Consider the following 57,671-nt stretch of genomic DNA (forward strand, 5'->3'; position numbering starts at 1 on the left):
ACCAAATGAAGGTTTCAGTTCTGGTGATGCGATTAAAGCCGTTGAAGAAGTGGCAAGTCAAAGCTTACCTATAGGATATGGTTACGAGTATTCAGGAATGACTCGTGAGGAAATTAGTGCAGGTGGTCAGACATTGTATATTTTCTTATTGTGCTTGGTTTTTGTATATTTCTTGTTAGCCGCTCAATATGAAAGTTATATGTTGCCTTTTGCCGTATTAATTTCATTGCCAATTGGTTTAGCGGGAGCTTATCTATTTGCTTATTTATTCAATGTGAGTAATAACATTTACTTACAAATAACACTTATTATGCTTATTGGATTGCTCGCTAAAAATGCCATTTTGATAGTCGAGTTTTCTGTAGATTCCAGGAAAAAAGGAATGAGTATTACGCAAGCTGCTATTCATGGTGCTGTTGCCCGTTTACGTCCTATTTTGATGACATCATTTGCATTTATCTTCGGATTATTGCCTTTAATGTTAGCTAAAGGAGCTGGAGCTGTTGGAAACAATGCTATTGGAACTGGAGCAATTGGCGGAATGTTAATCGGAACCATTTTTGGGGTATTTGTTATTCCGGTATTGTTTATCGTTTTCCAAACCCTACAGGAAAAAATTTCTACAAAACCACTTCCTGTAGAAAATCAGGAATCAGATGTTACACTTTTAGATGAAAAAAATGAAAAATAATATATACAGAATCACACTCTTGGGAGTTACAGCAATACTGATGCAGTCTTGTTTTGTTGCCAAAGATTACAAACGACCGGAATTAAAAACGGAAAATTTGTATCGAAATGAAGTGGTTTCCACCGATACCATTTCACTTGCCAATGTAGCTTGGAACAATGTTTTCACAGATCCTCTTTTGCAGGGATACATCAAAAAAGGATTAGAAAATAACCTTGATATCAAAATTGCCATGCAAAATATTGCAGCGGCAGAAGCAACCATGAAACAAGGAAAAGCCGGATACTTCCCTACTCTTTCTGCAGGTGCCGATTGGACGCATCAAGAACTTTCTAAGAACAGTCAGTTTGGAGCATTGCTGCAAGACAGAAGTACCGATCAATATCAATTTACAGGAAGTCTTTCTTGGGAAGCTGATATTTGGGGAAAAATAAGAAGTAACAAGCGTGCTGTAAATGCCTCTTATTTACAAACAACAGCTGCCAATCAAGCCGTGAAAACGCAATTGATTGCTAATATTGCAGCTACGTATTATCAATTGCTTTCGGTTGATGCACAAATAAAATTAGCGGAGAAAACATTGGTTAACAGAAACCAAAGTATTGAAACTATTGTCGCATTAAAAATAGCAGGAAATGTAACTGAAGTTGGCGTTAAGCAAACCGAAGCACAGAAATATGCTACCGAAATTATCATTGCCGATTTAAAAAACAGCATTATCATTCTTGAAAATACCATGAGTATTCTTATGGGTGAAGGTTCCGCTAAAATCGAAAGAAGCACATTTGAGTCACAATCCATACAACCAACAATTACACTTGGCGTTCCTGCGACATTGTTCAGAAACAGACCTGACGTGATTGCAGCTGAATACAACTTGATTTCAAATTTTGAACAGACAAATGTTGCCAAAAGTAATTTTTATCCAACATTAAAACTTACTGCAACAGGCGGACTTCAGAGTATTGATTTGAAAGAATGGTTTAGTGCCAATTCGATTTTTGCAAATGTAGTTACGGGATTAACGCAACCTATTTTCAATCAAAGACAAATTAAAACGAGGTTCGAAATTGCAAAAGCCAATCAGGAGAAAGCCTATCTTCAGTTTGAGCAGTCGTTATTAACTGCTGGAAAAGAAGTTTCGGATGCATTGGCACAATACAATAATGAAACATATAAACTTACCGTTAGAGAAAAACAAGTCGATGCCTTGAACAAAGCCACTGATTATTCGGATGAATTGTTGACGTACGGTTTAGCCAATTATTTAGAAGTTTTGAATGTAAAAGACAATGCTTTGAATGCGGAACTAAGCTTGATAGACAATAAATTCCAACAATATAAAGCGATAATTCAATTGTACAGAGCCCTTGGTGGTGGCTGGCAATAATGAGATTGCTTGACTAATTATTATTGATTCCTGTTTGTTTAAAAACCACTGCTTTTTGTACCGGCAGTGGTTTTGTCATTTATACCATTTTTCTTTTTGAAAATTAATTTCGAAAATTATTTCAGTTGGATTGGAATCCAAATTTCCTCTTCTGAACTGGGATCGTTATTCTTGTATTTTTCCCCTAATAATTCAAAATGGAATCTGTCATCCAAAACGTATTCAGAGTTGGGCAACCAAGTTCCAAAAATATACTGAAATGTGTTTGAAGCGGTCGATACATCTCCTTTGTGAACAAAAACCGCATACAATCCTCCAGCTAAAATAAACGGCTCCATTTCTTCTGGAATTTCATTGAAATCAGTTACAGCAACGGCTGCCCATTTTTCGAATTCAGTATTGGGGTTAAAAGTATTAAAATACGACGCATCATATTTTTGCATGGAATACAAATCACTTCCAATATTATTTTTAATTTCTTTTCGTCTTGGCATGAAACTTTTCCAAAGTTCCGCAGTTTTATTATTGGATAACGAAAGTGTCATTCGTTTGCCAATTAATTTTGTTTCCGGTAGCATTTCAATTCTAGGATTCATATAAAAATTGCTTTTTTAGATTGGACAAATGGCTAATCAGTAGCTAAAATAGCGTAACCGTAATTATCGGACCAGCCAGATGACAATGGTAATAATTTTCGAGTGTGAGCTTCTCTAGTCATTCCAGTTTTTTCCAAAACGCTGATGGAACCTATATTACCCACTGCACAACCTGCTTCAATCCGATGCAGATTCAGTTCGTTGAAACCAAAACGGATAATTTCTTTCAACGCTTCAGTAGCGAAGCCTTTATTCCAATGGTCTTTGTGGAATTTAAACCAAACTTCGGCATTTTTATATTTTACTTTCCCCAAATTGATTCCTATTAATCCTATCATTTGGTTTCCGGTATTTAATTCCACCGCAAAAGTAAAATGGGTTGTAAGTTCTTTGTTGTTCTCAAAAATCCACTTTTCTAAAAGTAGTTTTGTTTCATCAATATTATTTGGAATTCCTAATGTATTAAATTCATCTGTTTCTTTCAAAGAATGTAATTCGTGAACATAATCCAAATCCAATAGTATGATTGGTCTTAGTATTAATCGTTCCGTTTTAAGAATTATAGTGTTCATTTTTTGTTTTAATAATTTTAGCGTTTTCAAAAGTCCTAGGCGAGGGCGAGCGTCCCGCTCGTGCCCATTGCTAATATTTTTCATTCTTAATTCTATTTTATTATGTTTGAGGTTATGAGTGGGGCGCTCGAGTTAGCAGGAGACATATCCGATTGGTCAAGCTATTATATAGACTTTTACAATTCTTCTAAAGCTAATGAAGCATTTGCCAATTGTTGAGCCCAAAAGCCATGTGATTTTCCTGTTTTAAATGTTGGATTATTAACTTTGCGCAAGCTTTTAATTTGGTCTTTCGAATTTTGTAGCAAAATCTCTAATGCTTCTTTTTTTGATATTGTATCTATTCGAGTTATACAATTTTTAGGTATATGATGCGATTTTAGTCTACCATCTTTTCTGTAATCTGTGGATAAATAATCATCAGTAGAAGTTATTTTAAATAATTTTTTGAATTCAAGTTCATCAAAAACAAGAAAACCTTTTGAATGAGCTTTTTCCCCGACAGCTAAAAATTGATCCTCTATGATTAGTAAATAGCCATCTTTTTTCAGTAATTTGAATAAAGAAGTTACAGAATTGAAAAGATTAAGCCAATACTTTGGTTCTATCTCATGAAATACATTGCACATAACAATGAAATCAAAAGTATTTTCATCATGTTTTACCATAAGATCTTTTGCTTCATTAAAATATCGATTTTCACAATTACCATATATATTCACGAAAGCTTTATTACAAATCTCTTTATGCGTATCAAAAATATCATAACCATAAAAATCTAACCAATCCGTAACATCAGAATTACGCAAACGTTCATTTTCATAAATAGTTGAGAGTAATCGACCTTTCCCAACTCCAAAATCAAGCACTTTCAGTTTATCATTTCTTGTTGCTCTATCTTTTATTATACCATGAATTTGTTTTACTTGAGGGTCTTCAGATCCCGTAATTAAAACATTAGGGTAGAATAAACTTTCAAATGCAAAATTATTGCTTGCCATTTGGGCAGGTAAAGCTAAAAAATTTGATAACTTTTCAATTTCATCATCATCTCCTAGCAAACCTTTTAATACAGTTCTTGGTACATTTCCTGCGTATGAAATTTCTCCATTCTCAATATACCAAATATTTGAAGGATCAAAATGAGCAAGTACATTAATTGAATGCGTTGCTATCCAAACTTGTCCATTTTTTACGTGTGGGGTTATTTTTTCTAATACTTCAATAAGTGCTGCTGGATGCAAATGATTTTCAGGTTCGTCCATAAAGATTATCAAATTTTCTAAGCTCACTTCTTGAGCAAAGAGTGCCATACAAAATTGCAAAAGTATTTTTTGCCCATTTGAAAGTTGTGCAACACCAATTCTCATATTGAAAATTTCAGGATAACCATCTTTGTTTCTTTTTAAATCAGTATTAAGAAATAATTTTATGTATTTTTTTAATCTGTCATAGTCTTCATCAATTTTTGATTTTTCTTCTAAAGAAATATTAAGGTCGTCTGTAGTGACTGTATTTGCATTTACCCATTTTTTTTGAATCTTTTCAATTGCTGGAATAGTGCCTTCAGATATATTATTTGTCCCTATGTTATATACGTGATTGGCGTATCTATCTAGTTCTTGTGGAGAGATTGTATAACTATCTTTTAATGTTAAAGAATGTGGGACAAAATCAACTAATACGTTATCTTCTTTTTCAGGAAAAAATGCAAAATAAGAAGCTTTATGTACTTCATTTTTCCAATTTTTGATTTCATTATTATAAGCTATAATGTTTCTTTCAGAATTCTTTTTTTGTTCATTCAAAGAGTCAATTTGTGCTTGAACTAAAGTGTTTTTAGTAAGTTCAAAATCTATAGCTTTAATTTTTGTTTCTTCTTGCGAGATATGAATCTTATATTGAGCTATATTTTTGTTTAGCTCACTAATTTTGGACGTATTAGGAATATCTGGTACCTGATCTTTTATTAATTTAAGTAATCTGCTTTTTCCTGATCCATTTTTTCCTGCAATAAGAACAACATTATTCAGTCTTTCCATTTTGACTGCTTTAAGTTCTACTTGAGAAGTTATTGACTCAGGTAAATTTATTTTTTCTATTTTCATTTTTCGATTTTTTATCTTAGATATCGTTAAGTCTTCGAAGCTAACTGTTAACTTGTCTACTAATCTAACAAAATCATCCCAATCGACCCAAATTTGGCTACCTCGGTCTAACAAATATCAGATTATTGTTATTTTCAAATATATAATAAATTCATTACAAATAATACAATCTAGTTTTGTTTTCTGAGAACTTTTCCAATCAAAATGTAGTACTAATCCCCAAGCATTCTCACAAGTGCGTGAAGGATGGAAGCGGCATCCTTTCCTTTTTTCTTTAAAAAGGAAAGATACAGCGTACAGCCCGACCCTGACGGAGTTTACGCAGGATGGGTCACGCCCACGAACAAACCTAATACAGAACGAAAGCGAATTGCAGTTTTATAAAATGTAGCGTAAGTATGTTAAAAAATTATCATAATATTAGCAGGTAGCCGTTGCAAAAAAATGTAATTTGGCACTTTAAATAGTACTTTAGAACACTTGTTTATACAATTATGGATAAAATAAAAATACTTTGGGTAGATGATGAAATCGACCTTTTGAAACCACATATCTTATTTCTGGAAAAGAAAAATTACGAGGTAACGACTTGTAACAACGGGCTTGACGCGATTGCAATTTTTGAGGAAAACAATTTTGATATTGTTTTCTTGGATGAAAATATGCCCGGAATGAGCGGCTTGGAAACCTTATCAGAAATGAAGGAGAAAAAATCTTCGGTTCCCATGATTATGATTACTAAAAGCGAGGAAGAATACATTATGGAGGAAGCCATAGGTTCTAAAATTGCCGATTATTTGATCAAACCCGTGAATCCAAACCAGATTTTGTTGAGTTTGAAGAAAAATCTGGATCATTCCCGATTGATTTCGCAAAAAACAACGCTGGATTATCAGAAAGAATTTAGAAAAATTACCATGGAAATGGCGATGGTAAATTCCTATGAAGACTGGATTGAGTTGTATAAAAAACTGATTTTTTGGGAACTGGAATTGGAAAATATCGACGATCAGGGTATGGTTGAAATTTTGGAATCCCAGAAAACGGAAGCCAATTCACAATTTGGAAAATTCATTGAACGCAATTATGAGGATTGGTTTGCTTCGCCTGTTCGCCAAGGCTCGAGTGCACCAAAAGCGGATAAACCGGTTCAATCGCACACGTTATTCAAAGAATTAGTGCTTCCAGAACTTAAGAAAAAAGACAAGCCAATTTTGTTTGTAGTGATTGACAACCTGCGTTACGACCAATGGAAAGCCTTTGAAAGCGTGGTGGGAAATTACTATAAACTGGAAAAAGAAGTGCCTTACTACTCTATCCTTCCAACGGCGACGCAATATGCGAGAAACGCAATTTTCTCAGGTTTGACGCCGCTTGAAATGGAAAAACAGTTTCCGCAATACTGGAAAAATGACCCGGAAGAAGGTGGAAAAAACCTTTTTGAAGCCGAATTTTTGACAGCACAATTGAAACGATTGGGTTTGAATATCAAGGAAGATTATTTTAAAATAACCAGTCTTGCAGGCGGAAAAAAATTAGCCGAAAGTTTTAAAGCCTTAAAAGATAATGATTTGGTTACTATAGTTTACAACTTTGTGGATATGCTTTCGCATGCGAAAACAGAAATGGATGTGGTAAAAGAACTGGCCTCTGATGATAAAGCGTATCGCTCGCTCACGTTGAGTTGGTTTAAGAATTCCCCACTTTTGGAAATCATTCAACAGGCTCAAAAAATGGGTTTCAAATTGATTTTAACAACAGATCACGGAACGATAAACGTAAAAAATCCTTCGAAAGTGGTAGGTGATAAAAACACCAGTTTGAATTTACGTTACAAAACCGGACGTAGTTTGACTTACGAACACAAAGATGTTTATGCGGTAAAAGAACCAAAAAATGTTGGCTTACCTACCATAAATATGAGCAGTTCTTATATTTTTGCAAAAAATGATTTGTTTTTGGCGTATGTCAACAACTACAATCATTATGTGAGTTATTACAAAAATACGTATCAACACGGTGGAATTTCATTGGAAGAAATGATTATTCCGTTTTTAGTTTTTAATCCGAAATAAAAAAGTAGTCAGTCTCAGTTTTCAGTTTTTTGGTAGAACCTTAAACTTTAAACTTTAAACAATTTTAAAAGAATGAATATCATTTTTTCTATCGACCAACTCGAAGAAGTGGCACAAAAAATCATAGCCGAAAACCCCAAAAAAGTGATTCTTTTTCATGGAGAAATGGGTGTTGGGAAAACGACTTTGATCAAGCAATTGTGTAAAACGCTGGGCGTAACCGGCGCGACGAGCAGTCCAACCTTTTCTTTAGTTAATGAGTATGAAGCCGATGACTATCAGCTGGTTTATCATTTTGATTTTTATAGATTAAATCATGAAACTGAAGCTTTGGATATGGGTGTTGATGATTACTTGTATTCCGGGAATTGGTGTTTTATAGAATGGGCAGAGAAGATTCCAAATTTGATTCCTGAAACACATTCGGTTATAACTATTTCATTGCTTCCTGACGGAAAGCGTTCTTTAACCTTAAGTTAAAAAGTAATTATGAGTTTAGACAATACAGTAGAAATCATTCCTTTTTCAACCGCACTAAAAGAACCTATAAAAACCTTAAACCTGGAATGGTTGAAAAAATATTTCAAGGTGGAACCCAAAGACGAAATTGTACTTTCGGATCCGCAAGGTCAAATTATAGACAAAGGCGGAATGATTTTTTATGCTAAATACAATGATGCTATCGTAGGTACTGTTTCTTTAATGAAAATTGATAGCACGACCTATGAATTAAGCAAAATGGCAGTAACAGATGGCGTTCAGGGCTTAGGCGTTGGAAAGAAATTGATGCTGCATTGCCTTGCCGTTGCTGAAGCAAAAGGAATTGAAAAGCTGATTTTATATTCGAACAGGAGATTACTGCCGGCTATTCATTTGTATGAAAAATTTGGTTTTGTAGAAGTACCTTTGGAAGATGGTGTTTATGAAAGAGCCGATAGAAAAATGGAAAGAATCATGCATTAATTTCAGATGTAAGTTTACCAGTATTTATCCCCGTAAATAGTGCACTTTTTTTAAAAGTTTTTACGTAAATTGTACCCTTAATTTAACAACATCAATGTCAATTACTATAACGCCATTCACAAAACAACAGCTATTACCCCAAGAAGAAAAACTTGAGGTAGCAAGAAAAAAAAGCGAGCTTTTTATAGGGATCCCAAAAGAAACCAGTTATCAGGAACGCCGTATCTGTCTTACTCCAGACGCTGTGAACTCGCTGACCTATCATGGACATCGGGTGATGATTGAGGCTGGCGCGGGATTAAATTCCAGTTATACAGATAAAGAATATTGTGATGCCGGTGCCGAAGTTACCAGTGACACGAAGAAAGTTTTTAGTTGTCCGATGATATTGAAAGTAGAGCCGGCAACGCTTGCCGAAATTGAAATGATGAATCCTCAAACGATTCTGCTCTCGGCAATTCAACTGAAAACCCGAAAGAAGGCATATTTTGAGGCTTTGACCAAAAAGAAAATTATCGCACTTGCTTTTGAATACATAAAAGATGAAGATGGCACCTATCCTGCAGTGAAAGCATTAAGCGAAATTGCCGGAATTGCATCGATTCTTATTGCAGCCGAGTTGATGATTACCAATGAATTCGGGAAAGGACTGTTATTCGGGAATATTACAGGCGTTCCTCCTACCGATGTTGTAATTCTTGGCGCAGGAACTGTTGGAGAATTTGCCGCTAAAACCGCTATTGGTTTAGGTGCCAATGTCAAAGTTTTTGATAATTCTATTACCAAATTACGCCGTTTGCAGAACAATTTGAATCAGCGTATTTTTACTTCTACCATACAACCAAAATCTTTACTGAAAGCATTGAGACGATGTGATGTCGCTATTGGCGCCATGCGAGGAAAAGAACGTTGTCCCGTGATTGTTACGGAAACCATGGTGGAGCACATGAAAAGTGGTGCTGTAATTGTGGATGTAAGCATTGATACCGGCGGTTGTTTTGAAACTTCAGAAGTGACTTCACACGAGAAACCTACGTTCATCAAAAACAATGTGTTACACTATTGCGTACCCAATATTCCTTCTAGATATTCTAAAACAGCTTCGTTGTCCATTAGCAATATCATAACGCCTTATTTGATGCAAATCGCTGCAGATGGCGGTATTGAAAGTGCTATTCGTTGTGATAAAGGATTGAAAAATGGTGTTTATATGTACCACGGAATCCTCACAAATAGTGCCATTGGCGATTGGTTCGATTTGCCAAACAACGACATTAATTTAATTGTTTTTTAAGAAAACTTTCTTCTACCTTTGCAAAAAATTTAATTCATGAAGTTTATACATCGTTTTGCTTATTATCTAGTAGGTCTAGTTATAGGATTGTTTTTTGTAGCGTTAGTTTTCAGTGGTAAAGACACCCGTTGTAACTATTTTCCAAATGCAAGAGTCTTAAATGATTTGAGAAATAAACCCTTCCATTATTCGGATAAAGCATCACAGATTTTGGCTGAAAAATGGATTGATACTTCTGATATAAAAAATACATTGCAATATGGTGATGTAGATTTTGACAAAAGTAATATCGAACTTAAAAAAGGAAAGCTGTATATCATCGAAGGGAAAACAATCAAAAACCAAGAGGTTACTTTGAAAGTGATTAATTACGCTGATAAAGCTGTCTTAGAAGATATTATAAAAAAATAATTTCTCTTTTATACCAACAAAAGTAAATTTTAGGAAACAGTACTTTTAAAATAAAACCATTACGATATTTAGAAAATTAAGTTTTATAGCCTTAATTAAACTTAATTTCTTAATGGTTTAGAAAAAGATAATCTTAAAAAACTACAACCACTTTATAGGTTCTAATCCGTTTTGTTTTAAATAGTCATTCGTTTTACTGAAATGTTTATTCCCAAACCATTTCCCTTGATTGGCACTCATTGGCGAAGGATGCCCGGACTCTAAAACCAAATGTTTGTTTCGGTCGATTTTTAGTCCTTTTTTGTGCGCAAAATTTCCCCAAAGCAAGAAAACAACATGCTCTTTTTCTTCCGAAATTTTTTGGATGACAGCATCAGTAAAAAGATTCCATTTCAAGTGTTTATGACTATTCGCATTGTCTTCTCTAACCGTCAGCGATGCATTCAACAATAAAACGCCCTGCTTTGCCCAAGCTTCTAAATTTCCTGAAGTCGGCATAAAAATAGTCTCCAAATCATCACTCATCTCCCGATAAATATTACGCAACGAGGGAGGAATTCGAACGCCATCATTTACAGAGAAACACAAACCATTCGCTTCACCTTTCCCATGATACGGGTCTTGACCAATGATAACCACTTTTACATCTTTGAAACTGCAATAGTTAAACGCAGCAAAAATCAATTCTTTGGGAGGATAACAGGTATGATTTTTGTATTCCTCAGCAACAATTTCCATTAAATCCTGAAAATAGGGTTTCTTGATTTCATCAGATAAAATGGTTTGCCAAGAGGGATTGAGATTGATTTGCATAGTTAAATATTAAAAAGCAAAGATACAGAGAGAATATTTTTTTTGAATCATAAAAAGGATAATAAACATTCATTAATTCTTTGTGAAAGTCTGTTAAATAGTCTTAACTATTAGCTATTTTTGTGTTGAAAAGAATTATACGATAAATGATATCCATCACTGAAAAAACATTACAAGATTTACAATTTCCAACGGTTCTCGAAACCATTTCGACCATTTGTAATACTGACATTGGAAAACAAAAAGCATTAGAAATAACCCCTTTTAAAGACAAGGAAACATTGATGCAAGCATTAATGCAAACCTCAGAATATGTTTCGTCTTTCCAAAATAACAATGCGATTCCCAATCATGGTTTTGATGCTATCACGCATGAAATAAAATTTCTGGCCATTGAAGACAGTTTCTTAGAAGTAGGCAGTTTTAGGAAAATCGCTACCATTTCTTCAACAGTAAATTTCCTGTTGAGTTTTTTGAGAAAATTTGAGGATTATTATCCAAATATAAACGCAAGAGCTAACCAAGTCGAACTGACTAAAGAAATCATCACGACGGTGGACGAAGTAGTCGATAAATATGGCGAAATTAAAGACAATGCCTCCCCGGATTTATTGAACATTCGTCGCAGTATGAATGCTGTTCGCGGAAAAGTCAATCAAAGTTTTGGTACAGCATTGACACAATACAATGCTTTAGGATATTTAGACGATATCAAAGAAAGTTTTGTTCAAAATCGACGCGTTTTAGCAGTTTTAGCAATGTATCGCCGTAAAGTAAAAGGATCCATTTTGGGCAGTTCCAAAACAGGAAGTATCGCTTATATTGAACCCGAAGCTACTTTACAATATTCCCGTGAATTGAGTAATCTTGAATACGAAGAGAAAGAAGAAATCACCCGAATTTTAAAACAGTTATCTAATTATATTCGCCCATATTTACCGCTTTTAATCAAATACCAGGATTTTCTTAGTGATATTGATGTAATTGCTGCGAAAGCAAAATATGCCAATAAAATCAATGGAATTTTACCAACAATTACGGAGGAGCGACGCCTTTATTTTAGAGAAGCCTACCACCCTATTTTGTATTTGAATAACAAACAGAAAAACGAAATAACGCATCCGCAAACTATTGAATTAAATCAGGAAAGTAGAATAATTGTGATTTCGGGTCCTAATGCCGGAGGAAAAACCATTTCGTTAAAAACCGTTGGATTATTGCAATTAATGCTGCAATCCGGGATGCTGATTCCAGTACATGAACGCAGTGAAACGTTTTTATTCGATCGAATTTTAACAGATATTGGTGACAATCAATCTATTGAAAATCATCTAAGTACATACAGTTACCGATTAAAGAACATGAACTATTTCTTGAAGAAGTGCAATAGAAAAACCATGTTCCTTATTGATGAGTTTGGTACTGGTTCAGACCCTGAATTAGGAGGTGCTTTAGCCGAAATTTTCTTAGAAGAATTCTATCATAGAGAAGCTTTTGGTATTATTACAACGCATTATTCAAATCTAAAAATTCTGGCGAACGAATTGCCTTTTGCCACAAATGCCAACATGCTTTTTGATGAAAAAACATTAGAGCCATTGTACAAATTAGTTTTAGGCCAAGCAGGAAGTTCCTTTACGTTTGAAGTAGCTTTAAAAAATGGAATTCCTTTCAGCTTAATCAATCGGGCGAAAAAGAAAATTGAAGTTGGAAAAGTACGTTTCGACAAAACCATTGCAACCCTTCAGAAAGAGCGTTCCAAGATGGAAAAAACTTCACAAACGCTGAAAGAAGAAGAAACCAAAGCGCGTGAAGAAGGCAAGAAAATGGAGAATATCAATGTAAAAATCAAGCAAAAACTGGAAAGCTATCAGGAATTGTATGACAGTAACCAGAAAACAATCTACATTGGTCAAAAAATTGAAGACATTTCGGAGAAATATTTCAATAATAAGAACAAGAAAGAACTCCTTGGAGAATTTTTGAAAATCATTGAAATCGAAAATTCAAAACGCAAAAAAGCCACAACTAAAGAGGCAAAAGCACTGATTGAAAAGAAAAAAGAAGTCATTCAAGAAGTGACCGTTCAGGTTGAAGAAATCAGAAAAGAAAAGAAAGAGAAGAAATTAAAAGTGGTGGTTGAGAAACCAAAACCTATCCTAAAAGTCGGTGATCGCGTGCGAATGTTTGACGGAAAAGCAGTGGGAACGATTGATTCTATTGAAAAAAACAAAGCAACGGTTAATTACGGTGTCTTTACTTCAAAAGTAAGTCTGGAAGCGCTGGAATTTGTTGAAGCGGGGAAAAAATAGATTAAAGTCATTGTGGGTAATGAAGCAATCACACTAACGAGGATAGAAGTTGAGCAACTAAATGCGATTGCTTCGTTCCTCGCAATGACAAATACAAATAAAACTATGAAACCTGGATTTATCTAAATTATCACTAATAAATACCAAACCGTAGTTTATACAGGTGTTACTTCTAATCTTCCGCAAAGAATTTTGGAACATAAAGAAAAAAAATATTCTACTTCATTTTCTGCTCGTTATAATGTGAAAATATTAGTTTATTATGAGCAATTTCAATGGATTGGTGATGCTATAGCTAGAGAAAAGCAAATAAAAGCAGGTTCAAGAGAAACAAAAAATACTTTAATTCTTTCTCTAAACCCTACTTGGAAAGATTTATTTGAAGAAATTAAAGATATAATGACGGAATGACCCTCACAAGACAAACACTAGTCATTGCGAGGAACGAAGCAATCGCACTAACAAGGATACAAGTTGAGCAACTAAATACGATTGCTTCGTTCCTCGCAATGACATAAGGATACATAAAAATGGAAAACTTACCTAAAAACAAAAAAATTATCCTCTATGATGGCGTTTGCAATCTGTGTGATTCGGCAGTGCAAAGAATCATTAAGCATGATTCAAAAGATGTTTTCAGATTTGTTGCCTTACAATCTGATTTAGGTCAAAAAATCATTAAACACTTGGGAATTGATACACAAAAAACGGATAGTATTATTCTGTATCAGCCAGGTTTCGCTTATTATTATAAATCGGAAGCCGTTTTAGAAATTGCAAAAGATTTAAGTGGACTATTTTATTTTGGTACTTTATTTTCAATATTACCCACTTCACTAAATAACCATATTTACGATTATATCGCTAAGAACCGATACAAATGGTATGGAAAAAAGGAAACTTGCCTAATTCCCACAAAAGAGCTCCAAGCTAAGTTTTTAGAATAAATGACCAATATGATAATTATCATACCTTTTATTTTGCAAGAATAATATATTTGGACAATCTTAAATTTAATTAATCATGAAAGACACTACACTTTTTTCTTGGGATAACGGTTCCTTTATAATGATTGTCGTATTTGGTTTAGTAATCATAGGACTGGTTGCCGCAGTTTTAATTATGATGAATTCCGACAAAAAAATAAAAAAATAGCACAAAAAAAAGAGGATGCCCAGTGGACATCCTCTTCTATTATTAAGACAATTAGAATGAATTAGCTTCTAATTAACTTTCTGTATTTCAATCGCTTTGGAGTTAAATCACCACCTAAACGTTTTTTCTTATTTTCCTCATAATCAGAGAAACCACCTTCAAAATAATATACTTCAGAGTTTCCTTCGAAAGCTAGAATATGCGTACAAATTCTGTCCAAAAACCATCTGTCGTGAGAAATAACTACCGCACAACCTGCAAAACTCTCCAAGCCTTCTTCTAATGCACGAAGTGTATTGATATCCAAATCATTCGTAGGCTCATCCAGTAAAAGTACGTTTCCTTCTTCTTTCAAAGTCATTGCAAGGTGCAAACGGTTACGTTCTCCACCCGAAAGCATAGAGACTTTCTTATTTTGTTCTCCACCACCAAAATTAAATCGTGATAAATAAGCTCTTGAATTTACTTGCTTTCCGCCCATCATAATCAATTCCTGACCGTCAGCGAAGTTTTCCCAAATTGATTTATTAGGATCTATGTTGGAGTGCGCTTGATCTACATAAGCGATTTTTACAGTGTCTCCAATTAAAAATTCTCCTGAATCTGGTTTTTCTTCACCCATTATCATTTTGAAAATTGTTGATTTACCAGCGCCATTTGGTCCAATAATCCCAACAATTCCTGCTTGTGGTAACGTGAAATTTAAATTATCATATAGTAATTTATCTCCAAAAGCTTTAGCAACATTTTTGGCTTCAATTACATTAGTTCCTAAACGTGGACCATTTGGAATATAAATTTCCAGATTTTCATCCAATTGTTTTTGGTCTTCATTCAGTAATTTATCGTAGTTCTGCAAACGCGCTTTTTGTTTCGTTTGACGCCCTTTGGCACCTTGACGAACCCAGTCCAATTCACGTTCTAAATTCTTTCTACGTTTTGAAGCTACTTTTTCTTCCAATGCCATACGGCTTGATTTTTGGTCTAACCAAGAAGAATAATTACCTTTCCAAGGAATTCCTTCACCTCTGTCTAATTCCAAAATCCAACCGGCAACATTATCCAAGAAATATCTATCGTGCGTTACTGCAATAACAGTTCCGGCGTATTGTGCTAAATGTTGTTCTAACCAAAGTACACTCTCTGCATCCAAGTGATTCGTAGGCTCATCCAAAAGCAAAACATCAGGTTGTTGCAACAACAAACGACATAAAGCTACACGACGACGCTCACCACCAGATAAATTCTTGATTGGTGTATCACCTTCCGGAGTACGCAAGGCATCCATTGCAATTTCTAGTTTGGTATCAATTTCCCAAGCTCCCAATGCATCAATTTTATCTTGCAAAAGCGCTTGACGATCCATCAATTGCTCCATTTTTTCGGCATTTTCATAGACTTCCGGCAAACCAAAACTATCATTGATTTTATTGAACTCGTCTAGAACAGCCATTGTTTCAGCAACACCTTCTCTTACAATTTCAATAACCGTTTTACTGTCATCTAAAATAGGTTCTTGTTCTAAATAACCTACCGTATAACCAGGTGCAAAAACCACATCGCCTTGATAGTTTTTATCAACACCTGCAATAATTTTTAATAAGGAAGATTTTCCGGAACCATTTAAACCTAAAATACCAATTTTAGCTCCGTAAAAGAAACTCAAATAGATGTTTTTAAGTACTGGTTTATCTGCTCCTTGATACGTTTTACTCAATTTTGACATTGAGAATATCACTTTTTTATCGTCTGCCATCTTTATTTTTTAATTTAAAATTTAAAATTACATTATCAATTTTCACTTTCAGTCTCGAATCTACATTTAAAACAACTACTACAGTCTGCCTTTAAGCGAACTAAACACCCAAGCATTAGCCAAAAAACCAACACCTACAGCTGCAAATCCCCAGCCTGCTACATCATCATATCTAAAAGCGCCTAATGCAATAAGCAATAAACCCATTACAATCATTATCAAAGTAGCCCAACCTAAAATAGTGTTTTTATTCATTCCCATAATTGTGGTATTTGTTTTTAATAAACCGATTCCGAAGTCTCGGAACGGGAGTGCAAATATCGGAAATTTTTGTCCTTTAATTAAATATTTTATAAAGCATTTCTCGTAACAAATCGGATTGTGACATTGCATTAGCACCAACACCTTTACTTTTTACATCAATATCTCTTAAAGCACCTACAATTTGACTTACTTTTTTCATCGGATAGTTTTTCAAAGCCACATCATATTCTTTCAAAAAGAATGGATTTACGCCTAATACAGCCGACACATTTTTGGGATTTCTGTCCTTCAAACCGTGGTATTTCAGTAATTGGATAAAAAATCCAAAAACCAAACTTGTAGTTACCACCATTGGATTGTCTTTTGGATTTTGTGCAAAGTTTTCCGCAATCGTATACGCTTTTAGCTGGTTGCGTTCGCCAAGTGCTTTTCGCAATTCAAATACATTAAAATCTTTACTGAACCCTATATTTTCCTCAATATGCTTGGGAGTTATGGTACTTCCAACCGGTAGAATGATTTGTAATTTTTCCAGTTCATTGTTTATTTTACTCAAATCTGTTCCAAGAAATTCCACCAACATGGCATTTGCTTTGGGCTCAATCGAATATTTTTTACCTGACAAAACACGTTTGATCCACTCTCCTACTTGGTTTTCATATAGTTTTTTACTTTCGTAAACAATACCGTTTTTCGCTAACAACTTAGTTACTTTTTTGCGCTTATCCAACGTTTTGTATTTATAACAAAAAACTAAAACCGTTGTTGCCATTGGGTTTTCAGCGTAGCTTTCCAGTTTATCTATGGTTCTGATTAAATCCTGTGCTTCTTTTACGATGACCACTTGACGCTCTGCCATCATAGGATAACGTTTTGCTGTGGAAATGATATCTTCTATAGAAACGTCTCTTCCGTATAAAACGGTTTGATTGAAGCCTTTTTCCTCTTCGGATAAGACTTTTTCTTCAATATAATCTGATAGTTTATCAATATAATACGGTTCTTCACCCATCAAAAAATAAATTGGTTTGATGTTGCCGCTTTTTATATCATTTACAATTTTTATAACCTCGTCCATTTATTTTTGGTTTAAAGTTTAAGGTTTAAAATTTATAGCATCGTGTGAAACTTTAAATCTTAAACTTTAAACTAAATAACTATTTTTGCTTCATGCAAAAACTCAATTTTCAGCTTTATAATTTTCGTTTCAAAAATAGCGAAAATAAAGTCTCCATTTTTGATGAAATCAGGAAAAAATTTATCATTCTTACTCCCGAAGAATGGGTTCGTCAGCATGTAGTCCAATTTTTATTGGAAGAAAAAAAATACCCAAAATCATTGATTAATGTAGAGAAAGTTTTAAAAGTCAATGGCTTGCGCAAAAGATACGATGTTGTGGTTTTCAATTCTGATGGTTCCATTTTCATTTTAATCGAATGTAAAGCCCCCGAAGTAAAAATTGCACAAGCGACTTTTGATCAAATCGCCCGTTATAACATGACTATGAATGCACAATTTTTGATGGTAACCAATGGTTTGAATCATTACTTTTGCCAAATGGATTTTGAAAATGAAAAATATCAATTCCTCCCCGAATTGCCAATGTATAAAAATATATAATCAAGTAATCTAAATGAAAATAGCTGTTGTCATCCTGAATTGGAATGGAATTTCATTGTTAGAAAAATTTTTACCTTCGGTATTGAAATATTCTCCAGAAGCCACGGTGTATGTTGCTGATAATGCTTCTACAGATGATTCTGTTTACTATGTGAAAGCTTTTTTTCCTTCGGTTAAAATTGTAAAAAACGACACTAATTTAGGATTTGCAGATGGATACAATCAAGCTTTAAAGCATATTGAGGCTGATATATATGCCTTGATAAACTCGGATATTGAAGTAACCGAAAATTGGTTGCAACCTATTCTTAAAACTTTCGAGAATGAGCCAAAAACCGCTATAATTCAGCCTAAAATATTGGATTTCAAAAATAAGGAATACTTTGAATATGCTGGTGCTGCCGGTGGTTTTATAGATCAATATGGATATCCGTATTGTCGCGGTCGTATTTTTGATACTTTAGAAAAAGACAACGGACAATACGATGACAACTGCGAAATATTTTGGGCAACAGGAGCTTGTTTTTTTATTAGAAGCGCCGTTTATAAAGAACTAAATGGTTTTGATGATGTTTTTTTTGCACATCAGGAAGAAATCGATTTATGCTGGCGTGCCTTCAATAAAGGATATAAAATAAAATATATTTCGGAATCGGTTGTATATCATGTAGGAGGAGCAACTTTACAGCAGGGAAACCCGAAAAAAACGTTTTTGAATTTTAGAAACTCATTGTTAATGCTGACAAAAAACCTTCCTAAAAATAAATTGTATCCAATTCTTTTAGGCAGAATGGTTCTGGATGGAATTGCCGGAATACAATTTCTTATGAAAGGAAAATTCAATCATTTTGTAGCGATATTGAAAGCACATTTTTCTTTTTACAAACTTTTTTTAGATCATTATAAAAAAAGAACTAAATTTCAAGAACAAAGATACTACAACACAAAAAGTATCGTTTACATCTATTTTATTAAGAAAATCGTTGTTTTTAACGATTTATTTAGAACAAAACAAATATAAAAAAGTAAATTTGTCTTTAACATTTAATTAAATTAATACCATTTATGAAAAAAATAGTAATTGCCTTATCTGTATTAGCGCTATTGACTTCATGTGTTTCTAAAAAGAAATACACTGATTTAGAAGCTAGAAATAAAGAAACTCAAGACTTATTAAATACTGCTACAGTAAAATTAAATGCTTGTTTAGAAGAAAAAGCGGCACTTTCTGCTACTGCGTCTCTTTTAAAAGAGCAAAACCAAGGATTAATAAGCACTTCTAAAGACATGACTATCTTGTCTACAAAAGGAGCTGAAAATATTGAAAAAGCTTTAGAATCTATCAAAGAGAAAGATTTAAAAATCAGCAGAATGCAAGATGCTTTAACTAAGAAAGACAGTGTAACACTTGCTGTAGTTACTAGTTTGAAAAGCGCTGTAGGAATCTCTGATCCAGATATCGAAATAAATGTTGAAAAAGGAGTTGTATTTATCTCTATTGCTGACAAATTACTGTTTAAAACAGGAAGTTACGATGTAACTGATAAAGCAAAAGGTGTTTTAGCTAAAGTAGCTAAAGTAATAAATGACAAACCAGATTTTGAATGTATGGTTGAAGGACATACGGATAGCGTTCCTTATAATGGTTCAGGGATATTATTGGACAACTGGGATTTAAGTGTGAAACGTTCTACTTCTATCATTCGTGTATTAACAAATCAATTAGGTGTTAAACCAGAACAATTGATTGCAGCCGGAAGAAGTTCATACATTCCTTTAGTAGCAAATGATTCAGCTGAAAACAGAGCTCGTAACAGAAGAACTCGTATTGTTGTTTTACCTAAAATCGATCAGTTTTATGACATGATTGAAAAAGAGATGAAAAAACAAAGACCATAATTTCAAATTGTATTTGAAATAAAAAACGTCCCGAATATCGGGACGTTTTTTTATATTTTTTACGGAACACTAATCCCTACTCTTCAGGGCTGGATACTGAATACGAATTAAAGAATATCCAAACTTCCTTTACCTTCTCTCACTACAATAGGTTCATCTCCCGATAAATCAATAATTGTTGATCCAATATTATCACCATAACCACCATCAACAACCATATCGACTAGGTTTTGCCATTTCTCAAAAATAAGTTCTGGATCAGTCGTATATTCAATAACATCATCTTCATCGTGAATGGAAGTGGAAACAATTGGATTCCCTAACTGTTTCACAATTTCTATAGCTATCGCATTATCAGGAACCCTGATTCCAACAGTAGTTTTCTTTTTGAATTCCTTTGGTAAATTATTATTTCCAGGTAAAATAAACGTGTAAGGTCCTGGTAAAGCTCTTTTTAATAGTTTAAAAGTAGGTGTATCAATTTGCCTTACATAATCGGATATATTACTCAAATCGTGACAGATAAATGAAAAATTAGCTTTATCCAGCTTTATTCCTTTAATCTTTGCGATGCGTTCCAAAGCTTTGGTATTGGTAATATCACAACCCAAACCATAAACAGTATCCGTTGGATAAATTACCAATCCTCCATCTTTTAAAACCTTCACTACTTTGGCAATTGCCGCTTCATTAGGTTTATCTTCGTATATTTTTATAAATTGAGCCATCAGATTTAAGATTTTTGATTAACGATTTTTGATTTTCTGATTTAAAATTTTAGACATTCAGTTTTAGATTTACTCAAACTGTCACTGAACACTGAAAAACTGACCACTTGGTACTATCCAATAATATCCAGTTTTGCAAAGCGTAACAATAATTTCTTTATTCCTCCAACCTCAAATTTAATTTCGGCTTTTTTATCTGCTCCCACTCCTTCCAGGTTTAAAACTTCGCCTTTACCAAAACGTTCGTGCATTACAATATTTCCGGCAACCAATTTATTATCAAACAAATTTGCACTACCGCTTGAAGTTGCAGTGTTGGATACAGGTTTCAACTTGCGAATATTTATATCCGATTTGGGTTCATTATCATTATTATATTTGACTGGTGGAGTTCCGTTGGCTGGTTTTGCCAGACGTAATTTGGATTTATCCACATCTCCAAAAATATCACTGTCAATCATTGGTTTATACCTATAATTTGATTCAGCCGGAGTTAGATATTCTAAATACTGTGCATCAATTTCCTCAATAAATCGGGAAGGTTCGCTATCAGTCAATTTTCCCCAACGATAACGCGATTGTGCATACGTCAAATAGGCTTGATGCTCCGCACGAGTCAAAGCCACATAGAACAAACGACGTTCTTCTTCGAGTTCACTTCTTGTACTCATACTCATCGCACTCGGAAACAAATCTTCTTCCATTCCTACTACGAAAACATGAGGAAATTCCAATCCTTTTGCCAGGTGAATTGTCATCAAAGCCACACGATCTTCATCACTGGTATCTTTGTCTAAATCTGTTGCCAAAGCCACATCTTCCATAAACTCAGACAAGGCGCCACGAGCTCCATCGATTTCTTTTTGTCCTTCGGTGAAATCTTTGATACCGTTTAATAATTCCTCTATATTTTGAATTTTAGCCATTCCTTCCGGAGTAGCATCTTTCTTTAATTCTTGAACCAATCCCGTTTTTTTAGCAACGTGATCGGTGATATAAAAAGCATCTTGATTTTGATCAATAACCTGAAAACTCTGAATCATCGTTACAAAATCCTGCAGTTTTTGCTTGGTTCCCGAATTCAGTTTCAAGTCAATCTTATCAATATTCTGCATCACTTCCCATATGGAACGTTTGTAGTGATTGGCAGCAATCGTAAGCTTTTCAACAGTTGTATCTCCAATTCCTCGAGCCGGATAGTTGATTACACGAACCAAAGCTTCTTCATCTTTTGGATTGATAACTAATCGCAAGTAACACAATACATCCTTGATTTCTTTCCTTTGATAAAAAGATAAACCACCATAAATTCGATATGGAATATCTCTTTTTCTGAGCGCATCTTCCATCGCACGGGATTGCGCGTTGGTACGATATAAAATTGCAAAAGAACCGTTACTAAGTTGGTTTTGCATCTTTTGTTCGAAAATAGTACTGGCCACAAAACGCCCTTCTTCGGCATCAGTCATGCTGCGGTGTACTTTTATTTTTGGACCAAAATCATTGGCAGTCCAAACTATTTTATCCAGCTTTACTTTATTCTTATCGATAATAGTATTTGCGGCTTCCACAATATTTTTTGTCGAACGGTAATTTTGTTCCAATCTAAAGGTTTTCACGCCTTCATAATCTTTCTGGAAATTCAAAATGTTGTTGATATTCGCACCACGAAACGCATAAATACTTTGCGCATCATCACCCACCACACAAATATTTTGGAATTTATCCGATAAAGCACGAACAATCAAATATTGAGAATGATTCGTATCTTGGTACTCATCCACCAATATATAACGGAAACGGTTTTGATATTTGGCTAAAACTTCTGGAAAACGAGTCAATAATTCATTGGTTTTCAATAATAAATCATCAAAATCCATCGCTCCAGATTTAAAGCATTTATCTACATAATTTTGATAAATTTCTCCTAATCTTGGCTTTTTAGCCATTGCATCCGCTTCTTGTAATTCAGGATTATTGAAATAGGCTTTTACCGTAATCAAGCTGTTTTTATAACTGGAGATTCTGCTTAAAACCTGTTTTGGTTTATACACATCCCTGTCCAATTGCATTTCTTTGATAATCCCGGAAATACAACGCAATGAATCTTGGGAATCATAAATCGTAAAATTCGAAGGATATCCCAAATGATCCGCTTCGGAACGTAAAATTCTGGCGAAAACCGAGTGAAATGTTCCCATCCAAAGATTTTTGGCCTCACTTGCTCCAACAATTTGAGAGATTCGGGTTTTCATTTCCCGTGCCGCTTTGTTGGTAAACGTAAGCGATAAAATATTGAAGGCATCAACGCCCTGATTCATCAAATAAGCAATTCTAATAGTCAACACACGCGTTTTCCCAGAGCCAGCACCAGCAATGATAATCATTGGTCCGTCTTTTTGAAGAACAGGTTCACGTTGGGCTTCGTTGAGTTGATCGATATATTTATGCATAGAGAAATTTAAATTTATTATGCAAAAATAAGAATTTAAGATTTAGAAAACAGGTTTAAATTACAATCATAATGAGTTCTGATTTAACCAAAAATTCACTTGCTATAAAGTCATTAGCAAAGTTGCTAATCTTTAAAAAACACATCGTACGCAAAACGAATTAGAGTACCAACAACCACAACTAAAAAGAAAATTCGAATAAAACTGTTTCCTTTATTGATAGCCAGTTTAGCACCAATCCAACCGCCAAGAGCATTACTGGCAGCCATAGGCAATGCAACTGCCCAAATTATTTTACCTTTTAATATAAAAAGGCAGATGGAGCCAAAATTTGTCGACAGATTCACCATTTTGGCATTTGCGGAAGCATGCAAAAAATCGAATCCCATAATGGCAATAAAAGCCACTACTAAAAAACTTCCTGTTCCAGGGCCAATAAATCCATCATATAAACCAACTACAAAACTGATTGCAATCGCATTCCATATTTGGGTTCTCGAAGAATGATTCTTTTCGATATGTTGCCCAAAATTTTTCTTGGCATACGTGTAAATCACTAAAAAAGAAAGAACAACCAGCAATAACGGTTTCATGAAATCATTGCTCACATATGTCAACAAAGTAGAACCTAAAAATGCCGAAGGAAATGCCAAAAGCATCATGATAGCCAGCAATTTCCAGTTCATATCCACTTTTTTAAGATACTGATATGCAGCAAACGAAGTTCCACTGAATGCAGGAACTTTCAAGGTTCCAATTACGGTTGAAACTGGAAGATTAGGCAATAAAATCAAACCCATAGGTGTTTGTATCAAACCGCCGCCACCAACAATGGCATCTATAAATCCTGCAGCGAAAGCAGCCAAACAAAGTAAAACTAATATGTAAGTTTCCATTTAACTATTATTTTTAATATTCCCTTAGTGATTGGCAAAAATACTATTCGTATTGATGTATTGCTATTAAAATGGAATTGATTTATAGTCAAAAAAGTATATTTTTGCTTTTATAAATTTTATCAAAGCATGGATACTACAAAAATTATAGAATTACTAAGTTATACGTTACCGGCAATAGTTACGGGTCTTGTTGCCTATTATTTTTTTGATCTCCATACCAAAAATGAAGAAGGAAGACGGCGTTATTTACTCAACAAGGAAGCACAAAAAAATGCTTTACCCCTGCGTTTACAAGCCTATGAGCGCATGTCATTATACATGGAACGCATCAATCCTACTAAATTATTAATTAGGATTACACCAATTTCTAACGATAAAAACGATTACGAAAATCTGATAACTGCACAAATCGAACAAGAATTTGAGCACAATTTAACCCAACAAATCTACATGTCAGATGAATGTTGGACTATCATTGTAACTGCAAAAAATGCTACAATACAAATGATTCGAAAAGCGAATATGAGTGAACGTGTAGATAATGCCGATAAATTGCGTGAAGTAGTTTTAAGCGATTTGATGGAAAAGCAATCACCAAGTAATGCAGCATTAGCCTACATCAAAAACGAAGTAGGTCAGTTGTGGTAGATATTTAATTATTCTTTCAACAATCGGTTCAACTGAAATTGCTCGGCTTCATTTAAATTCGGAATAATTCTTTCCAATGAAACTCTCATTTCCGGATTTTTCAATAATTTTCTAATATTATCCCTTCCAAATTTCGAGAATTGCCACATGTGATGTGTGGTTGCGTTGACCAAATTCTCCAAAACAACATCATTTATTATTTTGAAAGAAAGCAATTTCTCCAAAGCATTTTGCCTTGTATTTGCTTCGTAATTAATTGACGAATACTGTATTAATTCGTTTACGAGGGAAACCTTTTCTTCAACATAATTGGGTGTTGACAAAGCGAGTGTCAACCACAATGTCCTTAAATTGTAATCATTAAAACCAATCCAGGTTTTTGATTTATCTAAATATTGAATGCGTTGCTCCGGAAAATTATTCCATAAATTATACAGCGCAATTTCTTGTGTTTGATAGGATTTGTCCTCCAATAAAGTTCCATATTGGACTCTAAAACTTTCCGGAATTTCATTTAATGATGCTGCAACCGTTTGACGTAATTGTATATTTTTAGTTTCTAAAGCTAAAATAAAAAGGCTCGTTACATCTTCCCATTTTTCATTTTTCAATTGATTTACAATTGCTTCTTTTACCGAAAAATGCACATCCGATTGGAGTATTTTTTCAAAAAATTCTTTTTTCTCAGACAACGGTTGGTTCTTTAATTTCTCCACTTCAAACAACACTTGTATTGATTTGTTTTTAAGCAATAAACCATTGGCTTGTTGTGTATTAAAAACAGTTTTTTCAAGCCATACTTTACTAAAATTATCCAAATCATAATCCGATACTTTTTTGATTTCAGCAAAGAAATCTGCCGTGTTCACACTCTGAAACGCATGTTTTTTTAAATAGTTTTTTACCGCTTTTTTAAACGCTTTATTGCCTATTTCTTCGTGCAAAACAAAAAGTGCCCAAGCGCCTTTTTGATAGAAAGTTAACGAACTGGCTTTGGCATTCAAAACGGGAATCGTATCTGTTCGGGAAGCAAATTTCAATTGTTGCGCGGATTCGTATAATTTCGAATAAAAATAATCTTCTCCATAGATTTCCTTTTCGGCTAGCAATGCATAATACGTAGCAAAACCTTCCTGCAACCAATGGTGTTTTCCACTTTCAGCAGTGACTAAATTTCCAAACCATTGATGCGCTAATTCATGCGCATTGACATTCGTGTAACTTCTGTCCTCGAAACCTATTGAATCAACCACATAACGCGTATTGAAAAGCGTTGCCGAGGTATTCTCCATTCCGGCATACAAAAAATCCCGAACAGCCGCTTGTTTGTAAGTTCCCCAAGGAAACTTCACTCCTATTTCCTTTTCTAAAAAATCAAACATTCTTTTTGAATCGCGATATGTTGATTCAAATTTGGCACCGTCTTTTGGTTCCAAATACATTTCTAAAGGAATTCCGGACTTTGATTTTTGGATGTTTTTTTCAAATTTACCGATGGCAAGCATCAATAAATATGAACTCATCGGTTTTTGCATTTGGTATTGCCAAACCGAAAATCCATCAAGCCCTGACTTAAATTTCAATGCTCCATTTGAAATTACCTGATAGTTTTTATTACATACAATATTCAAACTGAAAATCACCTTTTCATTCACATCATCAAAACTCGGAAACCAATGACTGGTATATTTTCCTTGTCCCTGCGTCCAAATTTGTATATTATTATTTGCTTCTGATCCAATGAAATACATAGTTTGCTTTGGCTTTACCGAATACTGAAAAGTCAAGTTGTTTTTCCCTTTTTTAAACGGAAAAATGATTTGTAATTGTTTCTGTGTATTGATGTAATTAATCGTTTTTCCGTTGAGTTTTAAATCCGAAAATTCCATATTTTGAGCATCAATTTTAATGGTATCAATAGATTTCAAAACATCAAAATCATAATCGACATCTCCTGAAACTGTTTTTTCAATCGGATTTATAGCAATTTTTCCTAAAACCGATTTAAAATCAACAAATTGGGTTTGTTGGGCAAATGTGAACGTGGAAATAAAAAAGAATAGGTATTTCATTATGAACTTGAATTTATGGAATCTGTATTCCAATTTTTTGGATTATTTTTTATGTAATGGTATATGGTATCAAATGAATTATAATTTCGGACAATATGATCGTGATAATTTGATTGCCAAATGATGTTGGCGTCGTGATTCATCATTACATTAATTTGTTTAGTGGTAACCGATTTAAAAATCGCAACAAACGACGAAATGGAATTGGGCTTTCGAGATAATTTTTGTGATTTTGATTCCGAATGGAATTCCGATTCCAATTGTAGAGACGCACTAGGTAGAGACGCACTGCAGTGCGTCTCTACGTCGGATGATGAAATAATTTCAACCAACAAATGAATATGGTTAGGCATAATAACCCAATTATGAAAAAACCAACGTTCCCTAATTGTAATTGATTTCAATAATTCCGTTTCAATGATTTTTCCGTTATCGTTTAATAGCATTTTATCATCATCAATAGCACCAAAAATACATTCCCTATTTTGGGCAACTAACGTGATGAAGTAGATTGCTTCATTGGAATAATCCCAGTTTTTCAATCGATTTGATTCGGTTTGATATCTATTTTTAAATAATGACATTTAAAATGATTAGGTATGATTCCCAAAGTTACAAAGGTTTACCAAACTAATCCGACTAATTTTGTAAGTTTACCTCCAGAAAATTACAAGAAAATTACATTGAAAACGCAAGCCTTATTTAATTGGAGCAGCGGAAAAGATTCTGCGCTAGCCTTATATAAAACCCTACAAAACCCCGAAATTGAAATTACCTGCTTGCTAACCAGCGTAAATCAACAATACCAACGTATTTCTATGCATGGTGTTAGAGTTGAATTATTGCAGCAACAAGCTGAAAGCATTGGATTGCCACTTGAAATCATGCAAATTCCCGAAATGCCTACGATGGAAGTCTATGAAAATGTGATGCGCGAAACATTGGCTAAACTAAAAAAACAAGGGGTCACGCATTCTATTTTTGGAGATATATTTCTGGAAGACTTGCGTAAATACCGCGAAGATAAATTAGCCGAGATAGGTTTCGAAGGAATTTTTCCGCTTTGGAAAATCCCAACTCACGAAATTATTCAAGAATTCATGGATTTAGGATTTAAAACGATTGTAGTTTGTGTAAATGAACGATTTTTAGATAAAAGCTTTGTTGGTCGTGTGATTGACCAAGATTTCATCAACGATTTACCTGAAAATGTAGATGTTTGTGGCGAAAACGGTGAATTCCATACCTTCACATTTGACGGTCCCATTTTTTCTAAACCAATTAATTTTGAAATTGGTGAAATCGTGTACCGAAAATACGAAAAACCAGAAAAAGAAGATTCCTCAGATACCGCTTGCGATACGAGTGCTTCTGATGCATTTGATTTTGGATTTTGGTATTGTGATTTGGTTGCAAAATAATTTAAATACAAAACTCCGAAGTCATAAGACAACGGAGTTTCATTTTTATAGAATCTGAACGGATTTGCTAATCTAAACTTGGCACAGAAAAAGTATCCAAAACACTTTTTTCATTCATAAGAGCTTCAATTTCATTTGATTTTCTTGGTGCTTCACCAGATAAATTAACCGGTCCATTTGTGGTAATCAAAATATCATCTTCAATTCGTACCGCAATTCCCCACCATTTTTTATCACAATCACTACCGTTAGGAATGTAAATTCCCGGTTCTACAGTAACGACCATATCAGCCTCAAAAGCATTGTACAAACCCGGATCATGAACATCTAACCCAATATGATGCGAAGTTCCGTGCGGAAAATATTTACGGGATTCTTGTTCCTTTTTAACAATTCCTAGTTTCACTAAACCGGCACTGATTATTTTGCGTGCCGCAACATCTGGTGCATTAAAATTATTTCCAATTTTAGCAGCAGCAATTCCCGCTTCTTGAGCATCATATACTAAATCATAAATCAGCTTTTGCTCAGTAGAAAATTTTCCGTTTGCAGGAATCGTTCGAGTTACATCGGCAGTATAGCCATGATATTCAGCACCTAAATCCATCAAAACCAAATCATTTTCGACTTTCATTTTGCTATTTTCAATATAATGCAACACACAACCATTATTTCCAGCGCCTACGATTGACGGATAACCTTCAAACTCGCTGCCGTACTTTTTATAAACAAATTCGTGAATTCCCTGTATTTCAGTTTCAGACATTCCTGGATGCATCGCTTTCATAATTTCGCGTTGTCCCATTGCCGAAATCCGAACGGCTTTTGTCAGCAAAACCAACTCTTCTTTGGATTTTTTCTCACGCAAACTCGCCATATACGTCAAAATCGATTTGGTATTTATAGTGGCTTTTTTTGAAGTGATGCTTTTTTTAGCATTAATTTCATTTTGCACATTCGAATCCATTTGAGATTTCACTTTTTCGTTGTAGCCTATTTGGGATTTAAACGCTCCAATTAACTTGTATAAATCCGCTTTTTCATTTTTCGAATTTCGAGTGTCTTCTTCAAATTCCTTAAAGAAAACAGTGTCAAAACTGACATAATCAATCCCCGAATTTAAAAACGCTGCTCCATTGAAAGCATTTTCAAAACCCAACTCTTTTTTGGCACCTTCCGTTCCTAAACGCACTCCTGTCCATTGCTCCGCTCTTGGATTTTTTTCCTGAACGTACAACAATTCATTGAATGACTTTCCATCTTTATTGGTTTGATTGTTCGAAAAAATTACCAGAACTGAATTCGGCTCTTTATATCCTGTTAAATAATAAAAATCAGGATCTTGATGGTAGATAAAATCCACATCATTGGCTCGGTTCCGAATGGGATTACCAAAAAATACCGCTACACTGTTCTGAGGCATTTTAGCACGCAAAGCTTCTCTACGCTCTTTATGGAATTGAGCCGATAAATAATCGGTTGGATTTCCGTTTTGTGCTAATGCTGCACAAACTAAAAGAACTGTAAAAACAAAAGAAAGTTTTAAATTCATAGCATTAAAATATTAGAGTTTTGCAAAATAAAGCGAGGTTTTGGATGAATGAATTAATAGGTAAATATAATTTTTTTGTGCGTACCAATTACTATTTTTATTGAAACTCCCTTTCTTTTATTCGTTTAAAAATAGAAAAAGAGCACCAAAAGTTTTTCAACTTCTGAGTACTCTTTAGCAAAAGTGCTTCATCATTCTAAAATTAACCAAAACTAAATTTTATGAAAAATGTTTTTTAATAAGCACTTATAATTTACTTTTTATACTTTAATCCGGGACCATCGCAATAACTCCAAGTGCTGGACAAGGAATTATTGTCCGTTAAATACAATCCTTCTTTTTGATTTCCGTAACAGCTTCCTATAATTTCGCTGTCATTGGGATATGTTAATTCAAAAAATATTCCGTCTGATTGATTGGTAGTCGTGTAGGTTCCGGAAAGTGTTGTTGTTACCCCATTTCTTTCTCTGGATTTTGTAAAAGTTCCGTTGGTGTTGAACAAATAATATTCTTGCCATTCCATTGCTGCACCTGTAGTTCCTGAATTTTGGAAAGAACCTGTCATCGCAACCAAAGTCCATTTTCCGTAAAAATTCGTAGTAACAATTGCTTCAGCTTCGTCCTTTGAACAGGAGCTAAAAATAGCAAGGAAAGCAACAAGAATGATTTGTTTTTTCATGTATCAGATTTTACAGATATTCTTTAGATGCTACTTCTAGTAAAAGGTTGCGTCAAATTATAATTATTTTTTTCTAAAGTAAAAAAATGCATAAAACGATACTATTTATAGGTTCTCTGTGGCCTATAAATAAATAACCACAGATTAACTGATTTAAAAAATCGGAGAATCTGTGGCTTATTTTTTTACTTGTGAAGTCCTTATTTATCTTTCCTCGTAGAGTTTCAGTAGCTGCGTCACCGTATTCCAATTGCGGATTGTTGCGCTAACATTCAGTTTTTTCTCGATGTATTTTTGGTCAAATCGAGTCTTTCCGGCACCAACAGCGTATTTAATAAAAATTCTGCTACCGTCAATACTGGCTTCATCAGGCTTGAATTGGCTAATTTTCAAATCATTGATACTGGTACTTTGCAAGGTGGTAGAAATAAAAGCCACGTATAACTTTTTGATGTCAATGTCTTTTTCCTTCAGGAAAGGATTATTATTGAAACACGCTTCCAAGTCTTCTTTGGCAATTACCACAATAGGCACTTCATGACCAAAAACCTTAAAAATTTCCTGCTTGATTAGAAAACCAACTTTCGCAGGACTTTCTTCCTCTGTATCCACAAAAATATTTCCCGATTGAATGTAGGTTAGCACATTTTGAAAACCAATGGCTTCCAAAGTTGTTTTTAGCGCCTCCATTTTTATCATGTTATGACCGGAAACATTAATGCCGCGAAGCAATGCGAGATGAGTTGTCATTTTTTAAGCTTTTTATTTTTGCGAAGATATTGTGTTTGGAGGAGATTTTAGGGTTTTAGTTTTGAAGAAAATACGTTACCTAATCTATAACTTGAAATAGTAAAACTAAAATCAATATAAATTTTAGTTCCAAATTTCTTTTGAAATACTAGATAATTCCTCATCAAATAAAGTATTTGATTCAATTTCAATTTTAGCATTGCTTTTTGTAAAATTCTGTATTAGTCCTTTAACACTTCTAAATACTTCTTTGCCGTGAAATAAATAATCTTCATTTTTTGAATAATAATCATCTAAATAAATACTTAAATGGCTATTTTTATCTTTGTCTTTATCACCATAATCTTTCCTCTTAAGAGCATTAATAGCTATACTTTTTTTTTCGTCCAATGCTTTTCTTAAAATCACATCAAAATGTTCAGTTGGGATTTCAGGATGACATTTAATTAAATGTTCTTTTTTAACAAAATATGACTCAATATCAGTCCCTTTTGTAATAAAAAGTTTTATCCCTTTCTGTTTAAATTTTTCTTTTTCAGATAAAACCTCACTTGGAGTTAAATAATCTTTATCTCTATGAACAACTACTTGAGGACAACTCTCTTTAAATTTATCTTTTAAATAACTGCTTAATACTTCTGCTGAACCGATATTTGTGCATCCTTTATATGAACGTAAATCAACTTCAGCAATATTAAATCCATTTGATTTTAAAAATTTTTCTACTAATCCTTGATTTTCATCTTCTGTAAGAAAAATACATTTATGTCTATTTGTAAATGAATTTAGCTCATTTTTAACAATTAAATTTTCTTCCTTTAAGTTATCTATTTTTTGATTAATATCTTTCCAATGCTTTGATAATTCAAATAAAGGTAAAAGCTTCATTTCATTTTCAATAACTATATTCTGTTCATTAGTAATTTGTCTAATGTGTGAAATTCCTTCTTCATTTTTTGATACATAAAATGAATTAATGTTTTGAGAGTTTTGATTCGACAAGGTATAGAAAATTGGAGAATGGGTCGTTATGAAAATTTGAATTCCCTCGTCATATTGAGAATTAATTCCGTCTTGAAAATGAATTTTTTTTGTGTATTCCATAAAAGATTCAGCAAGTTTTTTTGCAGAATCAAACTCTAAATTATTTTCTGGCTCTTCAAATCCCCATATAGTATTTGAAATTGGTTCTCTATTACGTATTTCTTTTAGTTCAGCTTCTGCAATACTTTGTAAAATAACTGGTATATGTCTAACTTTTACTCCATCTCCTCTATGCTTCAGCATCAATTTACCATCAATTGAACCAAATTGTAATGTATCAAATAAGTCTCGAAAACTACCTTTAAACTGCAATACACTTTCAATTCCTAACCTTCTGCCGATTTGTTCACTAATTAAAGCTGTTTTATCTTTTATTTGTTTATTAAACTCTTGTTCTAATTCATGTGTATCCTTTTGTAAAACATCATATAAATTATACATCAAATCACTAAAGTATTTTTCACTTTTAATAGCTGGGATGTATTTAAATTTTATCTTCTTTAACCATTTGTAATAAGCGCCTCTGTTGTTATTAGTGAAATGTCCCCCGTTTATATATTGAAATGTTTCAGTTGGCGTATTTGAATTTTCTTTCCAAATTTTAGTCCATTTTATTGAACCTTCATTTTTAAAATACTGTTTTTTAGGGGGATTTATTATTAGTTCAATTTCTATTCTGTTTTCTTCTTTCCTTATGCCATGCCTTTGAAATGAAAAATCATTCCAAAAATTAAAAATTTGATTTGTATCACTACAATTGTTGAAAAATAAATTTAGTGCTTTTAAATAATTTGATTTTCCAACATCATTACTCCCTACAATTATATTTAAATCAGTAGTGTTTAAATAAGTTTGATTTCCTCTAGTAGTATTAAGGATTGAACGATAATATTTAATCCTTATGCTTTCAATGATTTTCATTTATAATTGTTTAATTTGATAGTTCTCTCAAATATACATATTTTCCTACTCTATTTCCAAGTGTTCCCATTTCCAAATTTCCAAACAAAAAACTATCTTCGCTCCATCGAATTAAAAATCCGTTTTAATCTGCGTTTTTGCTTTTGCAAATCCGTTTCATCCGTGTCCAAGAAAATCTAAATGCAAAACCTCCTACTCACTCCTATCGAATACCTCAAAGGCGTTGGTCCCAATCGGGGCGAATTGCTGCGTAAGGAATTGGGAATTTATAAGTACGTTGATTTGGTTAATTTTTTTCCAAACAGATACATAGACAGAACGCGGTATTACAAGATTAACGAACTGCAATCCCGAAGTCTCGGGACTGTTGCCGAAGTTCAGATTATCGGTAAAATCATCAACATCAAAACCGTTGAATTTGGTAGAAACCAAAAACGATTGGTAGCGACTTTTGTGGATGATACGGGCCAAATGGAACTCGTTTGGTTTCAGGGTCACAAATGGATTCGGGAGAGTTTAAAGCTCAATGAAATCTGTGTGATTTTCGGAAAATGTACGTCTTTTGGGAATGCGTTCAATATGGCGCATCCGGAAATCGAACTGATGAGCGAACACGAACAAAGTCTGCGTTCGGCAATGCAACCCGTTTATCCTTCGACAGAAACCTTGGCGAATCGCGGGATTTCAAACCGAGTGATTAATAAACTGATGCAACAATTGTTTCTGGAAACGCAAGCATTGTTTACGGAAACCTTACCGGATTATTTAGTTAACGAACTGAAGCTGATTCCTAAAAAAGCGGCTTTATTCAACATTCATTTTCCAAAAAGCGCAGACGTTTTGGCGAAAGCCAAATTCCGATTAATATTCGAAGAATTGTTCTTTATTCAACTGCAACTAATCACTAAAAATCTGATTAGGAAACATAAAATAAAAGGGCATCCGTTTACAACCGTAGGCGAATATTTTAATGATTTTTATCAAAATCATTTGCCTTTTCAACTGACCAATGCCCAAAAAAGAGTTATCAAAGAAATACGAACCGACATGGGAAGCAATGCCCAAATGAACCGATTACTGCAAGGTGATGTAGGTTCCGGGAAAACCATTGTGGCTTTTATGAGCATGCTTTTAGCACTTGATAATGGTTTTCAAGCGTGCTTGATGGCGCCCACGGAAATTTTGGCGAATCAGCATTTTGTTGGTTTATCTGAATTGGCAGAAACTCTAAATATAAACATCAGAATCCTAACGGGTTCCACCAAAATAGCGCAACGCAGAATTATCCATGAAGAACTGGAAAACGGCACGTTACACATTCTCATCGGAACGCATGCTTTACTGGAAGACAAAGTAAAATTTAAGAATTTAGGACTGGCTGTGATTGATGAACAGCATCGTTTTGGCGTAGAACAACGCTCTAAATTGTGGAAGAAAAATGTGATTCCGCCACACGTTTTGGTGATGACTGCCACGCCTATTCCCCGAACTTTGGCGATGAGTTTGTATGGCGATTTAGACATTTCAGTAATTGATGAATTGCCTCCGGGACGTAAACCAATTCAGACCGTACACCGTTTTGACAGCAACAGATTGAAGGTTTGGAAATTCCTTCGGGACGAAATCGCTTTGGGACGCCAAATCTATATAGTTTATCCGTTGATTCAGGAATCAGAGAAAATGGATTTCAAGGATTTGATGGACGGTTACGAAAGTATTTCCAGAGATTTTCCGTTGCCGCAATATTCAATTTCCATACTTCACGGAAAGATGAAACCGGCGGATAAAGATGCCGAAATGAAACGCTTTTCAGAAGGAAAAACCAATATTATGGTCGCCACAACCGTAATTGAAGTTGGCGTGAATGTTCCCAACGCCAGTGTGATGATTATCGAAAGTGCGGAACGTTTTGGATTATCACAACTGCATCAGCTTCGCGGTCGCGTGGGTCGTGGCGCGGAACAAAGTTATTGCATCCTGATGACGAGCCATAAATTGAGTTCTGACAGTAAAACCCGAATGGAAACAATGGTGCAAACGAACGATGGTTTCGAAATTGCCGAAGTCGATCTTAAACTTCGTGGTCCGGGAGATTTAATGGGAACCCAACAAAGTGGCGTACTTAATCTTCAAATTGCCGATTTGGTTCGAGACAGAGACACTTTGGCATTAGCCAGAAATTATGCTTTGAAACTACTTAAGGAAGATGCGAGCATGCAAAAACCGGAACATGCTGCTTTGAGAGCTGTTTTTATCGAAATGACCAAAAAGAAAAATATCTGGAATTATATTAGTTAATTCAATACGTGATGTGCATTTTTTATCTGTTCAAAATTACACTACTAAATTTATTTTCTTAAAAAAGGTTTTTTTTTTCAATTCTTGATTAAACCATTTTCATTTTTAGCAGTCTCTACTAACTAGAGGTTGTTATTGCTTGCATTCATTTGTAAATCATGAACATTCTAAATGTTAATATTTGTATGTACAAACGTTAAATAAAAATTAACAAGATCATAATTGCCATTTCTAAAACCTAAATTTGTTTTTAACTAAAATTACTGAAACCTAATCCTACATTACTCTATACCTATGAAAATCAAATACCTAGTTTATGCCTTGTTGACCATTGGAATCATTGGATTTATTGGCTACCGAATCACAGAAAACAAAAATAAAAATGCCGATTCGAAAGATCAAAAAGGAAAAGGCAAATCCATGAGCGTTAACGGAATTGTGGCAATCCCACAAACTTTTGACAATAATTTATCCCTTTCGGGTTCAATTGAAGCCAATGAGCAAGTAGAAATTCGCAGTGAAGTTTCTGGAATTGTAGAGGCGATTTATTTTCAGGAAGGAAGCAATGTGAGCAAAGGACAGGTACTTTTTAAAGTAAATGATTTAGAATTAAGAGCACAATTGAGACAAACGTCTACCAGAGAAGGACTGGCTTCGGAAAACGAAAGAAGAGCTAAATTGTTATTACAAAAAGAAGCCATCAGTCAGGAAGAATATGATTTGGCCAGAGCCGATTTAAAATCTGCACAAGCGCAAAGTCAGTTGATAAAAGCACAAATTGCAAAAACATCGGTTAGAGCCCCATTCTCAGGAAGAATCGGATTGCGTTCTATTTCGCCAGGAACCTACATTACACCTACAATTTTGGTGGCGAAACTAGTAAATACAGGAAAACTAAAGATCACTTTTTCAATCCCTGAAAAATACGCCAGTCAAGTAAAAACGAATACCTATATCACTTTTACCGTTTCGGGTTCTACTGAAAAATATACCGCTAAAGTATATGCTATTGAACCAGAAGTTGCGGTTGCGACCAGAACATTACAAGTTCGTGCGATTGCCGAAAATAAAAACGGAAAATTATTACCGGGAACATTTGCTGATGTCGAATTGCCTTTGGACATCATAAAAGATGCCATCGTTGTACCTACAGAAGCTATTATTCCGGTACAAAACGGTAAAAAAGTTTTCATCTCCAGCAATGGTCAAGCCAAAGAAGTGATGATAGAAACTGCCACAAGAACGGATGCTTCTATTTTAGTACTTTCTGGTTTGAAAGCGGGTGATACCATTATTACCAGTGGTGTTATGTCTCTAAAAAATGAAACTCCGGTGACCGTTAAAATTAAATAGATTGAGATATTAGATTCCTTCAGAGCCATCTACAATCTAAAATCAGCAATCAAAAATCTAAAATCTAAATGAGTTTATCTACAACAAGTATTAGAAGACCCGTATTTACAATAGTAATCAATTTATCCATCGTATTGTTTGGAATAATTGGCTATACCTTCCTGGGCGTTCGAGAATTTCCATCGATTGATCCTGCACAAGTTTCCATCAGTACTCGATATGCCGGCGCAAATGCTGATATTATTGAGTCGCAAATTACAGAACCGTTAGAAAAAGCAATCAATTCCATTGATGGGATTAGAAACGTCACTTCTTCGAGTGCGCAAGGAAGCAGTAACATCACCATCGAGTTTAATCTGGACAAAGATCTGGAAGAAGCCGCAAATGATGTGCGAGATAAAGTTTCTCAGGCGGTTAGAAACCTTCCACAAGATATCGACTCTCCGCCTGTAGTTTCTAAGGCTGATGCCAATGGTGAGGCGATTATTTCAATGACGGTTCAAAGTGATACGAGAAACGCATTAGAATTAAGCGATTACGCCGAAAATGTAATTTCACAACGTCTAGAAACGATTCCCGGTGTGAGTGGTGTCCAAATTTGGGGACAAAAAAGATACGCAATGCGTTTGTGGATTGATCCCATAAAACTAGCTGCTTATGGTTGCACCGTTTCTGAAGTGAGAGATGCATTGAACAAACAAAATGTAGAATTACCTTCTGGAAAACTAACGGGAGACAATACCGAATTGACGGTAAAAACAGTGGGGAACCTTTCTACAGCTGAAGAATTTAACAATATTATTATTCGTACCGAAGGGGAAAAAGTAGTTCGTTTTAGCGATGTGGGATTAGCAAGTCTTGGACCAGAAAATACGGAAACCAAAATGACGCAATCAGGTACGCCCTTAGTTGGTGTTGCTATTGTACCACTTCCAGGAGCTAATTATTTGGATATTTCTACTGCTTTTTACAAAGAATTCGAACGTTTAAAAAAGGATTTACCAAAAGATATTAAACTTAATATTGCGATTGACAATACTATTTTTGTAAAAAAATCAGTTATCGAAGTTGCTGAAACATTGGGAATTTCAATAATTCTGGTGATTTTGATTATCTATTTATTCTTCAGGGATTGGGCGATTGCCTTTAGACCATTAATTGATATTCCTGTTTCATTAATTGCTACTTTCTTTATCATGTGGCTTTTCGGGTTTTCCATCAATGTATTGACTTTATTGGCTATCGTTTTGGCAACAGGATTGGTGGTCGATGATGGAATTGTAGTCACCGAGAATATTTTCAAAAAAGTAGAAGAAGGAATGACGCCTATCGAGGCTGCTATCAAAGGATCTAACGAAATATTCTTTGCGGTAATTTCGATTTCGATAACCTTAGCAGCGGTATTTCTTCCTGTGATTTTCCTCGAAGGATTTGTCGGGCGATTGTTTAGGGAATTTGGCGTCGTCATAGGTGCTGCGGTATTAATTTCGGCTTTTGTATCGTTGACATTAACACCAATGTTAAACGCCTATCTGATGAAAGGCGGTGAACAAAAGAAATCAAAATTCTACATTCGTACAGAACCTTATTTCCAAAAACTAAACAGTGGTTATGCCAGTGCATTAGACCGTTTTATGAAGAAAAAATGGTTGAGTTTCCCTATTTTGATTGCTTGTTTTGGATTAATTTACTTGTTTTTCAACCTTTTGCAAAAAGAAACCGCACCTTATGATGACCGTAGTGGTTTTGTATTGCGTATGTCTACACCAGAAGGTTCTTCTTATGAATATACAGATCGCTTTATGCAGGAAGTATCTCAATTAGTGGATGACTCGATTCCTGGTAAAAAAGTAGCCTTGGTTATCACGTCTCCTGGTTTTGGATCTTCATCCGTAAATAGTGGTTTTATTCGGGTATCATTGGTTCAACCAGATGAAAGAAAAGATTCTCAAAAAGAAATCGCAGAGAAATTAACCAAATGGACCAAACAATATCCAGATGCAAAAACGTCCGTAATTGAGCAACCAACAATTGCCGTAAACAGACGCGGTGGATTGCCGATTCAATACATCATACAAGCGCCAAACTTTAAAAAACTGGAAGAAAAAATTCCTGTTTTTATGGATGAAGTAGCTAAAAACCCAACTTTTGCGGTTAGTGATGTCAATTTAAAATTCAACAAACCAGAAGTTAATGTAACCATTGACCGAGAAAAAGCCGAAAGTTTAGGAATTTCAGTTATTGATATTGCGCAAACCTTACAGCTTTCCTTGAGCGGGCAACGTTTTGGTTATTTCATGAGAAATGGAAAACAGTATCAGGTTATTGGACAATTTGACCAAAAAGACCGTTCGAAACCATTGGATTTAACGTCAATGTATGTCAAAAATAATTTGGGACAATTAATCCAAATGGACAATGTGGTAACTATTGAAGAAAAAAGTAATCCGCCACAATTGTACCACAACAACCGATACATGGCAGCAACTGTTTCTGCAGGTCTCGCTCCAGGCAAAAGTATCAGCGATGGAATTGATGCGATGAACGAAATTAAAGCTAAAGTTCTTGACGATACCTTTACCACCGATTTAGGTGGAGAATCCAGAGATTTTGTTGAAAGTAGTTCGAATACTGCTTTTGCATTTGGATTGGCTTTAGTATTAATATTTTTGATTCTGGCAGCACAATTTGAAAGCTTTATTGATCCTTTTATTATTATTTTAACCGTTCCAATGGCCGTTGCAGGAGCACTATTCTCATTATGGTTGTTTGACCAGACTTGGAATATTTTCAGCCAAATTGGAACCGTAATGCTTATTGGTTTGGTAACCAAGAACGGAATCTTAATTGTCGAATTTGCAAACCAGCTTCGAGAACAAGGAAAACCGAAAATGGAAGCTATTTTAGAAGCTTCGGAAGCGAGATTGCGACCTATTTTAATGACAAGTTTGGCTATTTCATTAGGAGCATTACCAATTGCTATGTCACTTGGAGCAGCTTCAACCAGTAGAATTGGAATGGGAGTTGTAATTGTTGGAGGAACTATTTTCTCTTTGGTTTTAACGTTATTCGTTATTCCTGCAATGTATTTAATGTGGTCTAAAGCCAGAAAACATTATCCTGAGTTTGATCATATTGAAGAATATGAAAAAGAAGTTAAATAATTTGAATGGAACGCTGATGACGCGAATTAAATAGATTTACCGAATTTTTATATAAAATTCATTGATTCGTGGCTAAAAAATATAATTATGACACATACTAAAATACTATTTCAGAGCTTTATACTACTCTTATTTTGTGTAGCTAAAACCAATGCGCAAGAAGTTTTGACATTGGAAAGCGCAGTAAAAATTGCATTGGAAAACAATTACGAAATAAAAATTGCCACCAACAATTTAACGATTGAAAAAACAAATGTAGCCATTGGAAATGCGGGAATGTTGCCCACAGTTACTGCAACAGTTGTGGATAACAACAGCATTCAGAATAGTTCACAAACGCGTCAGGACGGAACAGAAACCGAATTAGACAATGCCAAAAACAATAGTTTAACGTATGGTGTCGGATTAGATTGGACTATTTTTGATGGAATGAGAATGTTTGCCAGACTGGATCAGTTGAAAGAATTGCAAAAATTAGGTGAAGCACAATTAAAACTGACAGTAATCACACGAATTAGCGACGTGAATGCTGCATATTACAATTTGGTTCAACAACAGCAGCAATTGTCCGCTTTGGATTCTACAATTGTTATTTCAAACCAGCGATTGACTTTGGCACAAAACAGATTTACCATTGGAAAAGCCTCTAAATTAGAAGTTTTGAATGCTCAAGTAGATTTGAATACCGATCAGGTTGCATTGTTAAGACAAAAAGAATTGTATGCTAATAGCAAGATTTTATTAAACCAACTATTGGCCAGAGATGTTGCCACTGATTTCAAAGTAATTGATCAACTTCAAGTAGATGGATTATTGTTACTGCCGGAACTTACTGCCTTAGCTGAAAAACAAAACCCACAATTAGAAGCCCAGATTATTAATAAAAGAGTAGCCGAATTAGAATTAAAACAAATTAAAGCGGCACGTTATCCTACTGTTCGAGTAAATACCGCCTACAATTTTTCAGAAAGTCAATCGAGTCTTGGGTTTGTGGCACAAGCACAATCCAGAGGTTTGAACTATGGTTTTAGTGCTTCCTTAAATATATTTGATGGTTTTGCACAGCACCGAAATGAGAAAATTGCCAAAATTCAAATTGAAAATTCTAAATTAAATATAGATCAGCAAAATTTAGCTTTAAACTCACAATTAGCTACTTCCTATCAAACGTATTTAACTAATTTAGAATTGATTGCTTTAGAAGAAAAAAATGAATCGATTGCGAAACAAAATCTAAATATTACTTTAGACAAATTCAGAATTGGGACGATAACTACTTTAGAATTCAGAACCGCTCAATTGAATTATGTGAATGCCAAAGTGCGTTACAGCAATGCTCAATTTCAAGGAAAATTATCTGAAATTGCGCTTCGAGAATTAGCAGGAAATCTTAATTTTTAATTTACTTTTGCTAAAAATAGTATCTTAAATGGTTTCATATAATACAAAAGACTGGTTTACTTTTATTTTTCGTTTCCACAAAGCGGACACTTTTAGAACATTAATGCCAATAATGCTCGCTATTGGAATTTATTCTGGAGTTATCGGTTATTTAGAGGTTGAATATTGGAAATTAGCTGACAACAGTTATGTAAAGAATATTACAATCATGCACGGAATGCTTGGATTCGTGATTTCATTATTGCTTGTTTTCAGAACCAATACTGCTTATGACCGTTGGTGGGAAGGACGCAAAATGTGGGGTGCTTTAGTAAACAACAGTCGTAATTTTGCCATTAAATTATCGGCAATATTGCATGATGAAAAAGATCGCAAATACTTCCGAAAAATGATTCCCGGTTATGCTTCCATTTTGCATAAACATTTGAATGATAATGATACCAGCAAACAATTGTTTGAAGATGTCGATTTAGAAATAGATCATCACAAGCACAAACCCAATCAAGTCGCTAAAATGTTATTTCAGAAGATTAATGATTTATACGATTCCAAAAAAATAACTGGTGATCAACTGATTATTTTAAACGAAGAAGTAAAATCATTTACTGATATTTGTGGTGCTTGCGAACGAATCAAAAACACGCCTATTCCCTACTCCTACAGTGCTTTCCTTAAAAAATTCATCTTCTTTTATGTTATGACACTGCCTTTTGGATATTCTTTTAGTTTGGGTTATTATGTTGTTCCTGTTGTCGTATTTATTTTTTATGTTTTGGCGAGTTTAGAGCTAATTGCTGAGGAAATTGAAGATCCTTTTGGAAGCGATGAGAATGATTTACCAACTCATAAAATTGCGGAGAACATCAAAAAACATGTGGAAGAATTAATTTAAATTTTGTTAAACAGTGTTCCGGTTCTAATTATTTTCATTAAATTTAAGCTTTGCCTTTTTAAAGTTTAAAACTATGAATAGTAACCGCGCTTTTATAAATCCACCGCATTTATCAAACGAGAAATCGTTAAAAACATTAGTTGAAAACAGAACCGTTTACTCTTTAAACCATTGTGAACTGAACCTTTTTGAAACGTATGAATCTTCGGCATTAGTTCCTTTGAAATTCAATGATTTGGTCGTTACAAGCATGTTGCGAGGCAAAAAAATAATGCATCTTTTTGACGATCCAAGTTTTGTCTATTTACCGGGCGAAACCGTTGTGATTCCTTCTAATGTGGAAATGAAAATCGATTTTCCGGAAGCTTCAAAAAACAATCCGACACAGTGTTTGGCCTTGGCGATAGACCAAACTAAAATTACCGATACTTTACAGTTTTTAAACGAACGCTACCCAAAAGAAGGAAAAGACCAATTCTGGCAATTGAATTACCAAAATTATTTCTTTTACAACAATGTGGAATTGGCAACGACGATTAATAAATTGATCAAAGAATGCATGAGCACTTCAATTACTAAAGATGCTTTGGCCGATTTGACTTTGCAGGAATTATTAATTCGAATTATTCAGACACAAACTGCAAAAGCAATAGACGACGGTTTATTTGCCAATCCAAAAAATCCTATTACACAAGTCGTAGAATTCATCCGATTGAATTTGAAGGAAAATATAAGCATGAAACATTTGAGCGAGAAAGCCTGCATGAGTACAACTTCTTTCTATCGTTTTTTCAAAAGAGAATTAGGTATGAGCCCTATAGAATTTGTGATTAGCGAAAAAATGAAATGCGCCAAACAGTTGCTAAAAAACCCTTCGATACAAATCAATGAGGTTTGTTACTTATCAGGATTTGAAGATTGTAATTACTTCATTCGTTTGTTTAAAAAACATGAAGGAATTACCCCAAAACAATATCAATTACTGTACGTAAACTAGATTATTCAATAAATGTCACTGGCTCAAGCGATAATTCTTCTTCCGGAGTAAAAATTCTATATTCAATTCGGAATGTTTTTTTCAATGGCGTTTCTAAGGAAAATCCTCCCACTCCAAACGCATCAATTACATCCAAAGTAAAATGAGCATGTTTCCAATATTCGAATAAATCTTTATCAACCCAAAATTCAGTTTCTTCAATTGTACCAATACATACATCACCCATTCGCTGATAAAATCCGCCTTTTTCAAAACATTGTGGCTGCGTTCCCTCGCAACATCCTCCCGCTTGATAGAACATTAAATCACCGTGTTTTTCCTTTAGGATCTTGATTAATTCTATTGCTTTTTCTGTGGCATCAATTCTTTTTATCATTTTTTTTAATTTAAAATAAAACCTGACAAATTATACAATCTGCCAGGTTTATGATTAACCAATAATCAGTAATTAACTAAAAGAAACCTAATTTCTTTTTGTCATAAGAAATCAGCATGTTTTTTGTCTGACGATAGTGTCCAAGCATCATTTTATGGTTTTCACGACCAATACCTGATTGTTTATAACCTCCAAAAGGGGCTCCCGCAGGATAAGAATGGTACTGATTAATCCAAACACGACCTGCTTGAATCGCTCTTGGAACCTGATAAATTTCGTGTGCATCACGTGTCCAAAGTCCAGCTCCCAAACCATACATCGTATCATTTGCAATAGCGATAGCTTCTTCAGTAGTTTTGAAAGTGGTAACTGCTAAAACCGGTCCAAAAATCTCTTCTTGAAAAATACGCATTTTATTGTGTCCTTTGAAAAGCGTTGGTTTGATATAATAACCTCCGGCTAAATTTCCTTCCAAATGATTTTCTTCGCCTCCAATTAAAACTTCCGCACCTTCTTCTTTTCCTAATTTTATGTAAGTCAGGATTTTTTCTTTTTGAACCAAAGAAGCCTGTGCTCCCATCATAGTGGTTCTGTCTAAAGGATTTCCTAATTTGATTGCAGCTGTTCTTTCAATTACTCGCGCGATGAATTTATCATAAATATCTTCGTGAACTAATAATCTGGATGGACAAGTACAAATTTCTCCTTGATTCAAAGCAAACATTACCGCACCTTCAATTGCTTTGTCAAAGAAATCATCATCAGCATCACCAACGGACTTCATGAAAATATTTGGAGATTTTCCTCCAAGTTCTAAAGTTACCGGAATAATATTTTCAGTAGCATATTGCATCACTAAACGACCGGTTGTTGTAGAACCTGTAAAAGCAGCTTTTGACACTTTTTTATTGGTTACCAAAGCTCTTCCTAGTTCAGCACCAAAACCATTAACAATATTTATAACACCTGGAGGCAAAATATCACCAATCAATTCCATCAAAACCATAATAGAGATCGGCGTACTTTCTGCTGGTTTTAAAACCACGGTATTTCCTGCCGCTAATGCTGGCGCTAGTTTCCAAACAGCCATTAAAATAGGGAAATTCCAAGGAATAATTTGAGCAATTACTCCCAAAGGCTCGCTTAAAGCTATAGAAACAGTTTGGGAATCTAATTCGGCGATGGAACTTTCCTCAGCACGAATTACACCTGCAAAATATCTGAAGTGATCAATTGCCAAAGGCATATCGGCTGCTAAAGTTTCACGAATGGCTTTTCCGTTGTCAATAGTTTCCACAGTTGCAAGATATTCGAGGTTATCTTCCATAACCTGAGCAATTTTATTCAATAAATTACTGCGTTCTGTAACAGATGTTTTTCCCCATGTCTGGAAAGCTTCATACGCAGTATCAACAGCTAAATCTAAATCTACTTTAGTGGAATGCGCAGCTCTTGTAAATACTTTCCCGTCAACCGGAGAAACTACGTCAAAATACTGCCCACCTATTGGAGCAACAAATTTGCCACCTATATAATTATCATATGTTGCCTTAAAATCAGGTCTTTTTACCACGTTATCCATGTCGTTATCTTTTTATGTTTTATCAAATATACCTTCATCCTTATTCTTAGAATAGCACAATTCATTCAACTAATAGCATTAAATTTTCATATTTGTTTTTTTAACCTAAATTTACTATTTAATTCATATTTATTTATAACTAATACTATTGAATTCTTATTTTAAATTCTTACTTAATACACCAAATCAGTTATAAAAAACCAAAAAAATTGTTTCTTTCTCCAAACTGCAATCCTTATATTTGCATTCTCATTAAAATTGACAGATGAAAATATCTTACAACTGGTTAAAACAATTCATTAAAATAGACTGGAAATCCGAAGAAACTGCAGCACTACTAACCGATTTAGGTCTGGAAGTAGAGATTGTTGACAAATACCAATCGGTAAAAGGCGGATTAGAAGGCATTGTTGTGGGACATGTTCTTACTTGTATCCAACATCCGGATGCCGACAGATTAAAAATAACTACCGTAGATTTAGGAAATGGCGTTCCTGTACAGATTGTTTGCGGTGCCAGTAATGTTGCTGCGGGACAAAAAGTACCAGTCGCTACAATTGGAACTACATTATACGATAAGGAAGGGGTTGCTTTCTCAATCAAAAAAGGAAAAATTCGCGGACAGGAAAGTCACGGAATGATTTGTGCCGAAGATGAATTAGGTCTTGGTGAAAGCCATGATGGAATTATGATATTGGACGATGCATTAATGCCTGGAACTCCTGCTGCAACGGTTTTCAAAATTGAAAATGACGAAGTTTTCGAAATTGGTTTAACACCCAATCGTGCCGATGCAATGAGTCATTTAGGGACTGCACGTGATTTGAGAGCAGGAATGTTGCAAAGCGGTGTAAACGTAGAATTGATTACACCATCAGTGAGCAATTTCAGAGTGGATAAAAGAACTTTGAAAATTGATATTGACGTAAAAGAACCTAAACTAGCTCCAAGATATTGCGGAGTGACAATTTCTGGCATTGAAGTAAAACCTTCACCAGCTTGGTTGCAAAACAGATTGAAAGCTATTGGATTGAATCCAAAAAACAATATTGTCGATGTCACTAATTACGTTTTGCACGAATTAGGTCAGCCGCTTCACGCCTTTGACGCTTCAAAAGTTAACGGTAAAATAGTAGTTCAAACACTTCCTGCTGGAACAAAATTCACTACTCTTGACGATATTGAAAGAACCTTACACGAAGAGGATTTAATGATTTGCGACGAGAAAGGACCTTTGTGTATTGCAGGGGTTTTTGGCGGAAAAAAATCTGGAGTCTCAGAAAGTACCAATTCTATATTTTTAGAAAGTGCTTATTTCAATCCCGTAAGCATTCGTAAAACTGCCAAAAGACATCAATTAAACACTGATGCTTCTTTCCGTTTTGAAAGAGGAATTGACCCAACCATCACTGAATATGCATTGAAACGTGCTGCTTTATTGATTCAAGAGGTTGCCGGCGGAGAAATAACATCAGATGTTGTTAATGTCTACCCAAAGAAAATTGAGGACTTTTCTGTGTTTTTAAACTTCAGTAAAGTAGCTAAAATTATTGGACAGGAATTACCAAAAGATACTATTAAGAAAATATTAGTTTCATTAGACATTAAAGTAAACAGCGTTTCAGATGCAGGATTAGGATTAACTATTCCTTCTTACCGCGTTGACGTACAAAGAGAAATAGATGTTATTGAAGAAATATTGAGAGTATACGGATACAACAACATTAATTTTTCTAAAAAACTAAATGCTACGGTTTCTAATTCTCCAAGAAACGAAGACTACAAAATACAAAATGTGATTGCTACGCAGTTAAATTCTCAAGGATTTAATGAAATGATGGCAAACTCATTGACTACTGCATCTTATGTTGAGCTTTCTGAAGTATTGAATCCTGCAAACAACGTGACAATGTTAAATCCGTTAAGTGCTGATTTAGCTACTATGCGTCAATCATTGTTGTTTTCCGGACTAGAAGCAATCTCATATAATATCAATCGCAAAAATACTGATTTGAAATTATTTGAATTTGGAAAAACGTATCATAACTATCTTGCCGGTTACGAAGAGAAAAAGCATTTAACTTTATTCCTTTCCGGAAATAGAAATCAAGAAAATTGGACTAGCGCTCAAAAACCATCTGATTTCTTTTTATTCAAAGGATATGTAAATGGAATTCTTTCCAGATTAGGGATTCAAAAAACACAAAATGTACCTGTAACTTCGGATGTGTTTTCTGAGGGGATTGCTATTAGCGTTGGAACCGAAATACTGGTAGAGTTAGGAGTAGTTAAAAAATCAATATTAAAACATTTCGGAATCAAACAAGAAGTATTTTTTGCAGATTTTAACTGGGCTTTGATTTTGAAATTGATTTCAACCAAGATAAAATATACTGAAATTCCTAAATACCCTGAAGTTCGTAGAGATTTAGCGTTGCTAATTGATCAAAACGTGACCTATGACAGTATTTACAATATTGCACGCCAAACAGAGAAAGCACTCTTAAAAGACATTAATTTATTTGATGTGTATGAAGGGAAAAATCTTCCTAAAGGGAAAAAATCATACGCGCTAAGTTTTACTATTCAAGACAGTTCTAAAACTCTGACCGATACGCAAATTGATAAAATTATGAGCAAACTGCAAAATAATTTTGAAACTGAACTTGGAGCCAGCTTACGATAATAGCTCTTTTTACATACTATAAAATCCCAATTCTAAAATTTAGAATTGGGATTTTTTTATACAAAAAAGCCCTGCAAGTTGCAGGGCTCTTAAGACTAACAAAATATCAACCTCTAATCCAAAAATTATTGTTTAGGCAATACTACAGCGTCAATCACGTGAATCACACCATTTGATTGATTAACATCTGCAATTGTCACTTTAGCTTTATTCATATTCTCATCTGTAATGTATAAATCTTTTCCTTGCATCCAAGCTGTCAAAGTTCCACCACTTACTGTTTTCATTGTAGCTTTTCCATTACCCATTTTAATAGCTTTTGCTATATCAGATGCGTTCATTTTTCCTGCTACAACATGATACGTAAGGATTGTTTGTAATGTTTTTAAGTTTTCTGGTTTTAATAATGTCGTTACAGTTCCAGCAGGCAATTTGTCAAACGCGGCATTTGTTGGGGCAAAAACGGTGAATGGTCCTTTACTTTGTAATGTTTCAACTAATCCTGCTGCAGTTACTGCCGCAACTAAAGTTGTGTGATCTTTTGAATTAACAGCATTCTCAACAATATTTTTAGATGGATACATGGCAGCACCACCAACCATAACTGTTTTTTGAGCGAATGAAGTTGCTCCTAATACTACTGTAAATAATGCAATGGATAAAAATTTTCTAGTTTTCATAAAATCTATTTTTTAAGTTATATAATTTCATTTACGGTGTTTAATTACGTTTGGTTTTAAAAAATGAAATTATTTTTAAAATTTAATTTTTTAAAATGTGATCAAATAGATATTAGTTCTAATTAGCCCCGATGGCAGCAAGTATCCTTTTTATTGTGTTATACAAAAGTTGATTTTTAAAATAAGTTTTCTGCACAATAAAAAGATACTGCGTACAGCGGGAGGATTGCGGATAATAAATTAAAATGTTCTGCTCCTAAAAAATAAAGCACAAAAAAAAAGCCCCGCAAATTGCGGGGCTTTCTATATTCAAAAAATTTCAAGAAATTATTTTTTCTCTGATTTTTCCATTTTAGCTTTCAATGCAGCTAACATATCATTGTTATCACCTAAAGTTGCAGCTGGTGCATTTGTAGATGAATTAGATGAAGTGTTTTCAGAAGCTGATTTCACATTTTTCTCTTCTTCTTCACGGAAGATAGCAGTGTGAGATGCAACTACTCTTTTGAATTCTTTGTTGAATTCGATTACTTTGAAATCAGCTGAATCACCTTTTTTCAATTTCTTTCCGTCTTCTTTTTCAAGGTGACGAGTAGGAATGAAAGCAACGATATCATCTCCGAATTCTACAGTAGCTCCTTTGTCAACGATTTCAGAAATTTCACCTGTGTGGATAGTTCCAACTGCGAAAGAATCTTCATATTGATCCCAAGGATTAGCAGTAGTTTGTTTGTGACCTAAAGATAATTTACGTCCATCAACATCTAATTCTAATACTACTACGTCAAGTTTTTCACCAACGTTTACAAATTCAGATGGGTGTTTGATTTTCTTAGTCCAAGATAAGTCAGAAATGTAAATTAATCCATCAATTCCTTCTTCTAATTCTACGAAAATTCCAAAGTTTGTAAAGTTTCTAACGATACCTGTATGTTTAGAACCTACTGGGTATTTAGCAGTGATATCAGTCCAAGGATCTTGAGACAATTGTTTGATACCTAATGACATTTTACGGTCATCTCTATCTAAAGTTAAGATAACAGCTTCAACAACATCACCTACTTTTACGAAATCTTGAGCAGAACGTAAATGAGTAGACCAAGACATTTCAGAAACGTGGATTAAACCTTCAACACCTTCAGCAACTTCGATGAAAGCACCGTAATCAGCGATTACAACTACTTTACCTTTTACTTTATCACCAATTTTTAAGTTAGCATCTAAAGCGTCCCATGGGTGAGCGTTTAATTGTTTCAATCCTAATTGTATTCTTGTTTTTTCGTCATCGAAATCAAGGATTACAACGTTTAATTTTTGATCTAATTCAAGAACTTCAGATGGGTGGTTGATTCTAGACCAAGAAAGGTCAGTAATGTGAATCAATCCATCAACACCACCTAAGTCAATAAAGACACCATAAGAAGTAATGTTTTTAACAACACCTTCTAATACTTGTCCTTTTTGCAATTGACCGATGATTTCTTTTTTCTGGATTTCGATATCCGCTTCAATAAGCGCTTTATGAGAAACAACAACATTTTTGAATTCGTGGTTGATTTTTACCACTTTGAATTCCATCATTTTGTTTACATATACATCGTAGTCTCTAATTGGTTTAACATCAATTTGAGATCCTGGTAAGAAAGCTTCAATTCCGAAAACGTCAACGATCATACCACCTTTAGTTCTGCATTTTACAAAACCATTAACGATTTCTCCTGTTTCGTTAGCCGAAATAACTCTATCCCATGATTTGATAGTACGTGCTTTTCTGTGAGATAATACTAATTGACCAGTTTTGTCCTCACGGATGTCAATTAATACTTCAACAGTATCACCTACTTTTAATGCTGGGTTGTAACGGAATTCGTTTAATGAAATAACACCTTCCGATTTTGCGTTGATATCAACGATAACGTCTCTATCTGTAATTCTAACAACTACACCATCTACAACTTCTTCTTGATCAGTAGCGATAAATGTTTTTGAAACTAGTTCTTCGAATTCTAATAAGTTTTTCTCATCAACTGCATCAATACCTTCTTCGAAATTGTGCCAGTTAAAATTTGCTAAAAACTCTTCTTGTGATTTTAATTGTTCAGACATGCTGATTAAAAATTTGTATTCTGTATTTTCTCGAGTTTCTTAATGTGCTAGAAAACAACAGAAGTTGTTTGTATAATTAGTTGAACCCTAAAGGAAACTCTTATTCACCAAAAGGACTGCAAAAGTAACACATTTATCTTAAATAGCAAAATTTTACAGACAAGATAATCGATTGATAATCAGGAGCGAATTAATTGGCTTTTTTGCAGGCAAAGTTCCCGCTATCGCCTTTATCTCTCCTCTCGTCCCAAAAGACGAGATGCGAGGATATCAGCTCCATCGGGGCTAGATAGGTTTTACCTTGATTTTTCAGCATAAAAAAACCCGATATCGTATAAAAATATCGGGTTCTATACTATTTCAATCCTGTTTTAGTGACTTACATTTTCAACATCCATAGGATTGTGTTTGTGCTTGAACAAAACTGCAAATGCAACGGCAATTATCAATGCGTAAATTGCAAAAGCCAGCCAAATTGTATGCCAGTCTTTCATAAAAATTACTTTACTAAACAATCCATCGGCAGTAATTGAATTCCCTTGACCGGTAACAAATTCCAACATTTTTGGATTAGTTGTTTCTGTTTCAAGGAAACCAGCCAAATCAGTAGTATTATTAAATGATTTTGTAAAATATTTATCAATAGCCCATCCCGAAGTAAAACTTCCCAAAACTGCTCCAAAACCATTGGTCATCATCATAAACAAACCTTGTGCTGAGGAACGATTTTTAGGGTCTGTATTCGTTTCGACAAATAATGATCCTGAGATATTAAAGAAATCAAATGCCATTCCGTAAACCACACAAGACATAATAATCATCCATAAACCACTTGTTGGATTTCCGTAAGCAAATAATCCAAAACGCAATACCCAAGCAAGCATACTAATTAACATCACTTGTTTGATACCAAAACGTCTTAGAAAAAAAGGAATAGCAAGAATAAATAAGGTTTCCGAAATTTGAGAAATTGACATTATAATAGTTGAATATTCCACAACAAATGAATCAGCATATTTTGGAAAATGTTTGAACTCATCTAAGAAAACATCTCCATACGCATTTGTCAATTGCAAAGCGCCTCCTAAAAACATCGAGAAAACAAAAAACAAAGCCATCTTATAATCAGCAAATAATTTAAACGATTCTAACCCTAATGTTTCCATGATAGAAGCATTCTCTTTAGACAAACGTTGCGGCTTACACTTTGGCAAAGTGAAGGAATAAATCCCTAGAAATACTGCCGCTAAACCTGCTATATAAAACTGATATTCTGTTGATTTGTTTCCCGTTAAATTAGTAATCCACATCGCAACAATAAAACCTATTGTTCCCCAAACCCGAATTGGTGGAAAATTTTTAATAATATCTTTATTGTTTAATTTGAGTGCATTATACGATATAGAATTGCTCAAAGCAATCGTTGGCATATAAAAACACATCGCCAAAAGCATAATATAGATAAAGGTATTGGGAGTGGTAACTTGAGGAATATAGAATAAAACCGCAGCATATAGAATATGTAGCGTTCCATATAATTTTTCAGCATTTATCCATCTGTCAGCGATAATCCCCGTTAGTGTTGGCATAAATAATGAAGCAATTCCCATAGTCCCAAAAACCAACCCAAATTGAGTTCCTTCCCAGTTTTTTGTGCCAAACCAGTAATTTGCAATGGTAATCAGCCAAGCTCCCCAAACAAAAAACTGAAGAAAGCTCATTATTACCAATCTATTTTTAATTCCCATGAGATGAATTGTTTTTTATTTTTAAAAATTAACAAGGCGTAAATCTACTATTAAAAATGAGATCTGCAAATAATTATGCCGTTTTAGTAATTTCATTTACCAATTCCAACACAAGCTCGAATTGTTCCTCACGATTCAAATGCGAATTATCAATTTCTATAGCATCTTCCGCCATAACCAAAGGGGAATCCTTACGGTGCGTGTCAATGTAATCGCGTTCTTCTACATTTGCCAAAACTTCATCAAAAGTTACTGTATCACCTTTTTTAACTAACTCATCGTAACGCCTTTGCGCTCTAGTAGTTGCGCTTGCTGTCATGAAAATTTTAAGCTCTGCATCCGGAAAAACTACAGTCCCAATATCTCTTCCGTCCATTACTATTGCTTTGTCTTTTCCCATTTCTTTTTGCTGTTCGACTAATTTGGCACGAACTTCAGAAACTTCAGCTACTTTACTCACAAAACTAGAAACTTCAATCGTTCTAATTTCTGTTTCAACATTTACTTCATTCAAATACATTTCGGCAAAACCTAAATCAGCATTAAATTTGAATTGCAATTTTATATTTGGCAAACTGTTAATTAATGTTTGTTTATCAAAAGAATCCGCATTTATGTACCCGTTTTGCATGGCAAATAAAGCTACGGCACGGTACATTGCTCCAGTATCAACGTAAATATATCCTAAATGATTCGCAAGTTGTTTGGCCAACGTGCTTTTTCCTGTCGATGAAAATCCGTCAATTGCGATGATAATTTTTTTCAAAATATTGTATTTAAATTTTAATAATTAATCAAACTGTCCTTCCATAATTTTCAAAAGAGAAAATTATTCTTGAAAGTTAATGGTTAACCCAAAAAGACTTGTATTTCCTGCCAATGTGTATCTGGAATACGAATAATTGAATTTCAACTTATTCAATTTAAGTCCGAAACCTAATGAAACTCCCGAAAAATTACGTTGTTCCTGAAGTCGTAATTCCTCTGCTCTTCGAAAATTATATCCCACACGCAAATTAAATGCTTTTTTTGGAAAAAGCTCTGCTCCTACAATTACATGTCGCAACGCATTATTTACAAATGAAATTTTTTCTTCAGTCTCCGTTCCGTCAAATGATGATTCTGCCCTGACCGGATTTGAAAAAGCTATATTCCATTGCTGCAAATTTTCCAAAGTAAGATGCCAACGAATAGGCACATTTTCTAATTCTTGCGAAACGCCAGCAATTATTTCGAGTGGCAGTTTTTCATTTGTACCATTATAAGTAGAAAATTGAGTCCCAATATTTCGAATGGCCAAACCCCAATTTACATCATTTTTTTCATCTATAAAAAGTGCCCCAATATCAATTGCTCCACCTAAGGAATTATAACTTTCCAAGGTAGAAGAAATTAATTTGGCACTGGCACCTAAATGAATATTGGTATAGGGAATGTTATAGGCATACCCAAAAGAAAGGGCAATTTCACTTCCGGTAAATTCTGAGGTTGGTTGACCGTTTTCGTCATAGCCTTCAAAATTGCCATAGTTCACATAATTTACTCCTGCTTGAAAAGTTTGCAAATGTCGATCATACGTGTAAGCATAAGAAGCCGTTCCGTATGTTACTTCCTTGAAATAGCTTCCATAATTTAAAGCCAAATGGTTGTCCATTTCAGCATTTATGGTTGCTGGATTAAAATGGGCCTGATTGACATCATCATCATAAATAGTGATTACTTTTCCTCCCAATGCCGCTTGTCTTGGCGAAGTGACCAAATTCAAAAACTGAAAGGTATACTTACCTCCTATTTGACTGTAAGACACAGAACAAATGAAAAAAGAGGTGTATAATAAAAGTTTTTTTAACATGCTTTAAAGTGCAACTTATGTAAGGTAAAACGTAAATGCGAAGATAAAATTATAAATACAATAAATGGCAACTTTAAAACCCGTAATTACAAATAAAAATTCCAAATTCTAAGCACTGAAAATCAGGTTTTAGAATTTGGAATTTTAAAATATTGAATTAATTTTTATTTTAAATCCTTGGCATTTTTCACTTTCTGATCAGTCAAAGCATATTTCAATACTTCGCTCATTTCCTTCACATAATGAAAAGAAAGTCCTTCCAGATATTCTGGTTTTATTTCATCAATATCACTTTTGTTTTCGTGACAAAGAATAATTTCTTTGATATTCGCTCTTTTTGCCGCCAAAATCTTTTCTTTGATTCCGCCTACTGGCAAAACTTTCCCACGCAATGTGATTTCTCCTGTCATTGCCAAGTTTTTCTTCACACGTTTTTGTGTAAACAGCGAAACTAATGATGTCAACATTGCAATACCGGCACTTGGACCGTCTTTTGGAGTAGCACCTTCAGGAACGTGCAAGTGAATATTATATTTAGAAAGCATCTCTGAATCCAATCCTAAAAGTTTCGCATTTGCCTTGATATATTCTAAAGCAATGGTTGCTGATTCTTTCATTACCGTACCTAAGTTTCCGGTTATGGTCATAGTTCCTTTTCCAGGAGAAAGCAACGATTCTATAAACAGAATGTCACCCCCAACAGAAGTCCAAGCCAAACCAGTTACCACTCCGGCAACATCATTGTTCTCGTATTTATCTCTTTCCAATCTTGGAACACCAAGTGTTTTTATGATATCTTCGTCGGTAACTTTTTTGTTATACTCCTCTTCCATCGCAACAGATTTGGCTGCATTACGGATTACTTGAGCAATTTTAGCTTCAAGACCACGAACACCTGATTCACGTGTGTATCCTTCGACGATTTTCTCTAATTGTTTTTTTCCAATAGTCAAATCTTTAGTTGTCAAACCGTGTTCTTTCAATTGTCTTGGAAACAAATGCTGACGCGCAATTTCTACCTTTTCTTCAATCGTATAGCCTGACATTTTGATGATTTCCATTCTGTCTTTCAACGCAGGTTGAATCGCTGCCATATTATTAGACGTAGCAATAAACATCACTTTAGACAAATCATATCCCATTTCAAGGAAATTATCATAAAAAGAATTGTTTTGTTCCGGATCTAAAACTTCCAATAATGCCGAAGATGGATCTCCTTGATTGCTATTTGATAATTTATCGATTTCATCCAAAACAAAAACTGGATTTGAAGTTCCTGCCTTTTTCAAACTTTGAATGATTCGTCCCGGCATGGCACCAATATACGTTTTTCTATGTCCGCGAATCTCCGCTTCATCACGCAAACCACCAAGCGAAATTCTAACGTATTTTCTACCCAAAGCTTCTGCAATAGAGCGTCCAATTGATGTTTTTCCAACTCCCGGAGGTCCTGTCAAACAAATAATTGGAGATTTCATATCATTTCGCAATTTTAAAACTGCCAAATGTTCTATCATTCTTTTCTTGACGTCTTCAAGACCAAAATGGTCTCTGTCCAATATTTTTTGTGCTTTTTTTAAATCGAAATCATCTTTAGAATATTCGTTCCAAGGCAATTCCAAGAACAACTCTAAATAGTTTCTTTGAATTCCAAAATCAGGCGCTTGCGGGTTCATGCGTCGCATTTTAGACAATTCTTTATCGAAATGTTTTTTAGTTTTTTCGTCCCAGTTTTTAGTCAAAGACTTCTGCAACATTTCGTCCATTTCTTCTTCCTGAGAAACGCCACCCAATTCTTCCTGAATGGTTTTCATTTGTTGGTGAAGGAAATATTCGCGTTGTTGTTGGTCTAAATCAAAACGAACTTTAGATTGAATGTCATTTTTCAATTCGAGTTTTTGCAACTCAACATTCATATAACGCAACGTTTCTAAAGCTCTATTTTTCAATTCATTAATTGCTAATAAATCTTGTTTCTCTTCAACAGACAAGTTCATATTAGAAGTAACAAAATTGATCAAGAAGGATTGACTCTCAATATTTTTGATGGCAAAGGTTGCTTCGCTTGGAATATTTGGACTTTCTTTAATGATTTGAATCGCTAATTCCTTGATTGAATCCAGAATTGCTACAAATTCAGTATCGTTTTTCTTAGGTCTTTTTTCAGGAACTTCCTTAATTTTTGCAGTAATGTATGGCGTTTCAGAAACAACTGAATCAATTTCAAAACGCTTTTTACCTTGAAGAATTACTGTGATATTGCCATCAGGCATTTTTAGCACACGTAAAATGCGGGCTACAGTTCCTATTGCATGAATATCGTCTTTGGTTGGATCTTCGTCTTCTTCATTTTTTTGGGCAACAACTCCTATCGTTTTACCGGCAGCATTAGCGTCATTGATTAATTTTATTGATTTATCTCGCCCAGCAGTAATTGGTATAACAACCCCAGGAAATAAAACCATATTTCGCAACGGTAAAATAGCCAATGATTCCGGTAAAGCTTCATTATTCATTTCCTCCTCGTCTTCAGGAGTCAAAAGTGGAATTAAATCTGCTTCCGAATCAAATTCTTGAAGTGACAGATTGTCAATAGTAAGTATTTTATGATTTGACATATATTATTTAAGTCTTTTTGTCATTAAAAATTTTCATTTATTAAGCAAATATAAGGATCATGCCGTTTATTTTGAATAAAATCGACATCTGACATGTATAATTCACTTCCTACTAAAAGAGACAATCATTATGCCAAAATAAAAATTAAATCTGTTTATTCTTTGGCAAAAAAACAATGTTTCTAAGGTTAGAATAATTTTATAATTTAAATAATATTGAACTCTATTTTAAAAAAATATAATTTAGTTTTATAAAAGTGTAACAAACGTGAAAAGGTCGAGTCCTTATAATAAACTAAAATCAGCTGTTTGAGTTTAACCAACCATAATATCGAAGAATTAATCTTGCTCTGCAGGCAAAAAAATCAAAAAGCACAGTGTGAACTTTACAATCGCTATGCGAAAGCGATGTATAATGTGTCCTTTCGGATTGTCAAAGATGTTCATTTTGCTGAAGATGTAATGCAGGAAGGTTTTTTAAAAGCATTCACTAAGATAAACGACTATAAACAAGAAGTTGCTTTTGGTGCTTGGTTAAAAAGAATAGTCGTGAACTGTAGTATCGATTTTTACAAAAAAAATAATCAATTCAAACAAGAAGACTTTGATACTACACTTTATAAAATTGAAGAAAAAGAAACGGCTTTAACTGAAATTACAGATTTCAATGAGTTAAAAGTAAAACAAATTTTAGAGGTCATTAACTCCCTGAAATATAATTACAGAATGGTTTTGACTCTTTTTTTCATCGAAGGTTATGACCAAGAAGAAATCAGCGAAATACTTAATATCAGTTATGCCAATTGCAGAACTACACTCAGCAGAGCCAAGG

Annotated in this window: 49 protein-coding genes (2 of these 49 running past the window's edge); 25 read left to right on the plus strand and 24 right to left on the minus strand. The window is 34.3% G+C overall.

Annotated features, from left to right (window positions below; genetic code table 11):
* Positions 1–691, plus strand: partial view of an efflux RND transporter permease subunit gene (locus QLS65_RS13510; protein ID WP_282718368.1) — the 3' end only. Its footprint begins 2,480 nt before the window's first position; 691 of the gene's 3,171 nt are visible here — the last part of the coding sequence; the start codon falls outside the window, past its left edge; it ends in the stop codon at positions 689–691.
* Positions 681–2,081 (plus strand): efflux transporter outer membrane subunit, encoded by a 1,401-nt coding sequence (locus QLS65_RS13515; RefSeq protein ID WP_282718369.1) that lies wholly within the window; start codon positions 681–683, stop codon positions 2,079–2,081. The genes QLS65_RS13510 and QLS65_RS13515 overlap by 11 nt, the downstream gene beginning before the upstream one ends.
* A gap of 116 nt (positions 2,082–2,197) precedes the next feature.
* On the opposite strand, the gene QLS65_RS13520 is transcribed toward QLS65_RS13515, so the two are convergent.
* The 3 genes from QLS65_RS13520 to QLS65_RS13530 all read right to left on the minus strand — a co-directional run bounded on the left by QLS65_RS13520 (position 2,198) and on the right by QLS65_RS13530 (position 5,357).
* Positions 2,198–2,677 carry a GyrI-like domain-containing protein gene (locus QLS65_RS13520; RefSeq protein WP_282718370.1) on the minus strand — a complete coding sequence of 160 codons (480 nt, stop codon included), beginning with the start codon at positions 2,675–2,677 and terminating at the stop codon, positions 2,198–2,200.
* A gap of 32 nt (positions 2,678–2,709) precedes the next feature.
* Complete coding sequence (locus tag QLS65_RS13525) at positions 2,710–3,249, minus strand: GNAT family N-acetyltransferase (protein WP_282718371.1); 540 nt, start codon at positions 3,247–3,249, stop codon at positions 2,710–2,712.
* 176 nt (positions 3,250–3,425) lie between these two features.
* Complete coding sequence (locus tag QLS65_RS13530; RefSeq protein ID WP_282718372.1) at positions 3,426–5,357, minus strand: AAA family ATPase; 1,932 nt, start codon at positions 5,355–5,357, stop codon at positions 3,426–3,428.
* Positions 5,358–5,603: 246 nt separating this feature from the next.
* Here QLS65_RS13530 and QLS65_RS13535 point away from each other — a divergent pair, with 246 nt between their 5' ends.
* The 6 genes from QLS65_RS13535 to QLS65_RS13560 all read left to right on the plus strand — a co-directional run bounded on the left by QLS65_RS13535 (position 5,604) and on the right by QLS65_RS13560 (position 10,100).
* A complete protein-coding gene (locus QLS65_RS13535; RefSeq protein ID WP_282718373.1) occupies positions 5,604–5,741 on the plus strand; it encodes a hypothetical protein in 138 nt (45 codons plus the stop codon).
* A 110-nt stretch (positions 5,742–5,851) separates the two neighbouring features.
* On the plus strand, positions 5,852–7,432 hold the full coding sequence (gene porX, locus QLS65_RS13540; protein ID WP_282718374.1) for a T9SS response regulator signal transducer PorX: 1,581 nt from the start codon (positions 5,852–5,854) through the stop codon (positions 7,430–7,432).
* A gap of 72 nt (positions 7,433–7,504) precedes the next feature.
* Complete coding sequence (gene tsaE, locus QLS65_RS13545) at positions 7,505–7,912, plus strand: tRNA (adenosine(37)-N6)-threonylcarbamoyltransferase complex ATPase subunit type 1 TsaE (protein WP_282718375.1); 408 nt, start codon at positions 7,505–7,507, stop codon at positions 7,910–7,912.
* Positions 7,913–7,921: 9 nt separating this feature from the next.
* Positions 7,922–8,395, plus strand: coding sequence for a GNAT family N-acetyltransferase (locus QLS65_RS13550; protein ID WP_282718376.1), 474 nt, complete (start codon positions 7,922–7,924; stop codon positions 8,393–8,395).
* Between the two features lie 94 nt (positions 8,396–8,489).
* A complete protein-coding gene (locus tag QLS65_RS13555; protein ID WP_282718377.1) occupies positions 8,490–9,689 on the plus strand; it encodes an alanine dehydrogenase in 1,200 nt (399 codons plus the stop codon).
* 36 nt (positions 9,690–9,725) lie between these two features.
* Complete coding sequence (locus tag QLS65_RS13560) at positions 9,726–10,100, plus strand: DUF4258 domain-containing protein (RefSeq protein ID WP_099715469.1); 375 nt, start codon at positions 9,726–9,728, stop codon at positions 10,098–10,100.
* A gap of 141 nt (positions 10,101–10,241) precedes the next feature.
* Here QLS65_RS13560 and ung read toward each other — a convergent pair whose 3' ends face one another.
* Complete coding sequence (gene ung / locus QLS65_RS13565; protein WP_282718378.1) at positions 10,242–10,913, minus strand: uracil-DNA glycosylase; 672 nt, start codon at positions 10,911–10,913, stop codon at positions 10,242–10,244.
* A 146-nt stretch (positions 10,914–11,059) separates the two neighbouring features.
* Between ung and QLS65_RS13570 the strand changes: the two genes are divergently transcribed.
* The 4 genes from QLS65_RS13570 (at position 11,060) to QLS65_RS13585 (ending at position 14,380) form a co-directional block, all read left to right on the plus strand.
* Positions 11,060–13,225 carry an endonuclease MutS2 gene (locus tag QLS65_RS13570; protein ID WP_282718379.1) on the plus strand — a complete coding sequence of 722 codons (2,166 nt, stop codon included), beginning with the start codon at positions 11,060–11,062 and terminating at the stop codon, positions 13,223–13,225.
* A 129-nt stretch (positions 13,226–13,354) separates the two neighbouring features.
* Positions 13,355–13,636, plus strand: coding sequence for a GIY-YIG nuclease family protein (locus QLS65_RS13575; RefSeq protein ID WP_345959919.1), 282 nt, complete (start codon positions 13,355–13,357; stop codon positions 13,634–13,636).
* A 119-nt stretch (positions 13,637–13,755) separates the two neighbouring features.
* Positions 13,756–14,172 carry a thiol-disulfide oxidoreductase DCC family protein gene (locus QLS65_RS13580; protein ID WP_282718380.1) on the plus strand — a complete coding sequence of 139 codons (417 nt, stop codon included), beginning with the start codon at positions 13,756–13,758 and terminating at the stop codon, positions 14,170–14,172.
* A 76-nt stretch (positions 14,173–14,248) separates the two neighbouring features.
* The gene (locus QLS65_RS13585) at positions 14,249–14,380 is read left to right on the plus strand and encodes a hypothetical protein (protein WP_255409051.1); all 132 of its coding nucleotides are present in this window, start codon (positions 14,249–14,251) and stop codon (positions 14,378–14,380) included.
* 61 nt (positions 14,381–14,441) lie between these two features.
* On the opposite strand, the gene ettA is transcribed toward QLS65_RS13585, so the two are convergent.
* The 3 genes from ettA to holA form a co-directional block, all read right to left on the minus strand.
* The gene (gene ettA / locus QLS65_RS13590; RefSeq protein WP_099715464.1) at positions 14,442–16,136 is read right to left on the minus strand and encodes an energy-dependent translational throttle protein EttA; all 1,695 of its coding nucleotides are present in this window, start codon (positions 16,134–16,136) and stop codon (positions 14,442–14,444) included.
* A gap of 78 nt (positions 16,137–16,214) precedes the next feature.
* On the minus strand, positions 16,215–16,397 hold the full coding sequence (locus QLS65_RS13595) for a CAL67264 family membrane protein (protein ID WP_091169561.1): 183 nt from the start codon (positions 16,395–16,397) through the stop codon (positions 16,215–16,217).
* A gap of 76 nt (positions 16,398–16,473) precedes the next feature.
* Positions 16,474–17,478 (minus strand): DNA polymerase III subunit delta, encoded by a 1,005-nt coding sequence (gene holA / locus QLS65_RS13600; RefSeq protein WP_121342084.1) that lies wholly within the window; start codon positions 17,476–17,478, stop codon positions 16,474–16,476.
* A gap of 92 nt (positions 17,479–17,570) precedes the next feature.
* Between holA and QLS65_RS13605 the strand changes: the two genes are divergently transcribed.
* From QLS65_RS13605 to QLS65_RS13615, 3 genes are read left to right on the plus strand one after another with little or no spacing between them, the layout of a single operon-like run.
* Positions 17,571–18,020: a type I restriction enzyme HsdR N-terminal domain-containing protein gene (locus tag QLS65_RS13605; RefSeq protein WP_099715462.1), complete on the plus strand. Its 450-nt coding sequence runs from the start codon at positions 17,571–17,573 to the stop codon at positions 18,018–18,020.
* A 13-nt stretch (positions 18,021–18,033) separates the two neighbouring features.
* Positions 18,034–19,041, plus strand: a complete 1,008-nt coding sequence (locus QLS65_RS13610; protein ID WP_282718381.1) for a glycosyltransferase family 2 protein — start codon at positions 18,034–18,036, stop codon at positions 19,039–19,041.
* A 44-nt stretch (positions 19,042–19,085) separates the two neighbouring features.
* Positions 19,086–19,919, plus strand: coding sequence for an OmpA/MotB family protein (locus QLS65_RS13615; RefSeq protein ID WP_282718382.1), 834 nt, complete (start codon positions 19,086–19,088; stop codon positions 19,917–19,919).
* A gap of 107 nt (positions 19,920–20,026) precedes the next feature.
* Here QLS65_RS13615 and QLS65_RS13620 read toward each other — a convergent pair whose 3' ends face one another.
* The 3 genes from QLS65_RS13620 to QLS65_RS13630 all read right to left on the minus strand — a co-directional run bounded on the left by QLS65_RS13620 (position 20,027) and on the right by QLS65_RS13630 (position 23,996).
* Complete coding sequence (locus QLS65_RS13620; protein WP_282712915.1) at positions 20,027–20,647, minus strand: L-threonylcarbamoyladenylate synthase; 621 nt, start codon at positions 20,645–20,647, stop codon at positions 20,027–20,029.
* A gap of 113 nt (positions 20,648–20,760) precedes the next feature.
* Complete coding sequence (locus tag QLS65_RS13625) at positions 20,761–23,100, minus strand: ATP-dependent helicase (protein WP_121342086.1); 2,340 nt, start codon at positions 23,098–23,100, stop codon at positions 20,761–20,763.
* 125 nt (positions 23,101–23,225) lie between these two features.
* Positions 23,226–23,996 (minus strand): sulfite exporter TauE/SafE family protein, encoded by a 771-nt coding sequence (locus tag QLS65_RS13630; protein ID WP_099715457.1) that lies wholly within the window; start codon positions 23,994–23,996, stop codon positions 23,226–23,228.
* Positions 23,997–24,125: 129 nt separating this feature from the next.
* Here QLS65_RS13630 and QLS65_RS13635 point away from each other — a divergent pair, with 129 nt between their 5' ends.
* Complete coding sequence (locus tag QLS65_RS13635) at positions 24,126–24,647, plus strand: DUF7935 family protein (protein ID WP_282712914.1); 522 nt, start codon at positions 24,126–24,128, stop codon at positions 24,645–24,647.
* An 8-nt stretch (positions 24,648–24,655) separates the two neighbouring features.
* Here the strand turns inward: QLS65_RS13635 and QLS65_RS13640 are convergent, their stop codons facing one another.
* Together QLS65_RS13640 and QLS65_RS13645 are read right to left on the minus strand one after the other, a co-directional pair.
* The gene (locus QLS65_RS13640) at positions 24,656–26,719 is read right to left on the minus strand and encodes a M1 family metallopeptidase (protein ID WP_282718383.1); all 2,064 of its coding nucleotides are present in this window, start codon (positions 26,717–26,719) and stop codon (positions 24,656–24,658) included.
* Entirely contained in the window at positions 26,719–27,303 is a 585-nt protein-coding gene (locus QLS65_RS13645) for a transposase (protein ID WP_282718384.1), read from the minus strand. The genes QLS65_RS13640 and QLS65_RS13645 overlap by 1 nt, the downstream gene beginning before the upstream one ends.
* A gap of 99 nt (positions 27,304–27,402) precedes the next feature.
* On the opposite strand from QLS65_RS13645, the gene QLS65_RS13650 reads away from it, so the two are divergent.
* The gene (locus tag QLS65_RS13650) at positions 27,403–28,140 is read left to right on the plus strand and encodes a Dph6-related ATP pyrophosphatase (RefSeq protein ID WP_282718408.1); all 738 of its coding nucleotides are present in this window, start codon (positions 27,403–27,405) and stop codon (positions 28,138–28,140) included.
* A 67-nt stretch (positions 28,141–28,207) separates the two neighbouring features.
* Here QLS65_RS13650 and QLS65_RS13655 read toward each other — a convergent pair whose 3' ends face one another.
* The 4 genes from QLS65_RS13655 to QLS65_RS13670 all read right to left on the minus strand — a co-directional run bounded on the left by QLS65_RS13655 (position 28,208) and on the right by QLS65_RS13670 (position 33,086).
* Positions 28,208–29,692, minus strand: coding sequence for an aminopeptidase P N-terminal domain-containing protein (locus QLS65_RS13655; RefSeq protein WP_282718385.1), 1,485 nt, complete (start codon positions 29,690–29,692; stop codon positions 28,208–28,210).
* A 253-nt stretch (positions 29,693–29,945) separates the two neighbouring features.
* Positions 29,946–30,371 carry a hypothetical protein gene (locus QLS65_RS13660; protein WP_282718386.1) on the minus strand — a complete coding sequence of 142 codons (426 nt, stop codon included), beginning with the start codon at positions 30,369–30,371 and terminating at the stop codon, positions 29,946–29,948.
* Between the two features lie 204 nt (positions 30,372–30,575).
* Positions 30,576–31,121, minus strand: coding sequence for a DUF1697 domain-containing protein (locus QLS65_RS13665; RefSeq protein WP_282718387.1), 546 nt, complete (start codon positions 31,119–31,121; stop codon positions 30,576–30,578).
* A gap of 123 nt (positions 31,122–31,244) precedes the next feature.
* On the minus strand, positions 31,245–33,086 hold the full coding sequence (locus QLS65_RS13670) for an OLD family protein (RefSeq protein ID WP_282718388.1): 1,842 nt from the start codon (positions 33,084–33,086) through the stop codon (positions 31,245–31,247).
* A 180-nt stretch (positions 33,087–33,266) separates the two neighbouring features.
* Here QLS65_RS13670 and recG point away from each other — a divergent pair, with 180 nt between their 5' ends.
* The 6 genes from recG (at position 33,267) to QLS65_RS13700 (ending at position 43,191) form a co-directional block, all read left to right on the plus strand.
* Positions 33,267–35,384, plus strand: coding sequence for an ATP-dependent DNA helicase RecG (gene recG, locus QLS65_RS13675; RefSeq protein ID WP_282718389.1), 2,118 nt, complete (start codon positions 33,267–33,269; stop codon positions 35,382–35,384).
* A gap of 294 nt (positions 35,385–35,678) precedes the next feature.
* Positions 35,679–36,737, plus strand: coding sequence for an efflux RND transporter periplasmic adaptor subunit (locus QLS65_RS13680; RefSeq protein ID WP_282718390.1), 1,059 nt, complete (start codon positions 35,679–35,681; stop codon positions 36,735–36,737).
* A gap of 68 nt (positions 36,738–36,805) precedes the next feature.
* Positions 36,806–39,901: an efflux RND transporter permease subunit gene (locus tag QLS65_RS13685; protein ID WP_099715445.1), complete on the plus strand. Its 3,096-nt coding sequence runs from the start codon at positions 36,806–36,808 to the stop codon at positions 39,899–39,901.
* An 87-nt stretch (positions 39,902–39,988) separates the two neighbouring features.
* Positions 39,989–41,302 carry a TolC family protein gene (locus QLS65_RS13690; protein WP_282718391.1) on the plus strand — a complete coding sequence of 438 codons (1,314 nt, stop codon included), beginning with the start codon at positions 39,989–39,991 and terminating at the stop codon, positions 41,300–41,302.
* Positions 41,303–41,330: 28 nt separating this feature from the next.
* Positions 41,331–42,194: a bestrophin family protein gene (locus QLS65_RS13695; RefSeq protein WP_282712904.1), complete on the plus strand. Its 864-nt coding sequence runs from the start codon at positions 41,331–41,333 to the stop codon at positions 42,192–42,194.
* 73 nt (positions 42,195–42,267) lie between these two features.
* Complete coding sequence (locus QLS65_RS13700; protein WP_282718392.1) at positions 42,268–43,191, plus strand: AraC family transcriptional regulator; 924 nt, start codon at positions 42,268–42,270, stop codon at positions 43,189–43,191.
* Position 43,192: 1 nt separating this feature from the next.
* Here the strand turns inward: QLS65_RS13700 and QLS65_RS13705 are convergent, their stop codons facing one another.
* Together QLS65_RS13705 and QLS65_RS13710 are read right to left on the minus strand one after the other, a co-directional pair.
* Positions 43,193–43,567, minus strand: coding sequence for a DUF779 domain-containing protein (locus QLS65_RS13705; RefSeq protein ID WP_282712902.1), 375 nt, complete (start codon positions 43,565–43,567; stop codon positions 43,193–43,195).
* Between the two features lie 76 nt (positions 43,568–43,643).
* Positions 43,644–45,149, minus strand: coding sequence for an aldehyde dehydrogenase family protein (locus QLS65_RS13710; protein WP_099715441.1), 1,506 nt, complete (start codon positions 45,147–45,149; stop codon positions 43,644–43,646).
* 265 nt (positions 45,150–45,414) lie between these two features.
* Between QLS65_RS13710 and pheT the strand changes: the two genes are divergently transcribed.
* On the plus strand, positions 45,415–47,835 hold the full coding sequence (gene pheT, locus QLS65_RS13715) for a phenylalanine--tRNA ligase subunit beta (RefSeq protein WP_282718393.1): 2,421 nt from the start codon (positions 45,415–45,417) through the stop codon (positions 47,833–47,835).
* A 125-nt stretch (positions 47,836–47,960) separates the two neighbouring features.
* Here pheT and QLS65_RS13720 read toward each other — a convergent pair whose 3' ends face one another.
* The 6 genes from QLS65_RS13720 to lon all read right to left on the minus strand — a co-directional run bounded on the left by QLS65_RS13720 (position 47,961) and on the right by lon (position 56,839).
* Positions 47,961–48,515 carry a fasciclin domain-containing protein gene (locus QLS65_RS13720; RefSeq protein WP_099715439.1) on the minus strand — a complete coding sequence of 185 codons (555 nt, stop codon included), beginning with the start codon at positions 48,513–48,515 and terminating at the stop codon, positions 47,961–47,963.
* A 327-nt stretch (positions 48,516–48,842) separates the two neighbouring features.
* Positions 48,843–50,621, minus strand: coding sequence for a 30S ribosomal protein S1 (gene rpsA, locus QLS65_RS13725; RefSeq protein ID WP_282718394.1), 1,779 nt, complete (start codon positions 50,619–50,621; stop codon positions 48,843–48,845).
* A gap of 371 nt (positions 50,622–50,992) precedes the next feature.
* Entirely contained in the window at positions 50,993–52,369 is a 1,377-nt protein-coding gene (locus tag QLS65_RS13730) for a nucleoside permease (RefSeq protein ID WP_282718395.1), read from the minus strand.
* Positions 52,370–52,442: 73 nt separating this feature from the next.
* Positions 52,443–53,135: a (d)CMP kinase gene (gene cmk, locus QLS65_RS13735; RefSeq protein WP_282718396.1), complete on the minus strand. Its 693-nt coding sequence runs from the start codon at positions 53,133–53,135 to the stop codon at positions 52,443–52,445.
* Between the two features lie 63 nt (positions 53,136–53,198).
* Entirely contained in the window at positions 53,199–54,221 is a 1,023-nt protein-coding gene (gene porQ / locus QLS65_RS13740) for a type IX secretion system protein PorQ (RefSeq protein WP_282718397.1), read from the minus strand.
* A 164-nt stretch (positions 54,222–54,385) separates the two neighbouring features.
* Positions 54,386–56,839, minus strand: coding sequence for an endopeptidase La (gene lon, locus QLS65_RS13745; RefSeq protein WP_282718398.1), 2,454 nt, complete (start codon positions 56,837–56,839; stop codon positions 54,386–54,388).
* A 309-nt stretch (positions 56,840–57,148) separates the two neighbouring features.
* Here lon and QLS65_RS13750 point away from each other — a divergent pair, with 309 nt between their 5' ends.
* Positions 57,149–57,671: the 5' portion of an RNA polymerase sigma factor gene (locus tag QLS65_RS13750; RefSeq protein WP_282712893.1), read on the plus strand. 32 nt of this gene lie beyond the right edge of the window; the window shows 523 of its 555 coding nt (coding positions 1–523); the start codon lies at positions 57,149–57,151; its stop codon lies off the right edge, out of view.

Origin of the sequence: Flavobacterium algoritolerans, assembly GCF_030010385.1 — a bacterium.
Classification (GTDB): domain Bacteria; phylum Bacteroidota; class Bacteroidia; order Flavobacteriales; family Flavobacteriaceae; genus Flavobacterium; species Flavobacterium algoritolerans.

Bases quoted from the DNA above. Each gene is read 5' to 3' on its own strand.
- QLS65_RS13515 (WP_282718369.1), top strand. From the start codon at position 681: ATGAAAAATAATATATACAGAATCACACTCTTGGGAGTTACAGCAATA.
- QLS65_RS13520 (WP_282718370.1), bottom strand. From the start codon at position 2,677: ATGAATCCTAGAATTGAAATGCTACCGGAAACAAAATTAATTGGCAAA.
- QLS65_RS13525 (WP_282718371.1), bottom strand. From the start codon at position 3,249: ATGAACACTATAATTCTTAAAACGGAACGATTAATACTAAGACCAATC.
- QLS65_RS13530 (WP_282718372.1), bottom strand. From the start codon at position 5,357: ATGAAAATAGAAAAAATAAATTTACCTGAGTCAATAACTTCTCAAGTA.
- QLS65_RS13535 (WP_282718373.1), top strand. From the start codon at position 5,604: ATGGAAGCGGCATCCTTTCCTTTTTTCTTTAAAAAGGAAAGATACAGC.
- porX (WP_282718374.1), top strand. From the start codon at position 5,852: ATGGATAAAATAAAAATACTTTGGGTAGATGATGAAATCGACCTTTTG.
- tsaE (WP_282718375.1), top strand. From the start codon at position 7,505: ATGAATATCATTTTTTCTATCGACCAACTCGAAGAAGTGGCACAAAAA.
- QLS65_RS13550 (WP_282718376.1), top strand. From the start codon at position 7,922: ATGAGTTTAGACAATACAGTAGAAATCATTCCTTTTTCAACCGCACTA.
- QLS65_RS13555 (WP_282718377.1), top strand. From the start codon at position 8,490: ATGTCAATTACTATAACGCCATTCACAAAACAACAGCTATTACCCCAA.
- QLS65_RS13560 (WP_099715469.1), top strand. From the start codon at position 9,726: ATGAAGTTTATACATCGTTTTGCTTATTATCTAGTAGGTCTAGTTATA.
- ung (WP_282718378.1), bottom strand. From the start codon at position 10,913: ATGCAAATCAATCTCAATCCCTCTTGGCAAACCATTTTATCTGATGAA.
- QLS65_RS13570 (WP_282718379.1), top strand. From the start codon at position 11,060: ATGATATCCATCACTGAAAAAACATTACAAGATTTACAATTTCCAACG.
- QLS65_RS13580 (WP_282718380.1), top strand. From the start codon at position 13,756: ATGGAAAACTTACCTAAAAACAAAAAAATTATCCTCTATGATGGCGTT.
- QLS65_RS13585 (WP_255409051.1), top strand. From the start codon at position 14,249: ATGAAAGACACTACACTTTTTTCTTGGGATAACGGTTCCTTTATAATG.
- ettA (WP_099715464.1), bottom strand. From the start codon at position 16,136: ATGGCAGACGATAAAAAAGTGATATTCTCAATGTCAAAATTGAGTAAA.
- QLS65_RS13595 (WP_091169561.1), bottom strand. From the start codon at position 16,397: ATGGGAATGAATAAAAACACTATTTTAGGTTGGGCTACTTTGATAATG.
- holA (WP_121342084.1), bottom strand. From the start codon at position 17,478: ATGGACGAGGTTATAAAAATTGTAAATGATATAAAAAGCGGCAACATC.
- QLS65_RS13605 (WP_099715462.1), top strand. From the start codon at position 17,571: ATGCAAAAACTCAATTTTCAGCTTTATAATTTTCGTTTCAAAAATAGC.
- QLS65_RS13610 (WP_282718381.1), top strand. From the start codon at position 18,034: ATGAAAATAGCTGTTGTCATCCTGAATTGGAATGGAATTTCATTGTTA.
- QLS65_RS13615 (WP_282718382.1), top strand. From the start codon at position 19,086: ATGAAAAAAATAGTAATTGCCTTATCTGTATTAGCGCTATTGACTTCA.
- QLS65_RS13620 (WP_282712915.1), bottom strand. From the start codon at position 20,647: ATGGCTCAATTTATAAAAATATACGAAGATAAACCTAATGAAGCGGCA.
- QLS65_RS13625 (WP_121342086.1), bottom strand. From the start codon at position 23,100: ATGCATAAATATATCGATCAACTCAACGAAGCCCAACGTGAACCTGTT.
- QLS65_RS13630 (WP_099715457.1), bottom strand. From the start codon at position 23,996: ATGGAAACTTACATATTAGTTTTACTTTGTTTGGCTGCTTTCGCTGCA.
- QLS65_RS13635 (WP_282712914.1), top strand. From the start codon at position 24,126: ATGGATACTACAAAAATTATAGAATTACTAAGTTATACGTTACCGGCA.
- QLS65_RS13640 (WP_282718383.1), bottom strand. From the start codon at position 26,719: ATGAAATACCTATTCTTTTTTATTTCCACGTTCACATTTGCCCAACAA.
- QLS65_RS13645 (WP_282718384.1), bottom strand. From the start codon at position 27,303: ATGTCATTATTTAAAAATAGATATCAAACCGAATCAAATCGATTGAAA.
- QLS65_RS13655 (WP_282718385.1), bottom strand. From the start codon at position 29,692: ATGAATTTAAAACTTTCTTTTGTTTTTACAGTTCTTTTAGTTTGTGCA.
- QLS65_RS13660 (WP_282718386.1), bottom strand. From the start codon at position 30,371: ATGAAAAAACAAATCATTCTTGTTGCTTTCCTTGCTATTTTTAGCTCC.
- QLS65_RS13665 (WP_282718387.1), bottom strand. From the start codon at position 31,121: ATGACAACTCATCTCGCATTGCTTCGCGGCATTAATGTTTCCGGTCAT.
- QLS65_RS13670 (WP_282718388.1), bottom strand. From the start codon at position 33,086: ATGAAAATCATTGAAAGCATAAGGATTAAATATTATCGTTCAATCCTT.
- recG (WP_282718389.1), top strand. From the start codon at position 33,267: ATGCAAAACCTCCTACTCACTCCTATCGAATACCTCAAAGGCGTTGGT.
- QLS65_RS13680 (WP_282718390.1), top strand. From the start codon at position 35,679: ATGAAAATCAAATACCTAGTTTATGCCTTGTTGACCATTGGAATCATT.
- QLS65_RS13685 (WP_099715445.1), top strand. From the start codon at position 36,806: ATGAGTTTATCTACAACAAGTATTAGAAGACCCGTATTTACAATAGTA.
- QLS65_RS13690 (WP_282718391.1), top strand. From the start codon at position 39,989: ATGACACATACTAAAATACTATTTCAGAGCTTTATACTACTCTTATTT.
- QLS65_RS13695 (WP_282712904.1), top strand. From the start codon at position 41,331: ATGGTTTCATATAATACAAAAGACTGGTTTACTTTTATTTTTCGTTTC.
- QLS65_RS13700 (WP_282718392.1), top strand. From the start codon at position 42,268: ATGAATAGTAACCGCGCTTTTATAAATCCACCGCATTTATCAAACGAG.
- QLS65_RS13705 (WP_282712902.1), bottom strand. From the start codon at position 43,567: ATGATAAAAAGAATTGATGCCACAGAAAAAGCAATAGAATTAATCAAG.
- QLS65_RS13710 (WP_099715441.1), bottom strand. From the start codon at position 45,149: ATGGATAACGTGGTAAAAAGACCTGATTTTAAGGCAACATATGATAAT.
- pheT (WP_282718393.1), top strand. From the start codon at position 45,415: ATGAAAATATCTTACAACTGGTTAAAACAATTCATTAAAATAGACTGG.
- QLS65_RS13720 (WP_099715439.1), bottom strand. From the start codon at position 48,515: ATGAAAACTAGAAAATTTTTATCCATTGCATTATTTACAGTAGTATTA.
- rpsA (WP_282718394.1), bottom strand. From the start codon at position 50,621: ATGTCTGAACAATTAAAATCACAAGAAGAGTTTTTAGCAAATTTTAAC.
- QLS65_RS13730 (WP_282718395.1), bottom strand. From the start codon at position 52,369: ATGGGAATTAAAAATAGATTGGTAATAATGAGCTTTCTTCAGTTTTTT.
- porQ (WP_282718397.1), bottom strand. From the start codon at position 54,221: ATGTTAAAAAAACTTTTATTATACACCTCTTTTTTCATTTGTTCTGTG.
- lon (WP_282718398.1), bottom strand. From the start codon at position 56,839: ATGTCAAATCATAAAATACTTACTATTGACAATCTGTCACTTCAAGAA.